This is a genomic window from Undibacterium umbellatum, from assembly GCF_014284125.1.
Lineage (GTDB): Bacteria > Pseudomonadota > Gammaproteobacteria > Burkholderiales > Burkholderiaceae_D > Undibacterium > Undibacterium umbellatum.
Genome location: NZ_JACOFX010000001.1, coordinates 288,358 through 341,819, shown reverse-complemented (window position 1 = coordinate 341,819; position 53,462 = coordinate 288,358). Strand labels below are relative to the sequence as shown.

Annotated in this window: 69 protein-coding genes (2 of these 69 only partly in view); 42 read left to right on the top strand and 27 right to left on the bottom strand. The window is 50.2% G+C overall.

Annotated elements, in window-relative coordinates:
- From H8L47_RS01645 to thrC, 3 genes are all read left to right on the top strand, one after another.
- A protein-coding gene (locus H8L47_RS01645; RefSeq protein ID WP_186951497.1) for an FdhF/YdeP family oxidoreductase crosses the window boundary here: on the top strand, positions 1-1,841 show its 3' portion. It extends 466 nt beyond the left edge of the window; the window shows 1,841 of its 2,307 coding nt (coding positions 467-2,307); the start codon falls outside the window, past its left edge; its stop codon occupies positions 1,839-1,841.
- An 11-nt stretch (positions 1,842-1,852) separates the two neighbouring features.
- The gene (fdhD, locus tag H8L47_RS01640; RefSeq protein WP_222616366.1) at positions 1,853-2,968 is read left to right on the top strand and encodes a formate dehydrogenase accessory sulfurtransferase FdhD; all 1,116 of its coding nucleotides are present in this window, start codon (positions 1,853-1,855) and stop codon (positions 2,966-2,968) included.
- Positions 2,969-3,088: 120 nt separating this feature from the next.
- Positions 3,089-4,549 carry a threonine synthase gene (gene thrC, locus H8L47_RS01635; protein WP_186951496.1) on the top strand — a complete coding sequence of 487 codons (1,461 nt, stop codon included), beginning with the start codon at positions 3,089-3,091 and terminating at the stop codon, positions 4,547-4,549.
- 78 nt (positions 4,550-4,627) lie between these two features.
- On the opposite strand, the gene H8L47_RS01630 is transcribed toward thrC, so the two are convergent.
- From H8L47_RS01630 to H8L47_RS01610, 5 genes are read right to left on the bottom strand one after another with little or no spacing between them, the layout of a single operon-like run.
- Positions 4,628-5,089, bottom strand: a complete 462-nt coding sequence (locus H8L47_RS01630) for a DUF6265 family protein (protein ID WP_186951495.1) — start codon at positions 5,087-5,089, stop codon at positions 4,628-4,630.
- Positions 5,090-5,111: 22 nt separating this feature from the next.
- A complete protein-coding gene (locus H8L47_RS01625) occupies positions 5,112-5,687 on the bottom strand; it encodes a glutaredoxin family protein (protein ID WP_186951494.1) in 576 nt (191 codons plus the stop codon).
- 35 nt (positions 5,688-5,722) lie between these two features.
- Entirely contained in the window at positions 5,723-6,682 is a 960-nt protein-coding gene (locus tag H8L47_RS01620) for a GlxA family transcriptional regulator (RefSeq protein ID WP_186951493.1), read from the bottom strand.
- A 14-nt stretch (positions 6,683-6,696) separates the two neighbouring features.
- Positions 6,697-7,608, bottom strand: a complete 912-nt coding sequence (locus tag H8L47_RS01615) for an EamA family transporter (protein ID WP_186951492.1) — start codon at positions 7,606-7,608, stop codon at positions 6,697-6,699.
- 20 nt (positions 7,609-7,628) lie between these two features.
- Positions 7,629-7,862, bottom strand: a complete 234-nt coding sequence (locus H8L47_RS01610) for a DUF1272 domain-containing protein (protein WP_186951491.1) — start codon at positions 7,860-7,862, stop codon at positions 7,629-7,631.
- Positions 7,863-7,998: 136 nt separating this feature from the next.
- Here H8L47_RS01610 and H8L47_RS01605 point away from each other — a divergent pair, with 136 nt between their 5' ends.
- A complete protein-coding gene (locus H8L47_RS01605) occupies positions 7,999-8,685 on the top strand; it encodes a ribonuclease HI family protein (RefSeq protein ID WP_186951490.1) in 687 nt (228 codons plus the stop codon).
- Here the strand turns inward: H8L47_RS01605 and H8L47_RS01600 are convergent.
- The gene (locus tag H8L47_RS01600) at positions 8,675-9,538 is read right to left on the bottom strand and encodes a LysR family transcriptional regulator (RefSeq protein WP_186951489.1); all 864 of its coding nucleotides are present in this window, start codon (positions 9,536-9,538) and stop codon (positions 8,675-8,677) included. The genes H8L47_RS01605 and H8L47_RS01600 overlap by 11 nt on opposite strands.
- Before the next feature lie 104 nt (positions 9,539-9,642).
- On the opposite strand from H8L47_RS01600, the gene H8L47_RS01595 reads away from it, so the two are divergent.
- Positions 9,643-10,056 (top strand): VOC family protein, encoded by a 414-nt coding sequence (locus tag H8L47_RS01595; protein ID WP_186951488.1) that lies wholly within the window; start codon positions 9,643-9,645, stop codon positions 10,054-10,056.
- On the top strand, positions 10,053-11,012 hold the full coding sequence (locus H8L47_RS01590; protein WP_186951487.1) for a 2-hydroxyacid dehydrogenase: 960 nt from the start codon (positions 10,053-10,055) through the stop codon (positions 11,010-11,012). Before H8L47_RS01595 ends, H8L47_RS01590 begins: the two co-directional genes overlap by 4 nt.
- Positions 11,013-11,408: 396 nt before the next feature.
- On the opposite strand, the gene H8L47_RS01585 is transcribed toward H8L47_RS01590, so the two are convergent.
- Genes H8L47_RS01585 through H8L47_RS01575 form a run of 3 tightly spaced genes read right to left on the bottom strand, consistent with a single transcriptional unit; the run spans position 11,409 to position 13,071 of the window.
- Complete coding sequence (locus tag H8L47_RS01585) at positions 11,409-12,503, bottom strand: tyrosine-type recombinase/integrase (RefSeq protein WP_186951486.1); 1,095 nt, start codon at positions 12,501-12,503, stop codon at positions 11,409-11,411.
- Entirely contained in the window at positions 12,503-12,718 is a 216-nt protein-coding gene (locus tag H8L47_RS01580; protein ID WP_186951485.1) for a DUF4224 domain-containing protein, read from the bottom strand. The genes H8L47_RS01585 and H8L47_RS01580 overlap by 1 nt, the downstream gene beginning before the upstream one ends.
- Before the next feature lie 2 nt (positions 12,719-12,720).
- Entirely contained in the window at positions 12,721-13,071 is a 351-nt protein-coding gene (locus H8L47_RS01575; protein ID WP_186951484.1) for a hypothetical protein, read from the bottom strand.
- Positions 13,072-13,254: 183 nt separating this feature from the next.
- Between H8L47_RS01575 and H8L47_RS01570 the strand changes: the two genes are divergently transcribed.
- Positions 13,255-13,500 (top strand): hypothetical protein, encoded by a 246-nt coding sequence (locus H8L47_RS01570; RefSeq protein ID WP_186951483.1) that lies wholly within the window; start codon positions 13,255-13,257, stop codon positions 13,498-13,500.
- Between the two features lie 2 nt (positions 13,501-13,502).
- Here H8L47_RS01570 and H8L47_RS01565 read toward each other — a convergent pair whose 3' ends face one another.
- The 11 genes from H8L47_RS01565 to H8L47_RS01515 form a co-directional block, all read right to left on the bottom strand.
- The gene (locus tag H8L47_RS01565) at positions 13,503-13,952 is read right to left on the bottom strand and encodes a zinc-finger-containing protein (RefSeq protein ID WP_186951482.1); all 450 of its coding nucleotides are present in this window, start codon (positions 13,950-13,952) and stop codon (positions 13,503-13,505) included.
- The gene (locus H8L47_RS01560) at positions 13,952-15,754 is read right to left on the bottom strand and encodes a DNA cytosine methyltransferase (protein ID WP_222616365.1); all 1,803 of its coding nucleotides are present in this window, start codon (positions 15,752-15,754) and stop codon (positions 13,952-13,954) included. The genes H8L47_RS01565 and H8L47_RS01560 overlap by 1 nt, the downstream gene beginning before the upstream one ends.
- Complete coding sequence (locus H8L47_RS01555) at positions 15,751-16,059, bottom strand: hypothetical protein (RefSeq protein ID WP_230413540.1); 309 nt, start codon at positions 16,057-16,059, stop codon at positions 15,751-15,753. The genes H8L47_RS01560 and H8L47_RS01555 overlap by 4 nt, the downstream gene beginning before the upstream one ends.
- Positions 16,056-16,208, bottom strand: a complete 153-nt coding sequence (locus H8L47_RS01550) for a hypothetical protein (protein WP_186951481.1) — start codon at positions 16,206-16,208, stop codon at positions 16,056-16,058. Before H8L47_RS01550 ends, H8L47_RS01555 begins: the two co-directional genes overlap by 4 nt.
- On the bottom strand, positions 16,205-17,146 hold the full coding sequence (locus H8L47_RS01545) for a DNA translocase FtsK (RefSeq protein ID WP_186951480.1): 942 nt from the start codon (positions 17,144-17,146) through the stop codon (positions 16,205-16,207). Before H8L47_RS01545 ends, H8L47_RS01550 begins: the two co-directional genes overlap by 4 nt.
- Before the next feature lie 60 nt (positions 17,147-17,206).
- Positions 17,207-17,482 carry a KTSC domain-containing protein gene (locus H8L47_RS01540; protein WP_186951479.1) on the bottom strand — a complete coding sequence of 92 codons (276 nt, stop codon included), beginning with the start codon at positions 17,480-17,482 and terminating at the stop codon, positions 17,207-17,209.
- A 28-nt stretch (positions 17,483-17,510) separates the two neighbouring features.
- Positions 17,511-18,389: a hypothetical protein gene (locus tag H8L47_RS01535; RefSeq protein WP_186951478.1), complete on the bottom strand. Its 879-nt coding sequence runs from the start codon at positions 18,387-18,389 to the stop codon at positions 17,511-17,513.
- Positions 18,376-18,957: a hypothetical protein gene (locus H8L47_RS01530; protein WP_186951477.1), complete on the bottom strand. Its 582-nt coding sequence runs from the start codon at positions 18,955-18,957 to the stop codon at positions 18,376-18,378. Before H8L47_RS01530 ends, H8L47_RS01535 begins: the two co-directional genes overlap by 14 nt.
- 2 nt (positions 18,958-18,959) lie before the next feature.
- The gene (locus tag H8L47_RS01525) at positions 18,960-20,063 is read right to left on the bottom strand and encodes a hypothetical protein (RefSeq protein WP_186951476.1); all 1,104 of its coding nucleotides are present in this window, start codon (positions 20,061-20,063) and stop codon (positions 18,960-18,962) included.
- A gap of 220 nt (positions 20,064-20,283) precedes the next feature.
- Positions 20,284-20,661 (bottom strand): hypothetical protein, encoded by a 378-nt coding sequence (locus H8L47_RS01520; protein WP_186951475.1) that lies wholly within the window; start codon positions 20,659-20,661, stop codon positions 20,284-20,286.
- A gap of 471 nt (positions 20,662-21,132) precedes the next feature.
- Positions 21,133-21,354 carry a hypothetical protein gene (locus tag H8L47_RS01515; protein WP_186951474.1) on the bottom strand — a complete coding sequence of 74 codons (222 nt, stop codon included), beginning with the start codon at positions 21,352-21,354 and terminating at the stop codon, positions 21,133-21,135.
- 200 nt (positions 21,355-21,554) lie between these two features.
- Between H8L47_RS01515 and H8L47_RS01510 the strand changes: the two genes are divergently transcribed.
- Positions 21,555-21,845 (top strand): hypothetical protein, encoded by a 291-nt coding sequence (locus H8L47_RS01510; RefSeq protein WP_186951473.1) that lies wholly within the window; start codon positions 21,555-21,557, stop codon positions 21,843-21,845.
- Between the two features lie 61 nt (positions 21,846-21,906).
- Here the strand turns inward: H8L47_RS01510 and H8L47_RS01505 are convergent, their stop codons facing one another.
- From H8L47_RS01505 to H8L47_RS01480, 5 genes are all read right to left on the bottom strand, one after another.
- Positions 21,907-22,734, bottom strand: coding sequence for a hypothetical protein (locus tag H8L47_RS01505; protein WP_186951472.1), 828 nt, complete (start codon positions 22,732-22,734; stop codon positions 21,907-21,909).
- 326 nt (positions 22,735-23,060) lie between these two features.
- Positions 23,061-23,504, bottom strand: a complete 444-nt coding sequence (locus tag H8L47_RS01495) for a hypothetical protein (RefSeq protein ID WP_186951470.1) — start codon at positions 23,502-23,504, stop codon at positions 23,061-23,063.
- Positions 23,505-23,533: 29 nt separating this feature from the next.
- Positions 23,534-24,238 carry an XRE family transcriptional regulator gene (locus H8L47_RS01490; RefSeq protein WP_186951469.1) on the bottom strand — a complete coding sequence of 235 codons (705 nt, stop codon included), beginning with the start codon at positions 24,236-24,238 and terminating at the stop codon, positions 23,534-23,536.
- Between the two features lie 579 nt (positions 24,239-24,817).
- Positions 24,818-25,081 carry a hypothetical protein gene (locus H8L47_RS01485; RefSeq protein WP_186951468.1) on the bottom strand — a complete coding sequence of 88 codons (264 nt, stop codon included), beginning with the start codon at positions 25,079-25,081 and terminating at the stop codon, positions 24,818-24,820.
- An 87-nt stretch (positions 25,082-25,168) separates the two neighbouring features.
- Positions 25,169-25,348, bottom strand: coding sequence for a hypothetical protein (locus H8L47_RS01480; protein WP_186951467.1), 180 nt, complete (start codon positions 25,346-25,348; stop codon positions 25,169-25,171).
- Between the two features lie 88 nt (positions 25,349-25,436).
- Here H8L47_RS01480 and H8L47_RS01475 point away from each other — a divergent pair, with 88 nt between their 5' ends.
- The 9 genes from H8L47_RS01475 to H8L47_RS01435 all read left to right on the top strand — a co-directional run bounded on the left by H8L47_RS01475 (position 25,437) and on the right by H8L47_RS01435 (position 30,605).
- Positions 25,437-25,790: a CII family transcriptional regulator gene (locus H8L47_RS01475; RefSeq protein ID WP_186951466.1), complete on the top strand. Its 354-nt coding sequence runs from the start codon at positions 25,437-25,439 to the stop codon at positions 25,788-25,790.
- A 202-nt stretch (positions 25,791-25,992) separates the two neighbouring features.
- Positions 25,993-26,238 carry a hypothetical protein gene (locus H8L47_RS01470; RefSeq protein WP_186951465.1) on the top strand — a complete coding sequence of 82 codons (246 nt, stop codon included), beginning with the start codon at positions 25,993-25,995 and terminating at the stop codon, positions 26,236-26,238.
- Between the two features lie 131 nt (positions 26,239-26,369).
- Entirely contained in the window at positions 26,370-27,389 is a 1,020-nt protein-coding gene (locus H8L47_RS01465) for a DNA-methyltransferase (RefSeq protein WP_329605351.1), read from the top strand.
- Complete coding sequence (locus tag H8L47_RS01460) at positions 27,386-27,907, top strand: hypothetical protein (protein WP_186951463.1); 522 nt, start codon at positions 27,386-27,388, stop codon at positions 27,905-27,907. Before H8L47_RS01465 ends, H8L47_RS01460 begins: the two co-directional genes overlap by 4 nt.
- A 53-nt stretch (positions 27,908-27,960) precedes the next feature.
- Positions 27,961-28,287, top strand: coding sequence for a nuclease domain-containing protein (locus H8L47_RS01455; RefSeq protein ID WP_186951462.1), 327 nt, complete (start codon positions 27,961-27,963; stop codon positions 28,285-28,287).
- Positions 28,284-29,486 carry a DUF1376 domain-containing protein gene (locus H8L47_RS01450; protein WP_329605350.1) on the top strand — a complete coding sequence of 401 codons (1,203 nt, stop codon included), beginning with the start codon at positions 28,284-28,286 and terminating at the stop codon, positions 29,484-29,486. Before H8L47_RS01455 ends, H8L47_RS01450 begins: the two co-directional genes overlap by 4 nt.
- 41 nt (positions 29,487-29,527) lie before the next feature.
- A complete protein-coding gene (locus H8L47_RS01445) occupies positions 29,528-29,884 on the top strand; it encodes a DUF1064 domain-containing protein (RefSeq protein WP_186951461.1) in 357 nt (118 codons plus the stop codon).
- Positions 29,881-30,354, top strand: a complete 474-nt coding sequence (locus H8L47_RS01440; RefSeq protein ID WP_222616363.1) for a hypothetical protein — start codon at positions 29,881-29,883, stop codon at positions 30,352-30,354. Before H8L47_RS01445 ends, H8L47_RS01440 begins: the two co-directional genes overlap by 4 nt.
- On the top strand, positions 30,351-30,605 hold the full coding sequence (locus tag H8L47_RS01435) for a hypothetical protein (protein ID WP_186951459.1): 255 nt from the start codon (positions 30,351-30,353) through the stop codon (positions 30,603-30,605). The genes H8L47_RS01440 and H8L47_RS01435 overlap by 4 nt, the downstream gene beginning before the upstream one ends.
- A 7-nt stretch (positions 30,606-30,612) precedes the next feature.
- Here the strand turns inward: H8L47_RS01435 and H8L47_RS01430 are convergent, their stop codons facing one another.
- Positions 30,613-31,317 carry a hypothetical protein gene (locus tag H8L47_RS01430; RefSeq protein WP_186951458.1) on the bottom strand — a complete coding sequence of 235 codons (705 nt, stop codon included), beginning with the start codon at positions 31,315-31,317 and terminating at the stop codon, positions 30,613-30,615.
- 109 nt (positions 31,318-31,426) lie between these two features.
- On the opposite strand from H8L47_RS01430, the gene H8L47_RS01425 reads away from it, so the two are divergent.
- The 24 genes from H8L47_RS01425 (at position 31,427) to H8L47_RS01310 (ending at position 51,360) form a co-directional block, all read left to right on the top strand.
- Positions 31,427-32,089: a terminase small subunit gene (locus H8L47_RS01425; protein WP_186951457.1), complete on the top strand. Its 663-nt coding sequence runs from the start codon at positions 31,427-31,429 to the stop codon at positions 32,087-32,089.
- The gene (locus H8L47_RS01420) at positions 32,082-33,644 is read left to right on the top strand and encodes a terminase (RefSeq protein WP_186951456.1); all 1,563 of its coding nucleotides are present in this window, start codon (positions 32,082-32,084) and stop codon (positions 33,642-33,644) included. The genes H8L47_RS01425 and H8L47_RS01420 overlap by 8 nt, the downstream gene beginning before the upstream one ends.
- Positions 33,641-34,105, top strand: coding sequence for a hypothetical protein (locus tag H8L47_RS01415; RefSeq protein WP_186951455.1), 465 nt, complete (start codon positions 33,641-33,643; stop codon positions 34,103-34,105). Before H8L47_RS01420 ends, H8L47_RS01415 begins: the two co-directional genes overlap by 4 nt.
- Entirely contained in the window at positions 34,105-36,267 is a 2,163-nt protein-coding gene (locus tag H8L47_RS01410) for a portal protein (protein WP_186951454.1), read from the top strand. The genes H8L47_RS01415 and H8L47_RS01410 overlap by 1 nt, the downstream gene beginning before the upstream one ends.
- On the top strand, positions 36,267-36,545 hold the full coding sequence (locus tag H8L47_RS01405; RefSeq protein WP_186951453.1) for a hypothetical protein: 279 nt from the start codon (positions 36,267-36,269) through the stop codon (positions 36,543-36,545). Before H8L47_RS01410 ends, H8L47_RS01405 begins: the two co-directional genes overlap by 1 nt.
- A gap of 24 nt (positions 36,546-36,569) precedes the next feature.
- The gene (locus H8L47_RS01400; protein ID WP_186951452.1) at positions 36,570-37,505 is read left to right on the top strand and encodes a hypothetical protein; all 936 of its coding nucleotides are present in this window, start codon (positions 36,570-36,572) and stop codon (positions 37,503-37,505) included.
- A 2-nt stretch (positions 37,506-37,507) separates the two neighbouring features.
- Complete coding sequence (locus H8L47_RS01395) at positions 37,508-37,690, top strand: hypothetical protein (protein ID WP_186951451.1); 183 nt, start codon at positions 37,508-37,510, stop codon at positions 37,688-37,690.
- Positions 37,691-37,760: 70 nt separating this feature from the next.
- The gene (locus H8L47_RS01390) at positions 37,761-38,891 is read left to right on the top strand and encodes a N4-gp56 family major capsid protein (protein ID WP_186951450.1); all 1,131 of its coding nucleotides are present in this window, start codon (positions 37,761-37,763) and stop codon (positions 38,889-38,891) included.
- A 71-nt stretch (positions 38,892-38,962) separates the two neighbouring features.
- Positions 38,963-39,430: a hypothetical protein gene (locus H8L47_RS01385; protein ID WP_186951449.1), complete on the top strand. Its 468-nt coding sequence runs from the start codon at positions 38,963-38,965 to the stop codon at positions 39,428-39,430.
- Between the two features lie 2 nt (positions 39,431-39,432).
- Positions 39,433-39,807 carry a hypothetical protein gene (locus tag H8L47_RS01380; protein ID WP_222616362.1) on the top strand — a complete coding sequence of 125 codons (375 nt, stop codon included), beginning with the start codon at positions 39,433-39,435 and terminating at the stop codon, positions 39,805-39,807.
- On the top strand, positions 39,804-40,454 hold the full coding sequence (locus H8L47_RS01375) for a phage adaptor protein (protein WP_186951447.1): 651 nt from the start codon (positions 39,804-39,806) through the stop codon (positions 40,452-40,454). The genes H8L47_RS01380 and H8L47_RS01375 overlap by 4 nt, the downstream gene beginning before the upstream one ends.
- Before the next feature lie 2 nt (positions 40,455-40,456).
- On the top strand, positions 40,457-41,083 hold the full coding sequence (locus H8L47_RS01370; protein ID WP_186951446.1) for a hypothetical protein: 627 nt from the start codon (positions 40,457-40,459) through the stop codon (positions 41,081-41,083).
- 13 nt (positions 41,084-41,096) lie between these two features.
- On the top strand, positions 41,097-41,486 hold the full coding sequence (locus H8L47_RS01365; protein ID WP_186951445.1) for a phage tail fiber protein: 390 nt from the start codon (positions 41,097-41,099) through the stop codon (positions 41,484-41,486).
- Positions 41,487-41,494: 8 nt separating this feature from the next.
- Positions 41,495-42,181, top strand: coding sequence for a hypothetical protein (locus tag H8L47_RS01360; protein WP_186951444.1), 687 nt, complete (start codon positions 41,495-41,497; stop codon positions 42,179-42,181).
- Positions 42,181-42,702 carry a phage fiber-tail adaptor protein gene (locus H8L47_RS01355; RefSeq protein WP_186951443.1) on the top strand — a complete coding sequence of 174 codons (522 nt, stop codon included), beginning with the start codon at positions 42,181-42,183 and terminating at the stop codon, positions 42,700-42,702. The genes H8L47_RS01360 and H8L47_RS01355 overlap by 1 nt, the downstream gene beginning before the upstream one ends.
- The gene (locus tag H8L47_RS01350; RefSeq protein WP_186951442.1) at positions 42,702-43,538 is read left to right on the top strand and encodes a hypothetical protein; all 837 of its coding nucleotides are present in this window, start codon (positions 42,702-42,704) and stop codon (positions 43,536-43,538) included. The genes H8L47_RS01355 and H8L47_RS01350 overlap by 1 nt, the downstream gene beginning before the upstream one ends.
- Complete coding sequence (locus H8L47_RS30020) at positions 43,538-44,284, top strand: hypothetical protein (protein WP_186951441.1); 747 nt, start codon at positions 43,538-43,540, stop codon at positions 44,282-44,284. Before H8L47_RS01350 ends, H8L47_RS30020 begins: the two co-directional genes overlap by 1 nt.
- 9 nt (positions 44,285-44,293) lie before the next feature.
- Positions 44,294-44,923 carry a DUF4376 domain-containing protein gene (locus H8L47_RS01340; protein ID WP_186951440.1) on the top strand — a complete coding sequence of 210 codons (630 nt, stop codon included), beginning with the start codon at positions 44,294-44,296 and terminating at the stop codon, positions 44,921-44,923.
- Between the two features lie 2 nt (positions 44,924-44,925).
- The gene (locus H8L47_RS01335) at positions 44,926-45,369 is read left to right on the top strand and encodes a hypothetical protein (RefSeq protein WP_186951439.1); all 444 of its coding nucleotides are present in this window, start codon (positions 44,926-44,928) and stop codon (positions 45,367-45,369) included.
- Between the two features lie 25 nt (positions 45,370-45,394).
- Positions 45,395-45,643, top strand: a complete 249-nt coding sequence (locus H8L47_RS01330; protein ID WP_186951438.1) for a hypothetical protein — start codon at positions 45,395-45,397, stop codon at positions 45,641-45,643.
- Positions 45,643-46,059, top strand: a complete 417-nt coding sequence (locus tag H8L47_RS01325) for a M15 family metallopeptidase (RefSeq protein WP_186951437.1) — start codon at positions 45,643-45,645, stop codon at positions 46,057-46,059. Before H8L47_RS01330 ends, H8L47_RS01325 begins: the two co-directional genes overlap by 1 nt.
- A gap of 14 nt (positions 46,060-46,073) precedes the next feature.
- Positions 46,074-46,484, top strand: a complete 411-nt coding sequence (locus H8L47_RS01320) for a holin family protein (RefSeq protein ID WP_186951436.1) — start codon at positions 46,074-46,076, stop codon at positions 46,482-46,484.
- A 2-nt stretch (positions 46,485-46,486) separates the two neighbouring features.
- Positions 46,487-49,135: a hypothetical protein gene (locus H8L47_RS01315; RefSeq protein ID WP_186951435.1), complete on the top strand. Its 2,649-nt coding sequence runs from the start codon at positions 46,487-46,489 to the stop codon at positions 49,133-49,135.
- Positions 49,135-51,360 (top strand): phage tail tip fiber protein, encoded by a 2,226-nt coding sequence (locus H8L47_RS01310; protein WP_186951434.1) that lies wholly within the window; start codon positions 49,135-49,137, stop codon positions 51,358-51,360. Before H8L47_RS01315 ends, H8L47_RS01310 begins: the two co-directional genes overlap by 1 nt.
- On the opposite strand, the gene H8L47_RS01305 is transcribed toward H8L47_RS01310, so the two are convergent.
- Positions 51,357-53,150 (bottom strand): SIR2 family protein, encoded by a 1,794-nt coding sequence (locus H8L47_RS01305; protein WP_186951433.1) that lies wholly within the window; start codon positions 53,148-53,150, stop codon positions 51,357-51,359. The two genes, H8L47_RS01310 and H8L47_RS01305, sit on opposite strands and share 4 nt — an antisense overlap.
- A 165-nt stretch (positions 53,151-53,315) precedes the next feature.
- Between H8L47_RS01305 and H8L47_RS01300 the strand changes: the two genes are divergently transcribed.
- Positions 53,316-53,462 carry the 5' end (the start) of a GNAT family N-acetyltransferase gene (locus H8L47_RS01300; protein ID WP_186951432.1) on the top strand. The gene runs 450 nt beyond the window's last position, so 147 of the gene's 597 nt are visible here — the first part of the coding sequence; it begins with the start codon at positions 53,316-53,318; its stop codon lies beyond the right edge, outside the window.

The following is a 53,462-nucleotide window of genomic DNA, read 5'->3' as shown; positions in this document are numbered from 1 at the left end:
GCACCAGTAATGAAGCGGCTTTCCTGTATCAATTGTTTGTACGTGAATTTGGCACTAATAATTTCCCTGATTGTTCGAATATGTGTCACGAGCCTTCAGGCTTTGCTATGCGCGAAGCTATCGGGGTAGGCAAGGGTACGGTATTGCTGTCAGATTTCCAGCAGGCCGATGCGATATTGATTTTTGGACAGAACCCCGGCACCAATCATCCGCGCATGCTCGGTGAGTTGCGTGCAGCATCCAAGCGTGGTTCCGCCATCGTCTCTTTCAATCCCTTGCGTGAGCGTGGCTTGGAAAAATTCCAGAACCCGCAAAATGCAATCGATATGTTGACCGATCAGGCTTCCACCATTTCGTCTGACTATTTCCAATTGAAAATCGGTGGTGATCTGGCGACAGTCAAAGGCATGATCAAATGTGTGCTGGAAGCCGATCAATTGGCGCAAGCTGAAGGGCGGCATAGAATTATCGATGTGGATTTCATCGCCGAACATACCGCCAATTTTGAGCAATTTGCTGCAGAAGCAATGGCAGAACCTTGGGAGGTCATCGTCAGGGAATCCGGACTGGACAGGGCGCAGATACAACGCGCAGCAGATACCTACATAGGCGCTGGCAAGGTCATCGCCTGCTGGGGCATGGGCATCACGCAGCACAAGCATTCTGTGGCTACCATACAGATGATCGTCAATCTCCTGCTCTTGCGCGGCAATATAGGCCGCCCTGGTGCCGGGCCTTGCCCTGTGCGTGGACATAGTAATGTCCAGGGTGACCGTACTATGGGTATTGTAGAAAAACCAAAGGCAGCTTTCCTTGAGCGCTTGGGCCAGGTATTTGATTTTCAGCCACCGCAAAAACACGGTTACGATACTGTCGGAGCAATTGAGGCCATGCTCAACGAAGGTGGCAAGGTATTTTTTGGCATGGGCGGCAATTTCGCCACGGCCACCCCGGATACTGAAGTGACGCATAAAGCCTTGAAAAACTGCGCATTGACCGTGCATGTAACAACCAAGCTCAATCGCAGCCATTTGATCTGCGGGCAGAGTGCAATCATCCTGCCGTGCCTGGGACGTACTGAAATCGATATCCAGGAAACCGGTCCGCAAACCGTGACTGTTGAAGACTCCATGAGCATGGTGCATCTGTCATCCGGCATTAATCCTCCCGCATCGGCAGACTTGTTGTCTGAAGTGGCAGTAGTTGCCCGTCTGGCACAGGCTACACTCAAAGGTCGCAGCAAGACCCAGTGGGCCTGGTTGCAGGCTGACTATAGCCGCATACGCAATAAAATAGCTGCCGTGTTTGATGACTTTGCCAATTTCAACGAGCGTGTCAACGTGCCTGGTGGCTTCCATTTGCGCAATACCGCATCTGAGCGTGTATGGATGACAGCAACAGGTAAGGCCAATTTCAATACCCATGCCGTACCTATTGATTTACCGATACATCAGGCGCGCAGGAAAAGACAATCACCGGTCTTCAATCTGGCGACCATGCGTTCGCACGATCAATTCAATACCACCATCTATGGCATGAATGACAGGTATCGCGGTGTATTTGGTGAGCGCCGCGTTTTGTTCATCAATAAAGATGATATCAAGGCACTCAACATGCAAGCAGGCGACTGGATAGATATGGAAAGCCTGTGCGATGACGGCGTCAAACGTCAGGCAAAACGCTTCATGCTGGTTGAATATAATATTCCTCAAGGCTGCCTGGCTGCTTATTTCCCGGAAACAAATGGCCTGGTGCCCTTGTCCAGCTTTGCTGATCACGCACGCACGCCTACCTCGAAATCAATACCCGTGATCATCCATACCCATCACGCCCAGGTTTAATGCGGGGTTGAATGAATTCATTAGATAATTTGCAAGACAAACTCAGCCTTGAGCTCATGGTTGAGTTAAGCAATCATACCGGGGCGGTTTCCCTGCCTCGATTGGGCAAACGCCTGGGCGTGAGGCAGAGTTCCCTGCTGCGCTGTATTGCCTACCTTGGCGAACAAAGTGTGGGGCAGCACCAGGGCGCTGGCTGGGTAAGACTGGAACAAGATGGTGAGCGCAGCATGCTGAGCCTGACAGAAGCTGGCCGACAGGTATGCCAGAAGATGACAGCGCCTCCAGATCAGGATGCAGCCGTGTCGACCGGCGTCATACTACATCAAGTGCAAAGAGTCAGTTTTCATGGTCAGGCAAGTATAGCGGTGCTGGATCAGGTGGCAGAAGAAGTGCCGCTTGCCCTGGTCTACAACGGTATTTCCCATGCGGTCATGCTGGCTACTCCCTTGAATCTGGAAGACTTTGCTTTGGGTTTCAGCTTATCTGAAGCTATTGTTGACGACCCCAGTGAGATTTATGAGATTGAATGTATTTCGAGTGCCGATGTGCATGGCATAGAAGTACAAATGCGCATCTCGGCGGCTCGCTTTGCTGCCTTGAAAGAGCGGCGACGCAGTCTGGCAGGTAATACTGGTTGCGGCCTGTGCGGTAAAGACAGCTTGCGGGCTTTGCCCATGCAACTGCCCGTAATCAAGTCTGCACTTGTCGAACAGTTATCGCCAGCCAGTTTGTACAAGGCGATGCAAGCCCTGAATGCACAACAAGTTATTAACTCACAAACAGGCGCAGTTCATGCTGCTGCCTGGGTAGATATGCAAGGGCTTATACTGGCTTTGCGTGAAGATGTGGGGCGACATAATGCCCTGGATAAATTGCTTGGCACTTTGGCTAGTGCCAAGGTAATCCATAAGGCATTTGAGCCAGGCTTTCTCTTGATGAGTAGTCGTATCAGCTACGAACTGGTGCAAAAAGCAGCGCGGGCCAATATTGCCATCCTGGCTGCATTGTCTGCGCCAACTTCATTGGCGATTGATCTTGCAGTGCAGGCGGGTATTTGCCTGATAGGCTTTGTCCGTGAGCATGGTTTTGTAGCCTATTCTCACCCGGAAAGACTGCAGGCCGAATGAAGCAGGCATGAAAATGGATTTTTGCCAAATTTACAGAGGTTTTAAGACTCCAGGAAAGTTATAATGGGAAGAATATTCGCTTTATTCTTCCCTTTAATCTTTCCCTCATCCTGTCGACTTATGCAATACGCTTCAACACGCGGGCATACCGCAGCACAAAATTTCTCGGAAATACTCTTAGGTGGCCTGGCCCCTGATGGTGGCCTTTATCTGCCAACAACTTACCCTCAGGTAACTGATGTGGAACTCGATTCGTGGCGCAAGCTGTCTTATGCGGGGTTGGCTTTTGAAGTCTTGAGAAAATTTGCCACAGATATTCCTGAGGCCGATTTAAGGGTGCTGGCAGACAAGACATATACATCGGATGTGTATAAAAATGCACGTGGCGATGAATCTGCTGCGCAAATCACGCCCTTGCGTGTACTGCAGGAAAAAAATGGACGCAAGCTGGTGTTGCAAGCCCTGTCCAATGGCCCAACCCTGGCATTCAAAGACATGGCCATGCAATTGCTGGGTAATTTGTTTGAGTACACATTGGCAAAGAATGGCGCAGAACTGAATATTTTTGGTGCGACCTCTGGCGATACTGGCAGCGCTGCTGAATATGCGATGCGTGGCAAAAAGGGGATACGGGTTTTCATGTTGTCCCCGCATAAAAAAATGAGTGCTTTCCAGACTGCCCAGATGTTCAGTTTGCAAGACCCGAATATTTTCAATATCGCTGTCGAAGGCGTTTTTGATGATTGCCAGGACATGGTCAAGGCAGTCTCGAATGATCTGGAATTCAAAAACCGTCAAAAAATAGGTACGGTCAATTCCATCAACTGGGCACGTGTTGTAGCTCAGGTTGTGTATTATTTCCGTGGCTATCTGAGTGCGACTACCAGCAATGAGCAAAAGGTTTCATTCACTGTACCCTCGGGTAATTTCGGTAATATTTGCGCTGGCCACATTGCTCGGATGATGGGTTTGCCTATCGATAAGCTGGTTGTAGCGACCAATGAAAATGATGTGCTGGACGAGTTTTTCCGCACAGGTATTTATCGCGTACGCAAATCAGCTGAAACCTGGCATACCACCAGCCCATCCATGGATATCTCCAAGGCCTCGAATTTTGAGCGCTTTATCTATGATTTGCTGGACAGGGATGCCACCCGTGTTGCTGCTCTGTTCAAGAAAGTTGAAACTGAAGGCGGTTTTGATTTGTCTGGCAAACCGGGTAGTGATGGTCATGAGTTCAATAAGATTGCTAAGTTTGGTTTTGTATCAGGTAAATCTGTCCATGCAGACCGCTTGCACACCATACGTCAGGTAGATAAGGAATTTGGCATCACCATTGACACCCATACCGCAGATGGAATCAAGGTCGCTCTTGAAAATTTGCAAGAAGGTGTACCCATGATAGTGCTGGAGACGGCCCTGCCAGCAAAATTCAATGAAACCATCAAGGAAGCCTTGGGCCGTGATGCAGAGCGTCCGGTGGGCTTTGAAAACATTGAAGCCTTGCCACAGCGCTTTGAAGTCATGACTGCCGATGTGACCGAGATGAAAACCTTTATCGCAAAACATACTGGGCTGTAATCGTCAACCCTCATTTGCAGGGCAATAAAAAGCCGCAGAAAATGCGGTTTTTTATTGCCCGATGCTTTTTATGGGATGCTATCTGCTACAAGATATTTTTTGCATGGGAAAGTCTATGCCTTTTTCCAGGTCTTTGAATTTTCCCTCTATGCGTCCCAGCAAGCTGCCATCGGCATTCAATTGATAGATGACGCGTTGGGGGAATTCGGGTCTGGGGTTTTCAAATACAACTCTTTGCTTGTCAAGCAACAGCAATTGGAAGGTGGCTTCCGGCTTGCTGGAAGGCATGGCAGTGAATGTCAGTCTATCCGCATTTTCTTGTATGCGCATGAATTCCCAGGCCACTGTCTTGCCTTTGCGCACTGTGCGCCCCATGCTGCCGCCGGCGGGAGCCAGCCAATGTTCTTCAGAACCCACTTCAGCGCCAGCGGCTTGCCAGCAACCGTGCAGCCATTGCATATCCTGTATGCTATTTTCAGCCCAACTGCTACTACAAAGTAAGATGCATGCACCAGCAAATAACATGGATTTCAGTTGCATACAGCCTCCAATAGGGGCAAGGTCAAACCTTGTTTAACCACGGGTCCAGTTTTCTACGGAATTCGCCCTCATCAAAACCTTCAACTACCTCGTTGTCTATAGTGATGACGGGAATGCCATTTTTACCAAACTTTCTGTAAGAATTGTAGTCTTCCTTATTTTTTTCCACATCCAAATCTGTATATGCAATGCCGTTTTCTTTAAAAAAACTTCTAGCTGCAACGCAATAACCACACCAGCCAGTGCCATACAAGGTGATGACTGGTTGCTGCTTGGTTTGGCCTGAGGCTTTGGCTGCTCTTGCTTCCGTTAGATTTTGCAGGGCAATTGCTTCTTGTTTTTTGCTCTCTTTATGGCTTAGATAGCTTTGCGCACTGACACCAGCAACGATAACCAGAGCAATCAGCCACTTACCAACATGGGAAGAATTATTTTCGCTTAACTGAGCATTTCTGTTATTGCTCGTGGCGTTTTTGCTATGAGATCCTGGAAGGTCACCTGCTTTAATATAAGCAACCTGACATGACGGACATTGCCATTCGGGGCATTCGTCGGTTTCCTTGCGTATGTAACTACATTTTGGGCAGATGCGTGTCATGCTGTTAAATTGAAAAATTTAAAATGTGCAGCACCTTATCTGAATTGCGAGGCTGAAGGTGGAGCAGGGAAGTGCATATTCCAAATGCGCCGGAACTGCCTTGCAGAACCAAAACCAGATGACTCAGCGATGCGTTCTATTGACCAATCCGTATTGGCCAGGAATTTACTTGCCAATGATAAACGAAGTGAAGTCAGATAGGCTTGTATTGATACTTCAGTATGTAGTTTGAAGACGCGGGTGGCATGGCGACTACTGCTGCAGGCGATGCTTGCCAGTTCAGCTAAGTTCCACGGATGTGCCGGGTCTTTCACCATGGCATCCTGCATTTTATGAACGGCAGGGTGCAGGTGATTGCGGTATTTCAGCCAGGGCGACAATTGGGAATCATTTCCGCATCGGCGCATATACACCACCAGATTGCGGGCAACCGCGCTGGCTGTGAGTGGCCCGGCAAGTTCATTGATCAGATGTAGGGCCAGGTCTATACCAGCTGTAACCCCGGCACTGGTGCAGATGCGGCCATCTTCCACAAAGATACGGTTTTCTTCCACCTTGATAGAACTGTCTATACTGGTCAGTTCAAGGCAGTGATTGTGATGAGTCGTTGCCCGGTGTCCGCTTAATAAACCGGCATGGGCTGCCAACAGAGCGCCAGAACATATGCAAACCAGCCTGTGGGCAGCCTGAAAGTGCTGTGCAAGCCAAGTGATGGCGACTTGTGCATCCGGTAGTGTATAAACTTCATTCCCACCAATCAGCCCAGGCAAAACTAGAATAGCATCAGCATCAAGCTTGGCTGGCAAAGGCTGCATGGGGCCGAGCCGCAATCCCACAGATGAATTGATGCTCTGTTGCGGGCTGATGAAACGCATTTCAAAACGCACTTCATCTTGATAACGGTTAGCGAATAAAAGCGCGTCGGCTGGCCCTGCAACGTCCAGTAGCAGGGTATCTGGCAGTAAGAGAAAGTAAACTTCTTGTATGCGGTGCATGATGTTTACGAAACTCAGGCGAATATGCGGCGCACGCCAGTTGCGAGTTTGCTGCCAAAGACATTAATCAGCAGGCCTGCCATCACAGTCGCGGCCCCCAGTAACTGGGTTTGGTTCAATGCCTCATCCAGTAATACCCATGCTGCGGTCAGGCCAACGACTGGCACCATCAGGGTCAGCGGCGCTACCAGGTGCGTGGGCAGGCTGGCCAGGAGTTTCCCCCATAAGGTATAGCCTATCAAGGTTGCCGCTACAGCTAGATAAACAATGGTGAGTCCGGAAGACAGACTCATATTTTGCAAACTCTGCACAATAACATCGCCCCCTTCAAAAATATAGGAGAGTAGGAAGAAGGGCAAGATGGGTACCAGAGCACTCCAGGACACCAGGCTTAATACATTCGTCACACCTATCTTCTTATTGATGACATTGCCACTGGCCCAGGAAAATGCTGCGCATAAAGTGAGAGCGAAACCGGCTAATGTCACCTGGCTGGCAGAGCTGCTAATGCTGGCGGTGCCCAGTAATATCAAACCTGTGCTTGCCACCAGCATGCCCAGTAAATTGCTCGGGCGCAGCTTGTCACCAAATACCATGGCAGACAAACCTACCGTAAAGAAAGCTTGGGCCTGCAGCACCAATGATGCCAGACCTGCTGGCATGCCGACTGCCATAGCTGAAAACAAAAAGGCAAACTGCCCCAGGCTGATGAACATGGCGTACGCCAGCAATAGTTTGAGTGGTACTTTCGGACGAGGTAAAAATAAAATCGCCGGGAAGGCAACCAAAATAAAGCGCAACGCTCCCATCAAAAAAGGCGGTATACCTTTCAAGCCAATTTTGATGACCACAAAATTCATCCCCCACAAGAGAATGACTATGGCAGCAATCAATATGTGACGCGGGCTAAGGACAGATTTGGACATGGGGACTTTGCTTAAGTGTATTAATTTGTTTTAGCGTACACCCTTTTGGTGGACGCTGGATTATTGAGCAGTTTGTTTTCTGGCCTGATAGGACGTGGGACAAAATTTCCGCCACAATTTGGACATACACCACGCAGTGGGCCATCCACACAATCGGAACAGAAAGTACATTCAAACGTACAGATGCGTGCCTTGGTAGAGGCTGGTGGCAAGTCGCAGTCACAGCGTTCACAATTCGGTCTTAATTCCAGCATGATACATTTCCTTTTTGTTGTGAGTCGATATCATGCAGAATACCAGTTTGAATATCTCCTGCCAGCCATGATCGCGACCAGTGGCGGTCAGATTGGGACATTGCTATAGTCCAGTTAGTTCTTTCTCAGAGTCTTTATGTCTATCACCTTCACCCGCCAGCAATTAATAGCTATCGCTACCCGTAAGGAGTACGCACAAAGCCAGCAGTTGGCCAAACAGAAAAAACTGCCCATTGAGCAAAGCTTGTCATTATTGCTGGAGCAAAGCGCAAGGCATGCAGGCCTTCGATATATATCACAACTGGCTGAACAGCGCAGTGAGGCAAAAAATGCTGACAATGCCAGAAAACAAGCGCAAAGAGCGGAGAAGCAAGAGCAAAGAAAGAACCAGTTGCACCGGCAATCACCCTTGCAAAAAAACGCAAACACATGGCTGGCCTGGTTCGATGGTTCCGCTTTACCAAATCCTGGAAAGTGCCAGATTGCCTGCGTACTCACATCGCCTGAAGGCCATAGCTTTGAGCATGTACAGAATTTCGAATATGGCGACAGTTGTGATGCAGAGTACAGTGGCTTGTTATTAGCATTGCAGCAAGCGCAACATCATCATGTGCAGTACCTTATCGTGCATGGGGACAGCCAGGTTGTCATCGACGATTTTAATCAGCGGAAAGTAAGCAAGTTGGTCCGTATGTTGGAGTACAGGCAACAGGCGAAACTTTTGGCGACACAATTTAAGCAACTGCAGGTACGCTGGGTGCCGCGCCATAAAAACCAGACTGCAGATGCCCTGACTCAAATGGCTATGCTGTCTAAAGCTTGATTGCCAAAGCCTGTGACAATAGTCCCAGTATGCTGGGTCTTGGATGTTGCAACTTGCTGAGCAAGACCAGTTTGCGTGCGTAGCCAGGGTCAGGGATGCGGGTGATTACACAATCATGCGCCAGTTTTTCCAGGCCCGGCCAATGAGGCACCAGACTGATTCCCACATCATCTGCAACTAGCATGGCTATGGTTTCTAGAGCGTCAAGGTCGCACATGGCTTCCAGCTCCAAGTTGTGGTCCTTCAGATATTTTTCAGCAAATCGCCCGCCCCAGGCACTGGGGTCATATCGCAGATAGGGGTGGGATTGCAAAGTGGCAGGAATGCCGCCTTGGGGAGCATGCCGCGAAAGCAAAACCAAAGATTCACTCCTGATGTTACGTATTTGTAAGCTCTTGGGCAAATCAAAAACGGGTGCGACCAGAATCGCCACATCTATTTCATCGTCTATGACTGCCTGATACAAAGACCTCGAAGTGCCAGGCACTATACCTGGTTTTAAATTGGGTGCGTTCTGCCTCAATTGTCGCAATGCCAGCGGCAACATGCCTGTCATGGCGGTCGATATAGCGCCTATCCGGATAGTGCCGGTCAAGCCTGCAGGATCGATATCGCCAGCCAGTAAAGCCACTTCACTGACTATATGCTTGGCTCGCGGCAATAAATGCAGGCAAGCTTCTGTTGGCCTGGCTGTATGGGCAAGCCTGGAAAGCAGGGGGAAGCCCAATTCTCTTTCGAGAGCTTGTATGCGCTGGCTGATAGCTGCGGCAGTCAGGTTTTCAGCGCGAGCCGCTTCGGCGATGGAGCCATGTTCTATGGTAGCGATCAGGCTTTGCAAATAACGGCTATCCATAAATATTTCTTTTGAATGCTGAAAGAATTATATGCTATCTCTTTTGAATGAGAGGCGCTAGCATTTCACTGTTGTGACACTCTTATTCAATCGGGAGATTTTTAATGAAAGCCTTATTTCACCTCGCCTACCATGTGCGTGACCTGGATGAAGCCAGACAGTTTTATACTGGTGTATTGGGCTGTGCTGAGGGGCGCAGCACGGCTACCTGGGTAGATTTTGATTTCTTTGGACATCAGATATCCTTGCACCTGGGCCAGCCATTTACCACTACCAACACTGGCCAGGTAGACGATCACATGGTTCCTATGCCACATTTGGGCGTGATATTGTCAATACCAGAGTGGCAGGCATTGGCAGACCGTTTGCTGGCTCAGCAAATTAAATTTGTGCTGGAGCCGGCGATACGTTTCGCCGGCCAGCCTGGCGAACAAGCCACCATGTTTTTTCTTGACCCTTCTGGCAATCCCATAGAAATCAAGGGTTTTAATCATCTGGACAGCGTATACGACAAATGAAATCGAATCTTATCCCGAATGTAATTCCATTCCTGGCCGCTCCTGGCTATGCCCATACCCAAGCCTGGGTGCAAGCTTTGCAGACAGCCATGCCTGAAGAACAGATCGTCGCCTTTGACGACATGACTGATGAGGCGAAAGCCGCATGCAAAGTCGCCATCGTCGCCAATCCCAATCCGGCAGAGTTGCAGCAATTGCCGCAGCTGCAATGGGTGCATAGTGTCTGGGCCGGGGTAGAACGCCTGGTCGAAGATTTGGGTAAAACTGATCTTAAAATTGTTCGCCTTGTCGATCCGCAACTGGCAAGCACCATGGCTGAAGCCGTATTGGCCTGGGCACTTTACTTGCACCGCGAAATACCTGCTTATGCCAAGCAGCAGGTACAAAAAAAATGGCAGCCACGCGAATATGTCCCGGCCCGGCAGAGAACGATTAGTCTGTTAGGTTTGGGGGCTTTGGGTGAGGCGGCAGCGCAAAGTTTGCTACAGGCAGGATTTACTGTTTGTGGCTGGAGCCGCAGCCACAAATCGGTCGCCGGGGTTGAATGCTTTAATGGAGAAAATGAATTGCCTGCCATGCTGGCAAAGACTGATATTCTGGTTTGTCTGCTGCCTTTGACGCCAGACACCAAAGGCCTCATCAATACCCACATGCTGGCACAATTACCGCAGGGCGGATCCCTGATCAATTTTGCCCGGGGTGCCATTGTCAATGACAAAGACTTGCACGCTGCACTTGAATCCAGCCATATTACTCATGCAGTCCTGGATGTGTTTGCTATCGAACCTTTGCCAGTGTCAGAGTGGCATTGGCAACATCCTCATGTATCCGTGTTGCCACATTGCGCCGCACCCACTGATAGAAAAACCGCCTCTGCGATCGTCGCAGAAAACATACTGCGTTACCGCATCAGTGGCGAGTTACCACAGACTGTGGATATTGCCAGAGGTTATTAATGCCGTAACTTTCAATAAAGGTTTCGGATCTCTATGTATGTCGACAGTTAACCGTACAATATATTAAGTTTTGAGCAAGTAATGTGCGGTCTTATGAAAGAGTATGGAGTTTCTCGTTCTGCGGCGGCAATTCGATTGGAAAATTTTGGGTTACTGAAGGACGTTAGGAGCAGAAATTATTAAAAAAGCTTACAAACCGAAATTTGTAAGCTTTTTGTAATTTTGGTCGGGGCGAGAGGATTCGAACCTCCGACCCCGTGCACCCCATTCTCGACGGCACTCGCCGGAAACCCACGTGGATTAACGATCTACGTAAATTGAATCCTAATATACAGTAGTTTGTAAAATTCATTTTTGCCCCACAAACTTTCGGCGCGACGACTTGAATTATAGAAATTACCAGGGCAATTTTGCGTCAATGGTTGATGCTGTTGGCACTGCTTCTTTGATATAAATCTCACTTGTCTTTGTCGATGAATGCACCAGGCGATCACTGATTTCCTGAATGCTATTTCCAGCTTTTGCTGCATCTGTTGCGCCTAATGCACGTATGTCTTTAAACGTAACATCGTCCGTAATGCTCGCTCGTTCCCGTGCACGGTCCCACATTGAGAAGAGGCCAGACCTGGTATATGGGTCGCCATCGTCTTTAGCAAACAGGTAAGGGCTGATGATTGACTGCTTGCGCTTAATTTCCTGTGCCCGCTTGATCACGTCTCTAATTGCCCCGGTAATGGCAATATCAACACTCTTTCCGCTGCTTTTCATGGTCTTGCTTGGTGTAAAGCGGATGATCTCATCACGAATGATCTGCGCTTCTTTCATTGTTCTGATGTCAATCGCGCGTTGCCAGCACAGATATGACATATCAATCAGGCAAGCGAACATTTCGCCGCTGTGGGTCTTTTTCCCATCTTTTCCAATAAATCCCGCATTCCGGATTGCTTGAATCTGCTCATGCGTCGGCAATACCTCGCGCCGCACGGTCTCATAGTCGCCAAGATCGAGATTGTCGATAGGGTTGTCTTCACGTAGCCCCAGCTCAGAGATAGAGTACTTGAAAATCTTGCGCATCAAAGCCGCGTATTTCTTGGCCGTATTAGGCTTATCTTTGAAATTGTCGCGCAAGAAGTCAGCACAATCCTTGGTCTTGACCTGGTTGACCTTGAAATCTTCAAAGCAATTCGATATCACATCACAAAATCGGCTGTAAGAGTCTTGGACTTCCTTTGAAAACTTGCCCAGCTTGTTTTTCTTGAACTCTTTACATACGTAGGGCATGGTGTCTTTGGCGAACTCTTGATTCAGCAACTTTTCAAGTGCTTCATTGATTTGCTCCAGGCTTGAACCAAGATCGCACAGGCGAATCCATGACTTCAGCTTACCGTCTGCTGGGTCAATCATCGGTTCAGTTGGCTTTAACCGATACGCGCCATCCTTGTCATAGACGCGTTTCGGGAGCCAGCGGTTTGATCTGCGAGTTCTGCTCATTATCTTCTAATCGATTTCAGTTTTGGTGTCGGTTCTTGCTCTGGCGGTTTCGGATTAGCTGCGGCCATATAAGCAAAGCGGTTCACAAATACAGTATTGTCTCGCCGTTTTTTAGCTTCAATGCCAATTTCTTTCAGGAACCGGATTTGCTTGGAAGGTATTTTGAAGCCCGTAACTTCAACGATTTCTTCCTGTGACAAGGTAAGTTCGCTCATATTCAACCTCCTGATATTTCGTTGTTTTGCTTACGATTACTTGTTCCGTTCCCGTACAGCGCAATCATTAGGGGATCTGTGCGCCTTATATCGACTTGCGCCGGCGTGAACTGGCGGGTGTACACCGTGGGTGCCGGCTTGCCAGCATTCCAGCTGAACTGCATGCGATTCCTGCCCCGTCCATTGGGAATAGGGCGCTGGAGTACATGACCAGAAAACACCAGGTCTGCAATCAGCTTGCGTGAATAGTTTTCTGAAGTGCGTAGCTCGTACATGATGTCTTCGATATATAGCCACTTGTCCGTTAATACCTGGGCTACTTGTTTATATCGTTCGGCGATTTCTCGTCTCATGGCTTGGCCCTCCGAAACGCGATTACCCGAACCCAAGGTGTTAAAGCCACTGGTAGGCCAAGATCTACTAAACTAGGCGTTGGCTTTAAGATGCGACGAGTTTGCGTCTTGCTGCCATCAAGGAGAGCGCGTACCATTGGCCCCGAAAATAGTATTGGCTTTTCTTTTATTGGTAAATTAGACATGATTCACTCTTATGATGGTTATTGCCGCCCAGACTCGGCTCCCGCTGTTATGTATTACTTCAAAGGCACAATAGAAGAGGGTGGCAATCGCGTACCCTGGCAGGCCGAAGTAAAGCTTGGTGAAGAGGTCAAAGGCACGGTCAAAGGCTCCGTTGATTCCTCTTCTGAAATCGGCGAGATCAGGCGCGCTGTTGAAATTGCCACTAAAGAGGCAATCAATAGGCTTCATGATCGCGGCCAGTAAAATCACGCTGAAAGCCCTTTCAATACTTCAACAGACCAGGCGCGCGCCATTTCGCACTGTTCAATGTTGAACCAGCCGAAATGGCATTCCTCTTTGGGGATGCCGAAATGCTCAGCTAGGCCCATGTACGCTTCGTCGCGTGTCATCTTTTTAGACAAGTAAATCTGCTCAAACGGATCTTTGCAGTTCTTCCTGGCCTTTCTGAGTGCGCCATCGGCGAGTGTGCCGAGCGGAATGTTTGTGAACGGATGCATCCCTACGTATGCCCAACATGCTTTGCACATATAGACCCATGGCCATTCCCCATACACACGGCCATACACCTCGTTGTGATGAACGATTTTTACGATGCATTGATCACAGAACGGGCACTTGGTTGGCGCTGGCAGCGGATTCTTAACCCTGGCTGTAGCCGTCTTTGATGGGTTCCATGGTGTCTTGTTGTGTGACATTACGCTGCTTCCCCTTGTGCAACCGACAGAGCTACCGCCACTGGTTGCACCCAGATAGGCATTGCCGACAGTACGAATGTTTCGCCTGACCAGGCCAGTAGCAGGGTTGTGCCCATGACTTCGGCAATGGCTTCCGCTGCAGCCGGTGGAACGGCATTTCCGATACGTTCGCGCCAAGCGCTATCAGACAAACCATCCAGAACTAGCATTTCTTCCGGATCAACCAGGCTTTGCAATGCGGCCAGTTCCAGCGTTGTAAATGGGCGGTGCCAAGTGCCATCCAAAGACTGAATGATGGCAATCGTCTTTTCATCCATGGCGGGCAGGGTAGCGATACGAGGATCGGCGACCGACCAGCGGCCATTGTCCAGGCCAGCCGATGCGCTAACAGCCCCGCAAGCAGCATCCCACGGCACTACGCCATAGTGCCCACCTGTCAGATATGCATCGCCTGACTTGCGATTCATGCTTGTGCGTGGGTCCGCCACGGCAAACGCTCCCTGACCAGTCGTGCTGCCAGCAATCACGGTACCGGCAGGCTCATCAAACTTGGTTACAGCATATTTTCCGAATGACGGACCAGCCCGGCGCGGATCTGCCACACATCCACCGCCACTGCTTGGGCCGTGGCCAGATGTGACGGTACCAGCATGTCCATTCCAGGCAACAACCCTGAAACAGTTGTTGTGATGGCTGCTTTCCAGCATGCGCGGGTCTGCTACCGAGTACTTGCCGCCACCTGGAGCTGATTGGGCGCTGATGACACCTGTTGAGTCTGTCCATGGCAACACGCCGTACTGGCTGTATTCGGCTGTGGTAACCATGCGAGGATCTGCAATTGAAAACGCGCCATTTGTTGCATTTGATTTCCCGCAGACCGTGCCCGAGGTATCAGACCAGTTTTGTACGCCAAGGTATCCAGAGCGATACTCAGGCACAATCAGGTAATCGCTCAGGTGCCCATTGTTCACGGCCAGCTTGTTCAAGCTGCGCCAGTCGCTACCGGCCTCTACAAATGCTAGGCGTACCCACGTTTTCCATTGCAGGCGAGGGATGCGGTGCATTGGTCCGCCAGTCAGATCACCTGGCATGGGCATGCGGCCAAGCACGTCGCCAACAGCGGCCAAGCGCTTTTTCTCTGGCTCGTACAAGAACGGTGGCACCTTTTCCATGTGGCGCGCAACGAGTAAGAAGCGTTTGCGTGACTGAGCCAGGCCACCGAGTTCGCCACAGTCGTGCGTTGTCTCGGCCACAGCATAGCCATACCGGTGCAGCAGTTGGTTAATCTGGTCAAGTAGGTGACGCCCACGGGTAGCCAAGCGCGGCACGTTTTCAAACACGATCAGTTCGACCGGGTCATCTGCCCAGGCTTCAGCCATCAGCCAGATGCAGCGCAGCGTCAGTTCGTTCAATGCCTGGTACTTTGCCGTTTGGCTGAGTTTTTCGCTCAACAGACCGGACGCACCTTTGCATGGGCTAGAAATGAAAACAATGTTCGGGCTCTCAGTGCCAGCCGCGCGGCGTATATCTGCAGGCGTGATTTCTTGCCATTCGCCAGGAGGTTGCTTGCTATGGAAAGCCGTATACTGGCCACGTGTGAATAGGTCCATAATCGTGCCTGGTCTGCCATCGCCCATTTTGTCAAAATCGCGAATAGCTGCCGGGTCAACGTCCACGCCACCGATGCAACGAAGTTTGCCTACCATGTTGCCAACGCGAGGCCTGGCTTTGTTGAAGCCCTTCTTGCCGCCCCCGAGGCCACAGCAGAAGTGGAAATGCCTGATATCTTTCTCGATGATCATGCAGTCACCCGGCCAGCCAGAATTGCCGCGATATCTGCGATGGACAGATCAGTTTCTTCTGTTATTGCAACTGCCAGCGTTGCTCCCACTGGCAAATGCTTATGCCTGATTTTGCTGATGACTGGCGGTGCCACTTCCAGCATACGAGCCAGGCCAGCATCATTTTTCAGCCCTGCAGACTTGATGGCATGGTCAAGCAGATTGTTCTGCGTCTGACGCGTTGCCTTTTCAGATGCCTTGCCAAAAGAGATTTTTTCTTCTACTGCCGCGCCGGCTGTGCCGTTGATATCTGTTATGTTTTTCATGCTGGTTGCTCCTGTTCTTTGATTGTTTCGGTTACCCAGTTCACTGGAATGCCAAGTTTCTCGGCTGTGTGTTGAACCGCCACATCGGGCGGCTCTTGCTGGGCTACTTCTTGATATTTGCGTGTGATACGGTCTTTGCTGATGATCATGCCGCCTCTAGTTCAACAACAAGGCGTTTACCGCCGGCATCCATAGGCGTGACAATACCGGCCAGTTCCATGGCCTCTAAGAGTCTGGCGGCGCGGTTGTAGCCGATTTCAAGCTGACGCTGCAGGAATGAAATACTCGGTTTGTCATGCTTGCGGACGATTGAAATTGCCTTGTCAAAGTAGGGGTCACTGCCATCATCATCGGGCGCCTCTTGTTCGAAGAGCGGCTTTTGATCTTTCTCGACAGTGAGAGCGTCGCCTTCTTGCAGCAAGACCGAACGTTCTTCGATAACGATAGTGACGAATGAACCTTCTGCGTCCGCGAGGCTGTGTGCAAATGGTCCTTTGGCGAGAGAGAGCACAGCTTTGACACCGTCTTTGAACACAACTTGGTCAACAGCAGCAGTGAAAGTCATGCGGCCATTGGATGCGATGATGTCGATTGCATCTCGTACTGCCTCGCGGCAATCCCGGTGAACATACTCTAGGACACGTTTCTGTTCGCCTTCTGTCATCTCGAACCAGGACTTTGAAAGCGTTTTGAGGTGCTTTGTCGCTGCCTTGATCAGTGCTCCAAGTAGGAATTCTTGCGCATATGCTCGGGCGTTAGGCTGTACATCGCCAGTCGGGCGTGCAAATACTGCGAACGGTCCTTCGTCGGTTTCGCAGATGGCAGAGAGGGCCCAATCATCGCCTTCCGGTGCCGATGGGGTCCAACTCGAAACATTCGGATCACCTTCTACCCAGGTAACTGCAAGGGCTTCGTTGGCTTTGTCGTCGACCAGGCGCAGGATGTAAATTTCGTTGCCATCGATGACGGCACCTGGTGCCAGATCTTCTTCAGGGAGCATGAAATGCTCGAAGGCTGGCAGGCTGCCATAGCCGTTTTCATCGACGTTAAAGGCCGGTTTGCCAGATTTTGGTTGTTTTTTGCTCATGATGTATCCGTAAAATTAGTATTTGGGAATAGGGTATTGATTCAGCCTGCCGGCTGAGGCTTATGAAATTTTTGTGTACGGGAAGCGATCAGGGCAGGTTTTGATCATTTTCTTGAAGTACGAGCCCAGCGATTCGGCTGTGCTGAAAGCCTCAAATGCAGCGGCATCAAAATCCTGATAGTGATACACACTGCCTGGCTTGTCGCCATAGCTTTTGAATTGAATCGCCAGGCGGTTCGTGGCTGGGCAGTGACCAATGGCAGCCAGTTGCGAAGATTTGACTTCGGTCAGTTTGATTTCTGGCAGTTCGATTGTTTCGTCTGTTGCGGTGGACATGATTTTCTCCAGGGATGTGAGGGTTTTACTATTTGCGGCGGGAAGTGAGGCGTTCTTCTTGAAACACCCTAACCCCGTCTATCCTGCAATTGATTTGCAGAGCCTTTGCTTGCTGCTTAATGGGCACCAGGTTCGCTTGCAGAAAGCTAATGTATGCAGGATTGGCGGCGACGAATCGCACCAGTGCGAACAGGTCTGTGACTTCTGCAGTCCATGGCGCTGAAGTGGAGACGCCAGCAATCTTGGGCGTAATGCTTGCCACGACTGGTGCCGACATGACTGCTGCGACGGTCTGGGACAGGGCTACCCGTGCCATAGCGTGCTGTTGCTCAGCTTCGGCTGTTGCCTTGGTTTGATTTATGAGCAGCAATTCTTCGTTAGCACGCTCTTCTGCAACACGGTCGCCAGCGGCAGCGGCATTGGCAGCTTGCTGAACGATAGCGCGGGCTTTTTGTTCTGCATCTGCAATCTCACGCGCTTTGCGGTCAGCTTCGGCTTGTTCTTCACGGGCTTTTTGTTCCAGTTTCAAGCGTTCTTGCCTGGCCAGTTCATCTGCCTCTTTTTGAGCTGCGGCTGCTTTTTCCCGCTCTGCCTTGGAAAATGTCAGCATTGCATTCTTCAGATGGGTAATCGCAACTTCGCAGCGCTCTGTTGGTGCGCGGAATAGCTCCATCACATTCTTCTTGGCTGCATCCATAGGCCTGGTGACGGCGAAGCGCTTATTGTTCAATTCTTCCAGTTTCGTTTGTAAAGACTGCAGCTCACTTGCGGCGACTTCGTACATCATCGGCGAATTGATCACGATGGCGTGGGCAGCTTTAAATACACCTTCTGCTACCTGTGCCAGTTCAGAGGCTTGGGGCAAAGAAGGGATTACGGTGGTTTCTTCTCGTTCAAGCAATTCCATGTTTCAATCTCCAGTTACGTAAGGTCAACAGCGACATAAATGCGGCGTAGTCGGATTCATCTTTGTAAGGGACCATCCGATAAGTCCCGTCTGAGCGAAGGCCCAGCGCATAGCGGTCTAGAACTTTTTGCCCGGCATGGGTATGGAGCTCTTTGTAAGCTGCGAGCTGCATGCCGATTACGGGGCCAAGCGAAAGCATTTTTTTGATGTCTATGACAGCCATACGCCCGCGTATCAGTCCTGTTCGGTCAGATGTACCGGAATAGCCGAGCTGCTTGTGGTACAGCTTCTGCTCGACCGTGGCCGGTTCGAACTCACATTCCCTTTTGAACTTGATCCAGGCATTCAGGTACGGCGCAATTTCATCTGGCAAGGTGTCAAAGTCCAGATCGTTCAAGTCGTACAGCTCAGTTGTTTTATGAACGTAAGTCCCTAGCAACTGAGCCCGTCGCAGGTTTTCTGCGGGAACGTTCGAGTAATCAAGCATCGGTGCCAGAATTTGCGTCACGCTTGGCACAACCTGGTTGTGCCAGCGGTACGTATGGCTGTCTTCATCAAAGGTCAGCATGATCAGTCAGGGCTTTTTATCCAGGCCAAAACATCCTTGAATTCCGTTTGTGTGACTTGCTCCGGACGAATACCAAACTTCTTGAAAACATCGTTGGAACTCAGGGCAGCTTCTTCGAGTTTGAATTTGATGTATGTGCTTTCAGAGTCAGATAGTGGCAATCCTTTGCCAGGGACAGACTCGGCTGTCTCTGCTGCTGCCGTCGTTACTTCTTCTGCCTTTGCTTCGTTCGCTGGTGCAGGCGATTCAGAAGCTTCTTTGAATTCAACATCAGTTGCTTTGACTTCCGGAGCTGGCTTGCTTTCTGCCTGCTTCGTCTTTTCAGACTTGGATTGAGGCGGTTTTGGGTCTGCTTTTGGCTGCTCTGTGGCTGCATACGTGCCGTCTTTCTGTAGCTCGACATCAATAACATCGTGCACCTCTTCTGCCGCTGGCAGGCCCATCAAGAGCTCTGGGGCATAGATGCGGCCAAAGAATGCAGCGGCACGGTAACGCAGCATGACTTCTGGCATGGTTCGCCATTTGGAGCCATTCTTACCAAACCAGCCTTCAGCCACTGCCATGGATATGCTGATCTTAGGAGACTCCAGGCGCTGATTGGTGCTGAGTTCGACGGCCCAGGCGACGCAAGACATTTCATGAGTTCGTACAGTCGATGTTTTTGGAATCTTCTTTTTGTTTTCCCATTCGTAGGTCGTGAAAGAAGCATCCATTTCCTCGCCCTTGACCAAGTCAAAGCGAAGAGGGGAGTAGCGACCGCAGGAATTGATGGCGGCGATAATGAACTGTGATGACCATGATGGACGACCTTCAATCACATGCAGGTTTTGCATGATCATCAAGGGATCTGCATTCATGCGCTGGCTCATGTTGAGCGCAATGATGCAATTTGGAACTGCTGCCGGATTGTCGACGTATTGCAGGTTGTCGCCATAACCTTTTTCGATTACTGCACGGTAAGCGCTTGGCACCATAGAGGAAACAGCGAACATCTTTGCAGTACGCTGCATGAACTCGAAGGATTGCAACGATCCAAAACCCATGGTGACGATGGAGTTATCGGGTTGGGTGGCTACCTGTGTTTTGACTGCATCCGCGTGTGACATTTGAGACTCCAGAATTAAATTTGAGTTAATTTCGCTTTAAATCGTGTTGCGTGCCTTGTGCCAGGCTGTCCGCCAGCTATGTCCAAGGCGACGGTAGAACAGAATATTTTTGATCAGTACCATGCTGGACAGCCCCATTTATAGGTGAGGTAGAGAGCATTCTTGATGCTGAAACCAGCGCTGCGCCAATGGCGATATGCGCGAAGAGGGTGGGCGCGGGTCATGTCGGCTCTCCCGATGCTTTGCGCAGAACTGCGTCGCGTTCGTGCGCCCTGGCTAATCCTTGGCCATGAATGCCCAACTCTTGAATCTTGGCTGCACAGACGCACTTTTGCTCTGTGGTGAGCTGATTCAGCATCACATTGATGATCAAATCTGCTTTGCCTAATTCGGCCAGCAGATCAGGAGCTGCAGCGATCAACTTGGCGTTTGCAAAGGTCATAGATTCGCAAATTAAATGTCCGCCGTAATACTTGACTTCATCTGAGCCAGGAATTCCGTCCTTAATGGGGGTGTCACAAACAACACCTCCTGAAGAACCAACTCGCCACGGCCCCGGCGTATGCATCGCTACTTCAAACTGATCTGCTGCATTCATTGCTGATCTCCTGGTTAAATTAGGTGTTGGCAAATGGGCTATCTTCACTATTTTTCGACTATGTCAGCTCGGCTACACTGCAAGTTTCGGGTACGGGTACTAGCCGTCCAGCTCCGATCATGCATTTACCAACACAGAACCGGCCTCGTAAATCTGGAGTTCACCGCTGGCTAGGGCGGGGAAGCCGGTTTTGTTTTGATGCCTGTCTCTCCAGGCTGTCACGGCATCTGCCTTCCGTCCTCGGCGTCCTCTAGTCTTCAGATTGATACGCCAACGCAGCATTTGATAACTTGCTTTGTTTCGCGCAACCCGTCGAAGGTTGGACTCTTCTCTACTGCAATTCTTTGTCGGTCTTTCCCGACTGTCCGTCCCTGCTCAAGACTAGAGGTATCACCCGATACAGAGGTCAGAAGATTCAGGCATCTGAGTTTCCCTGCCGCCTTGATACTTGGTGGCGGCAACCAATTTTTATTAAGTAGCTTCAGACCATTCGCGCATGACCTTGAACATCATTCGACCAAAGTTTTCGTACCGTCCTTGATCGAGCATCGCGGCCATTTTTTCGCACTGTTCCATGCCGCATTGAGCGAATGCATCGATCAGGTTTTGGCCGTTGATGAGCATCGGTTTTGAGTCAACCGCTGGCTGGGCAAAGTGGCCTGGGGCAAGGTTGAAAGGTGTTTGTGTGTTCATCTTTGGCTCCTGATTAATTGTTTGCTGCGATGTGATTAATTATCACGTATGTGTTTATGGATGTCAAACACATTTGTGATAACAGTGTTGAAATTTATCTTTGATAATCAAGATATTTTGAAAAACTCATTAAATAGCCCAAAAAACGGTGTTTATCCGTCTGATTTTTTCAACAAGTTAAGCTATTGTTTCTTTGCGGCATGAGCCGTTTAAATTGGGAGGGTGGAATGGAATATTTCAGTTTTGGACTGTATTCATTGGCTGGCACGGTCTTGTTTCCCGCGCTGTATGTGGCGTTTCGTAGTTTTAAATATGTTGGGGCAGTAATTGAACGAGAAGAGCTGCCAAAGGATATGGTTCTGCCGAAAGTGATCCTTTGGGCAGTGTTTGGCCTTGCATTGGGCAGCTTTGCTCAGCCGCAAGTGAATAAAATTGCTGAATGCGGTAAGAACGGGTTGAATGTCCTGGACTGTTATCTCCAAAAGCATTAGAAAATAAAAAACCCGCCGAGGCGGGTTAGTAAATGCTTAATTGAGCAATCTAGGTACTAATCTAAGCTGCTGATTTGAGTTGCGACTCATCCACCAATTTAACAACTGTATCAGGAGGAAAATCAAATATAGATTGAAATGCGGCTGGTCCTAGCAAATCTGCGGCCTGGCTCAAAAACTCATTGTATTTAGCATTGAGTTCTTCGGCACTTGGGTAACTGATTTTCTCAGAATCAATTTTGTCAGAAAGTGAATGAAGATAGCTTTGTTGAGCTCGACGCAACTCAAGAAGCTTATTCAATTTGTGATGATTTGATTTGCCAGATAATATGGATCGAGCTCGAGTCTCGAATGTATCAACATGTCGGTTCATTTGAACCTCCTTAAAGCTCATTAAATCTGAGCGGTAACTGTCAGGCTGAGAGCTGCATCCTGTATACTTTGAGTTCCAAAACTTGTCTTCACTTTTACCGTAATCACCAAAAAACATCGTTGTAAGGATATAACCACGTACTTTTGTTACTAATAATTTACTATCAGTAGCTGCAAGTATCTGATTTGTTAGTTGATGACATACTCCCTCAATACCATAGTTAAATATCGTTCCTCTAGCTAGATGATTTTGCTTTGAAGGAACGTTTGGTAAACAAAGGCACTTTGCCAACGGAAGTGAACCGTCTCCACCACAAACAAATCCATCAGTCAACAGTGGTGTTGACCCCAGTATATGATAGTCCCCCCAGGCGTACCAATAGTTTTTACCATTTGCAACAACCTCGTTGATATCTAGATATTTTTGCGTTCTATTGTCGTAATCAGTGACCCAAGTGTGATCCATCAGGGATCCATTAAAGAAAGCCGGCTTCGCCCAAGCATAGAGGGTAGGCATATACTTTTCCTTTATAACCTTTTATTTCAAGTTTTGGGGAAACTTCTATAGTTTGGTTTTACAAAGCTTAGCTTCTTTTCTTGTTTTCAATTTGTGATCCTCCACTGATAGCCACTGCATATTTGCAGACGTATCGGGCCCGCTACACTTTAGCGGAATAATGTGATCAACCTGGTAACCAGGGCATTTCCCCTTGCGCAGGCCAGTAATCGGGCAAGGGTTCTGTCTCTTAAATTCTGAGACTGCCGCTTTTGACCTGGGGATCTTGGCTTCTGCGACGTGCGGCGTTAAAACCACTGCAGCCACCAACACATAATGAAGAAAGTTCATTTTGCGTAATTTGGAAAAAATGGCTCGACGGCTTCAAACAAATCCGTATCATAGATTTCTCCTTCAAAATACAGCTGCAAAGCACTTTTCAGTACTTTCAATTCCTGATGCTGACCGTAAATTTTTAGTTTTCCGTGAGTTATTTCCAGGAGTGCTTGACGTAAGCTGCGTAAAGCGTCCTCTTTTCCTTTTTTCTCTTTCTCTAACTCATCGAAAATTTTCAAAATCTGACTATCTTTTCTAGCAGCTGTCGAGATATTTTCGTCTTTCAATTCAGATACTGTTTTGAAATGGTAAATCAGAAGTCCGATGAACAAAACGGGAAGCAGCCAAGCTGGAAGAGATTGTGCGTCGCCAATACTTTCATCCACACCATACTTATCCGCCAACGAAAAACCACTGAAAAAAAACAAGATGGCACCACAAAGTAAGTTTTTCATTTCAGATTTTGGTGAATGTAGTTGGACCGCTAAATTCGATCACTTTGCTTATGTACAACTTTGCCAATAATGATGCATGTTTTATCTTGGCAAGCTTTGCGAGCATATTTCCGGTCCGCATTGTCAGATGCCAGATACCACTGGCCCAAGTCGCGAACCATTCGCTTTACTACGGCCTCGCCTTCATAATTGACCGCAAAGACCTCGCCATCTTTTGGTTTTATGTCCGCTGTATTAATCACAACAGTATCGCCATCATAAAGTGACGGTTCCATTGACTCGCCCTTCACTTTAATTGCCACCAATTTTGATGGTGCAAATCCGTTCTTTTCCACCCAGCCCCGCCTGAAAGGTAACGATTGTCCGTCATCGGCGTCATGATCGATGGAAAAACCACTTATGCCTGCGGCAAGCTTCAATTGCACTTTCCTGACTTCCACCCACTCGGGGTCATTTGGATCTGCAATTGTCACAGGTCTGTACGGAACATCCAAAGCGACCACAGAACCGGCATCATTATTAGTTGCACTCATCGTGCCCTTGCCATCCGCCAGCCAGCGAGGGTCAACATCCAATGCTTCTGCGATCGCAGTGATGTTTCTGGACGTCAAGCGGATACCAGCCTCAAGGTTCCCAATTGTAGATTGAGAAACTCCGACTAGCCTGGCTAGCTGTTCCTGAGACAGCCCTTTTTTCGTGCGCGCTTGCAATAAGCGACTTGCTAAAGTTTTCATATCACGAATGTAATATAAAACATAAACACAAAGGTGTTGACATTGATAAACACAAACGTGATAATTGTTTTCATGGATACCAAAAAAACCGTTTCTGACTTGCTTGACACAGGGATCACTCAGCAAAAATTGGCTGAAATGGTTCCGTGCAGCCAATCCCTCATTAGCGCATTACTTAATGGTGATCGCGGAACTCGTCTTTCTTTCAAGATAGGACAGCGGCTGAGTGAGCTTCACAAAGAGAAGTGCACCGTTGTATCAGCCACATAGATGGAAGCGAATGTGATGGATTTTTTCAGCAGTTCTAAAAGGTTCACCTTTCGCCCATCCGTGAGCCAGAAGCTTGCAGCCCAGCTGATCTGGTATCGCCTCGTTATAAAGCGATATCTGCGGGCCATAAGGCAAAGGCTCGGCAATTAGCCGAAACGACGATGCACACAGTTACAGCAGATATACCAGTTTTAGTCACAACAACCAATTCAATAAAGGACATGACGATCATGATTTACACCTTGTTTTCTCTTAGGAAGCCGGTTGGCAGCTCTCAATATTCAGTTGGTATCAATGAAGATGGACGATTCAACGGATTTCTTGTGCCGCCTTTGACAGAACAAAAATCCCTTCACGTACGACGCGAATGTTTTCTTGTATTGCGATATCGGCGATTGGTAAAGCAAGCAGGTCAGCTTCTGCGCGCTCTACGGACAAAGTTAATTCGTTGACGCAGGCAGCGGCAACGTCATGAGGAAGTGCCCTGGCGATGGTAAGCAGCAACATGTGGATACCGTTGACTCGTCCAATTGTGAATTGCAGGTCGTTTCTTATTTGATCAATATTTTGCATGAGGGTTTTTACTGGAAAATCAAACTGATCGGGATCGGCTTTGATTACTACAGATTGGCAAAGCCGATCCAGATTATGGATATAGAACTACTTTCTCGCTACGAGGCTGGCCGCATACGTTTCTATAAAGGTGAAGCAAAACTCAGCAAGGTTCTTTCCATTGTTTGCTGCCGAGGGATGCGGACCCGGCTGAATTAGGTTGGGCTGATTTTTTATGAGTGCTTCGAGCAGATTTTCGGCATCAACACGAGCTTCTTTGAGTTCCATTTTGTACCCCTTTCGTGGGCAATTAAAAAAGTAATACATTTCAATTTTAACATGCAATTATGGCATCTAAAGTTAAAAATATACAAACATGAATACACAAGGAAATGAACCACTCTTTTCTCGCAAGCCAACGATCCAATTATCGGATGTGCAGCTCGCAAAAGCACGCAGGATAGAAAGCGCTCTCCTGCAACAAGTGCAAAAAACAAAGGTATGCACGATCGCTGATGCGTTCGGTGTGCATGAAACGACAGCGGGGCGCTGGATCAATGAAGGTGAGCTGACTTTCCTGGCGCAGTTCCTGGCTGTGATTGGTGTTGAAGCGGTGCCGACTGAGCACGCCTATTCGCCCAAGGTCGTTGAAGCCTTGATGACCATCGCGGGAACCAAGATTACCCAGGCGAGTAGTGCAGAAGAATTTTTCACGCAATTTGTGGGGTAGCAACGATGCCGTACGAATCTCCAGCTACTACTCAATACATTCACCAGGTCGTCAATAAGTCGCTGTCAACTGTGCATACGGTCACGGCAACCAGGTGCTGTGAAGGCTTTCGTTGCAATGGTCGTCGCCGTTCTGTTCAGCAATTCCGAAATAAAAAAGGCGAAGCAATTTTCAAATACTGCCGGTTGTGCCGAGGTGTGAAATGACGCGCCGCCGCAAGTTGACAGATGACCAGGTGCGCCAGATTCGCTCGACGCACGCGACGTACAAGCATGGCCGTGGTTATGGTGCATTGGCTCAAGTCTACGGTGTGGCCGCCAGCACGATACGTGACGTGGTCCAGTACGCCACATACATCAATGTCAAGTCAGTAACCACAAAAAGCAAAGCCCAAGCGGTTGCACCCGCCCGGGCTTCTGATCAATTAACAAAAATAGGGTTTCGATAAATGACTCAAATTATTTTAGACCAATATTCAAAGTGCTTGCAAGAAAAGGTTGAGGTATGAGCGTAATGATTTTAATCGGTGATACACGCGAGCAGCTTAAAACTATCGCGTCTGAATCAATTCACTGTGTAGTGACAAGCCCGCCATATTGGGGCCTGCGAGATTACGGAGTCGAAGGACAGATTGGTCTGGAGCCCACGCCAGGTGAATTCATTGCGATCATGGTTGATGTGTTTGAAGAGGTGAGGCGTGTCTTGCGGGCTGACGGTACATGTTGGGTCAACATGGGGGATAGCTATGCAACCGGTGCCGGCGCAGTTGGCCGTTCGCCTGGTGGTGGGGCCCAGGGCGAGCGCTTTATTCGTCGCGGGCACGTTAACACGCAGCCCAATCGCAAGAAATTAGACGGATTCAAACCTAAAGACTTGTGCATGATGCCTCACCGACTGGCAATAGCACTGCAAGAGTCTGGCTGGTGGGTGCGACAGGATATTGTATGGAGCAAGCCGAATCCCATGCCAGAGTCGGTGCGCGATCGTTGTACAAAGTCACATGAATACATTTTCTTGCTCACCAAGAGCGAGCAGTATTTCTACAACGCAGACGCTATTAGGGAGCCGGCAACTGGTGATCCGGAGGCCTCACGCAATAGGTTTGATACGAAAGACTATGAAGTGCCTGGTCAGAAGCCACAAAAACGACTTTCTCGATGTGTTGGGTTTGGGCACGGCACTGATTCAGAAATGCGCAAGCGAGTAAGAGTCAAATCTATTAGTGGCGGTATTTCTTCGCCCAACTACAAGGGCCGCAGTGATGGCGTGTCACGTCCACCGATGACGATGTCCGATCGTGAATATAACCCACTTGGTCGAAACAAGCGCTCTGTATGGATCATGGCAACGCATTCTTTCAAGGATGCTCACTTTGCCACATTCCCACCAGAGTTACCGGAAACCTGCATTAAAGCTGGCTGCCCTGTTGGCGGAACTGTACTGGATCCTTTCTTTGGCGCTGGCACCACAGGCCTGGTTGCCGATCGCCTGCAGCGAAATTGCATAGGCATTGAGCTAAACCCTGCTTATGCGGAAATTGCCCGTAAACGTATCCAGGCAGATTCAACATTATTTGCTCAGGTCGAGGTGGCAGCATGAGCCAAATCGTACTCGCAAAGAAATCAGATCAAGAGCTGACCGAGACTCAACGTCAAGTCTTGCGTGACTGTCTGTATGGAATGGTTGACGGTCAAGCCGAAGAAGACCAAAAGGCCTGGCGAAATTTCTGGCGCATGGTCTGGAACCTTGGTAGTGGCGAATTCTTTTCAATTGAAACCCTGATTCCTCGTCTTGGCCCAGTTCATCGAAAGCAGATGAAACTGGAGGGGGAAATCTTCAAGAACCAGGAGCGCTTTAAAGACCGAGAAATGTTCAGGCTCTGGCTGAAGGTGGGATCTGGCTGGGTTATATGGTGCAGTGGCCCGAAAGGCGGTGTGTTCCCGGTGCCAAGGTCTATCTCATATAAGAAATGTGATGAGGGTGAGTTCCAGATTTACTGCGCCGGCACGCATGAGTTTTTCCGGACGCCGCACGCGCAGAAGTATCTTTGGCCGCATGTGTCAGCTGCGGTGTCTGAACTGAGCATGGAAGCGATTCTTGCAAATTACAACGTATGAAGCGATCCAGCATAAAACCGTCAAAAAAGCGCATGAAGCCGGGGACGAAGCGCATGAAAAGCAGTCGTCCACGCATAACGCCGATTCGCAACGCTGCTCGGGCCCAGGAATGCACATTGCGCTTCCCGACCTGCAATTACAACCCTGACACCACAGTACTGTGCCATTCCAACCTTCTGGAAGATGGAAAGGGCATGGGCTTGAAGGCTCCTGATACTGCTGCAGCTTTTGGCTGCTCGACCTGCCATGACGTACTAGACGGGCGCATGGCCAGGCCAAAAGGGTTTAGCTATGAATTGATGATTGCTCAATTCAAGGAAGGAGTGGCACACACGCACCGAATTTTAAAACGTATGGGATTAATGGAGAAAAACGAGTGATTGAATTACCAGCGCCATTGACGCCCCCCGATTGCGATTTAAGTGATTTCCAATATATGGAGTTGGATGTGCGCCGCCTGCGCGACTCCAGATTCGCGGCATCTGCTGATGGTGAAGCCTTTCGCGCCGCAATCTTGTTATGGTGCGCTGCCTGGCACCAGACACCGGCATCCTCATTACCTGATGATGATATTGAACTTGCCAACCTGGCGGGCTATGGCAGGGTTGTAAAGGAGTGGCGCAAGGTGCGCGCCGAAGCCCTGCATGGGTTTATCAAATGTTCAGATGGCAGGCTTTACCACCCGGTGATAGCCGACAAAGCTGTGTCGGCATACGCAGCGAAAGAGCGCCACGCCTACGGTAAATTCTGTGACCGCATGCGGAAAGAGAACGTAAAACGCACGCATGAGAAGAAACCCCCAGTTGGAATTCCATCGCTTGAGCAGTGGAAATCCGGAGCATACCCTAATGGAATTCTGCCGGATAGCGAAAATATTCCACCGGAAAGCAAGCCACTTTCCACCGGAATTCCAGCGGAAAACCCTCTTAGAGGGAACAGAGAGGGAACGGAGAGGGAACAGAACGGAGAGGGAACTATTAATTATTCCTTACCTAACGGTAAGGGCGCTGAAGCGCCAAGCCCAGGGTTGGCCAAATCTCCAGACCAGATGACCAAGACCGAGCTTTGGGCTGTAGGCAAGTCAATCCTCTTCGAGGCAGGCACGCCAGTCGCTCAGTGCGGGACAGTTGTTGGCAAGCTTTGCAAGGACTACGGCGATGAAATTGTTATCGAAGCCTTGCGCACTGCCGCCGTGCAGAGGCCAGTAGACCCGATTGCATTCCTGAAGGCTACCTGCCAGACACTTGTTGGCGAGCGCAAGCGCAAGACGCCATGGTGGACATCTGACGAACTGATCCTGGCTGAAGGGAGCAAGCACAAGCTGGCGCCGTACCCAGGGGAAAACATGGCGACGTTCAAAGCCAGGGTGCAAGCCGCCATCGATGGGCCTGATGTCACACCGGCGCAACCGCCGCCAAAGGTCGTCACGCCAACAATCATTGCAGAACCAGAGGTCAAGCGCGACATGACGCCAGCAGCAAAGGAGAGCAGAAGCCAGGCGCTCAAGGCCGCATTGAAAATGAAACGTGCATCGATACCAGGTGACCTTGGTGTCGAATATTCTTTAGAAAGCGAATAATGGTATCAAGATTGACACAGCAGAAATTGAATCAGTTGCGCATGAGTTCACGGCTGATTCAGCAGGGCCAGCCAAGCAAGTACAGAAACCGCAAGACCATCCTGGATGGCGAGAAATTCGATTCGATGGCCGAGGCAAAGCGTTATCACCAGCTCCAGATGCTGCAACGCATGGGCGAAATCAGCAACTTGACGCGGCAGGTGTCGTTTGAATTGGCACCGGCGTGCATGGTGCAGGGTGTGCGCAAGCGTGCATTGGTGTATCGCGCAGACTTTACCTACAACGAGAACGGCAAACAGATCGTTGAGGACGTGAAGGGCAAGCTGACCGAAGGCTACATCATCAAGCGTCACCTCATGAAGTCGGTCTTTGACATCGAAATCAGGGAGACAAAGTGATGGCGAGTTCGAAACGGACAAAAAAGGTGCGTAAGCCGTGGAATCCAGACAATGCGCTGTTGAAGACACAACCATGGCGTATCAAGGCGTTGTTTGACCCGCTGTTGGCGATTGTCGACCAATTGGAGTGCGACGGCACGGCAGATATTCAAAACGACGGCACTGCGGTGTTTAAGGATGTCGTTGACGGGTACTGGTACGAAAGCTATACCGCGATCATGGGTGTTGTCGATGTATTCGAAATCCACGAAAAACGTGCTGGCGTCGTGATTGATATGGAGCCACTCCGCAGACTGGCTTCGAAACTTAAGAATGACGTGGATATCCTACTCTGCGATACCGAAGATTGCCGGGCTTGTTTCAATCGCATGCATTCCGCCACATTGCGGATGACAGTCGGATACGCCAGCGGGCTGATACGTGATACCCAGATACAAGAACAAGTTGAAAGATTAAAGGAGGCTGCATGAGTACAAAACAAGATAAGTCAGCAAATCTGATTGATGACCAAGTCGGTGTCGGGGCCTGGATAGAATTGCCTTCAGGCTCAATTGTCAACGTCCGTAAGATAACCACAGTGGTTGTGCAGTCGCAGACGGTGACAGTGCGCGCTGTGGATGGCGAGGGGCGTATGGCCAGCGGGAGTTATGAGCTGTCGCTTGACCATTTGCTGGAGCATGGAAAGATTGTAAAGAAGGCTGGTGTTGAAAATTTGAAATGATGCTTACCTAAACTGGCACTCTTTCGAATCTTGGAAAAACGTGAATTGCGCTTCCTCGTTCGGGTAGCCCCACAGCAGTTTGTTTTTCTTGAACTCCTTCTCCATTCACGTAAACGCATGTTATTGTCAAGTTCTGTTCAATAAGTGCGTCAATTTCAAAGCTAAACTTAATAGTTTGATCTCTCTGAAAGATTTCATATTTGTGCGGCTCTATGAGAAGGTTTTCAGATGAAATTTCAAATTTACTAATTGTAGAACCAGTGTTCTTGATCGTGTAAGTTACTCGTATTACTTTTTGCTTCCCAGAGCCGGTACCTTGGCCTTGAATAAAAAAAACTGGGCGGAATTTCTCTTTTTCTTGATCAGATTGCTTTTCCATTGCCAGCTGCATCGCAGCAAGCTCGCTTTGACCAATTTCAACAAGTGCCTTTTGTTGTTGTACAGAGTTTTGTAATTCTTGCGCTTGAAGTCTGAGGGCATCGGAACTTAATTTTAATTCTCTCCCTTGCTGCAAATATCCATATACCAACCACAAAAACGCAACAGGGGAAAAGAATCCAGCTAGTGCATCGCCAATTTCATTTATTTTTAGTTCCGGAGTAAAGGGCCATTTCGAATAAACGATCAACCCACCCAGCAGAAACCAAATTATCGTCAGAATTGTTGGGACATATACATGTGACTTTATTTCTGGTATAGGATTGGCGCTCATAAAAGTAGTACTATGTCATGATAAAAGTATATCTTAAATCAAATTCTTGATTTAGTCGCACGTTTCGACCCTAGTTGAACAACACAATCATGCTTGATGTAATACAGGCATGAACAAAGATCAGTCAATTTCTCAACAGGATTCAACAGAAACCGCGCAACAAGCTGTTAAACCGTCTGGCAACAAGAAGGGCGCTGACGGTTTAACGGATACCCAGCGCCTGTTCTTGACTGAGTATCTGAAGGACGGAAATGCGACAAAAGCAGCCATTCGCGCCGGCTACTCTGCCGATACTGCTGGTTCACAAGGTTCCCGGCTGTTGAAAAATGAAAGAATTCAACAGGCAATTCAACAAGCTCAACAGGAAGTGTTGGAGGCTGTTAAGCATGAGACGGGCATTACCCTGGAGCGCACCTTGCGCGAGATTGCCAGGCTGGCCTTCTTCGATCCGCGCCAGTTGTTCGCCGCCGATGGCAATCCATTATCCATACAAGAACTGAGTGACGACACGGCTGCAGCAGTTGCTGGCCTGGACGTGACTGAAGAGTTTGCCGGCACCGGCAAGGATCGCACCTTTATCGGCTACACCAAGAAATACAAACTGGCCGATAAGAAAGCTGCCCTGGATATGCTCATGAAGCATCTGGGCGGCTATGGCGAAGACAATGGCCAGCAAGGCAAAGCTGCTGCTGGCACGCTGGCTGGCTTGCTTCAATCCATGCGCGGCAGTGGCTTGAAGGTCGTCAAGAAAGTGAATAGCGCCGATGAGTGAAGCTGTCCCGCTGGATTTTGAGCCAGAGACAGAGGAAGAGCTGGCAAAGTGCCTGGCTGATCCGATGTGGCGCGTTTGCAGCGGCTATCTGTACAAGATCATGGTCAAGAGCGACGACGGCGATGGCTCGGTCGTACCGTTCAAGCCGAACCGGTCACAGCGCCGGTTTATAGGGAGTCTCTGGTACCGCAACATCATCCTGAAGGCCAGGCAGTTGGGTTTTACGACGCTGGTGGCAATTCTTTGGCTTGACCACGCCTTATTCAATCCTGATCAGCGTTGCGGCATCATTGCACAGGACAGGGAAGCTGCCGAAGTCATCTTCAGGGACAAGGTGAAACTGGCTTATGAGCGCTTGCCAGAAGCTCTCAAAGAGGCAATGCCGCTCGCCAGGGATAGCGCCAGCGAGCTGCTGTTTGCACACAATAACAGTTCCATCCGTGTTGCCACCTCCATGCGCTCGGGCACGATTCATCGCCTGCATGTCTCTGAATACGGGAAGATCTGCGCCAAGTTCAAGGACAAAGCCAAAGAGATCATGACGGGCTCGCTGCCTGCGGTACCGCTGGACGGCATCACGATCATCGAATCCACTGCGGAGGGTCAGGAAGGCGACTTCTTTGATAAAACGCAGAAGGCCATGGCCAAGCATGAGCAGGGCAGTGATCTGAATGCCAGGGACTTCCGGTTTCACTTCTATCCATGGTGGCAGGAATCAGCGTACAGGATGCCTACGGCATCGGTCATCATCACTGACAAGGACAAAGAGTACTTCGCAGAGATAGAAGGGCTGATGAAGTGCACGCTGGATGCCGCGCAGCGCAATTGGTACGTCGCTACCAGGGAGGCTGACTTTTCTGGCGATCCTGAGAAGATGTGGCAAGAGTATCCCAGCACGCCACAGGAAGCATTCAAAGTCAGTACCGAGGGCACCTACTACGCAGTACAACTGGCAGCAGCGCGTAAATCAGGGCGTATTGGCCAGGTGCCATTCGTTGAAGGCGTGCCTGTCAATACCTTCTGGGATATCGGCAATACAGACGGTACCGCGATCTGGCTGCATCAAAAGGTGGGTCTGCAGCATCGTTTCATAGGCTTCATTGAAGGCTGGGGCGAAGGATATTCCTACTACATCAAGCAGCTTCAAGAGCTTGGTTACGTCTGGGGGACGCATTTCTTGCCTCACGATGCAGACCACGAACGACAGCAGGGCGAAGACGTGGAAGCCCCAATTGATATTTTGGAAAAATTCTCAATAGGCGGCAAATGGGAGATCGTGCCTCGAGTCTCAGATATCCAGCACGGCATTCAAGTTACGAGAGCTGCATTTAGTCAGTGCTGGTTTGACGAGACCGCCTGCAAAGAGGGTATTGAGCACCTGGCTGGCTATAGAAAGACCTGGAACACACGACAAGGGCGCTGGAATGCGACACCTGAGCACAACATTCATTCCGAAGGTGCGGACTCTTATCGTCAATTCGCCCAGGCATTTGAAACCCTCAATGTCACCCGCACAAAACTTACTAAACGAGAACGTAACTGGAGAACAGCTTGAACCTCAATAAATCAATGATCGTATCCGCCACTGGCCAGGCGATGTTTGGCATTGGCGGGCCCAAGACTCACAAGACAGCCGAATTCAAAGGCTACTGCGTATCACTTGAGTGGGATATGGCAGACGGCGAGCCAGTAATGCTCATCTGGTCACCGCTTGGTGGGCTGGGTGCCGGTGTATTTGGCGTTTGTCTGTCCAGCGCTGGCAAGTACGCCAATCCAGACGGCAAACCAACTGAGGAATGCTTCATGGAAGCTGCTGCAGCACTGCCTACGCTTGGCCGTGCGTTGATCCGTCTCGAAGTTTCGACCCTGGTTGACGTGATTATCCAGTTTCTCCCAGACTTGCTAACCATGCCACCAGCGTCCCGCGCCTCAAGATTAGAGGCCAAGGGCAAGGGAATTCTGGAGGTAACCCAGACCGATGTGAACGGTAAAGTGATAAGCGAGAGCCTACTGTAATGAGTGTCGTAACCGAAGAAAAGCCAGGTGTAAATGCGTCCAAGGAAGAAAAGGCGCGCATTAAGCATGGCCGCCTCTACAATTGGTTTGAAACCGAGATGCGCCGGCAGCAGGCCAACAGGTTCCAGATGGCGCTGGATGAAGACTACTACGACTCGATTCAGTGGCGTCCGGACGAAATTGCCGAACTCAAGGACCGTGGCCAGCAGCCGACTGTCTATAACGAAATCAAGCCCACGATTGACTGGCTAATAGGTGTTGAACGGCGCACCAGGGTAGATTTTGAAGTCATGGCCCGTGATGACGACGAGGGTGCAGACGAGGATGCCAAGTGCAAAACCAAGCTCTTGAAGTACATCGCAGACGTGAATCGTGTTGAGTTTGAACGCAGCGCCGCAGCCGATGATTGCTTTAAAGCTGGCCTCGGTTGGCTGGAAATCGGCATATCACCTGATCCAGAGGATGAGCCCATATATTCACGTTTTGAATCATGGCGCAATATCCTCTATGACAGCCTGGGTACACGTGACGACTTGGAAGACAGTCGTTACCTATTCAGATTCAGGACATTAGATCTGGATATTGCAATCGCATATTTCCCTGACAAAGAGCGGGAGTTGCGTGCGTCAGCGGTCCACCAAGACAAGGAACAGTTTCTCGAATATTTCAATGGCAAACGCCTTGACAGCAGTAGTGACTATGAAGGGACCACGGACAAGTACAACATGTACGACTATTCCGCATGGGAACATAACGACCGTGAGCGCGTCACGCTGATTGAAGCCTGGTACAAAGAGCCGACCAAGGAAACGACAGGCAAGGGCGTTTCTGCTATTGATCGTACGCGCATGCTGATGCAATGCACGATCATGACGGCTAAGTACATCATCAACGACAGCCCCAGCCCGTACAAGCACAATCGCTTTCCGTTCGTGCCGTACTGGTGCTATCGCCGGAAGAAGGACAATGCGCCTTACTCAGTCATCAGGCCGGTGCGTAGCCCACAGGACGCCCTGAATAAGCGTATGTCCAAGGCAATACACGTCATTTCCACCAACCAGGTGATCGCAGAAGCGGATGCCTTCGATGACAACGTGATGACTGCAGAAGAAGCGCGGGATGAATTGCAGGCACCTGACGCGTTTGTATTACTTGCAAAAGGTGGTCTGGAAAAACTGAAAACGCACCGTGAGAACGATGTTGCGCAGGGCCATTTGCAGATGGCACAGGCCGACCGCGAGATTATCCGCAATGCTTCTGGAGTGACCAGCGAGAACCTTGGCCGTGACACCAATGCGACATCCGGCATTGCCATCCAACGCAAGTCAGAGCAGGGCAGTCAACAAACTGCCGAGATTTTTGACAACATGCTGTTCTCGCGTCAGATGGAAGGTGAAATCAAGCTCAGCCTGATTGAACAGTATTACAACGAAGCCAAGACATTCAGCATAACCGGTGAGCGCAAGAAGCGGGAATATGTCCGCATCAATCAGAAAGACCCGGTAACAGGCCAGTTGCTGAATGACATGACAGCGCGCAAAGCGATGTTCGTTATTGGTGAGAACGCCTGGAAGCAGACGCTGCAGCAGGCAGCTTTTGAGTCTCTGATGCAGTTGCTGACACAGTTGGCACCTACAGCACCGCAAGTCGTCACTGCCTTGCTGGACACTGTATTTGAACTCGCTGACCTGCCCAACAAGAAACTGGTCATCCAGCGCATACGCCAAATCACTGGCATGACGGACCCGGACGAGCCGCCAACGCCTGAGCAACAGCAGGCACAGCAGCAGCAACAGGCCTTACAGCAGGCTCAAATCGAAGCGCAAATGGCGCAGGCCAAGGCCGACATCGTCAAGGCAAATGCCCAGGGTGAACAGATAGATGCTGATCGCCTGAAGAAGACAATCGAGGCAGTGTATGTGGCGATGCAAGCCAGTCAAACCATTGCGCAAGTGCCAGGAGTGACCCCGGTTGCCGACGAGCTACTGAAGTCTGTAGGATTTAGGGATCAGAACCCAGGCATGCCGCAAGCGCCTGAAATGGTGCCTCTTCCAGTTGATCAACCGACGCAAGCACTGCCGCCAGCACCATTACAAGCTGATGGTGCAGCAACTGGAATTGAAACGATGACCCCGACAGACAATATTCAAGGAGCAGGATGATGGCAAAGAAGGCACAACCAATCGCGAGCGCGATTCAACCGCAGGCCAACCCTGTGGAACCGACAGAAGAAGCCGCAGATGAACTGAAAGCACAGGCGGATTTTGAGCCTATTGATCGTCTGGACCGCGTCCGAGCTCTGAAGGAAGCGCCTGCTGATGCCGTGACAGCGCAAATGCTGGGTGGTATCGAGTATTTCAAGGATGCCAATGGCCGGACTATGCGGGTGTGCGTAGCTGATGGCGAGCTGTGCAAGCAGGAAATCAACCAAACCAACTAAACAACTCGCAGGAGCGAAACTACTATGTCACACGGATATACAGAAGATGAATTGAAATTCCTCACAGCAGAGGAAATTGCAGCACTCGACGACGATGCTGGCGATGAGGGCGAAGTCATAAAAGACCCTGCTGATGGTGATGACGACAAAGGCAACACCAATGATGATGCAGACAAGGGCGAAGCCACCGCTGAAAAGAAGCCTGAAGATGAACCCAAGCCAAATGCCAAGGTAGAAGTTACCGAAAAGCCTGAAGCGGATGACAAGCAAGAGTCAATTCCTGCTGATCGCACAAAGCCGCTCTACAAGTCTGACGCTGAAATAGCAGATTCAAAGGCCAAGCGCGAAGAACTCACAGGCGAAAAAGCCACCGCTCTGGCAAAATTGATTGAAGGTGAAATCACTGCCGCTGAATATTCGGCCATTGATACCAGGGTACAAGGCGAAATTAGCAAGCTGGATCGAGCTGAAACCAAGGCGGAAACAAAAGCCGAGGTGTCTGCTGAAATGACGCAACAGCAGTTGCACCGTGAATGGGATCGTGAAGTTGCGGCTTTAACCAAGCAGGCCAAGATCGAAGGCATTGACTATACAGACGAAAAGCTGACCAAGGAATTTGACACTTTGGTGCGCGTTTTCGGGCAAGAAGCGATAGCCAATGGCATGCCGGACGATAACCTGGCCGCATCTAAGTGGGCTTTGGCTCAAGCGCATAGCACCATGAAAATGCGGCATGGTATTGCCGCTCAGGCACAGCCTGCAGCAGCGCCGGCAGAGCCGCAAAGCAAGAACGAGCCACGTCACAACGTCAAAACACTGGGCGCGCTGCCAGTAGCTGACTCTCATAAGGTCGATAACGATCCGATCGCACGTTTTGCCACGCTGGAAGGCGAAGATCTGGAGCGCGCAATCGCCAAGATGTCGCCTGACGAAATCGAACGCATGCTTGCGGGAACATAAATATGACCCAGCAGCACGGCATGTCCGTGGACGTTAAAGTCGGCCAAGCCATCGATATCGACAACGGCAGAATACGTATCGTTGTCGAGCGTAAAGAAGGAAAGCGAGCCCGGTTACGTATTGTTGCTGACAAGAGCATAATCGTGACCAGGCCGCAAGAAATTGCGACTAACAAAATCGCATAAGTAACCAGGCAGAGGCCTGGGTAAATTGATTGACACGCAGGAGTGTGTCGTAATATCCGAAAGGGATACTATGTCACGCACTTCTATTCTGCCTTCCGATCCGGCGGCAGTGAAAGTATGGTCTGCGAAGATCGCAGTTGAAGCTCAGAAGAAATCCTTCTGGACAAAAATGACAGGTGGCGAAGATGCTGCCATGCCTGTTGTCATCAAGTCAGACCTTGAATCTGGTCCTGGTGATGAAGTCACTACCACTCTGATCGCCAAGCTGCGAGGCAAGCCAATTGAAGGCGACGAAAAAGGCGAAGGCCGTGAGCAAAGACTGTCCCACTATACGCATAAAATGCGTATCGATAAGAGCCGTCAGTTGGTCAACGTCGGCGATGTTATGTCACAAAAACGTGTTCGCCAGGATATCGCCAAGCAAGCGCGTGCCCGTCTGTCGGACTACATGGCTGAAGTTCAAGATGAACTGATTCATATGTATGCCTGCGGTGCGCGCGGCGTGGGTGACGAAATTCAGCATTATCCAAATAACTGGACAGGCTTCCCCAATCCTTTGACTGTGCCAGATGCAGCCCATCTGCAAGTTGGTGATGGTCTGACCAAAGCCACTTTGGTAGATGGTGGCGCAACTTCCAAAATGAGCACAGCGGTTATTGATCGTGCCCTTGTTCGTGCCTCGAAAATGTTTTCCCTCGAAGGCAAGAAAGGCGCTCGCATGGAGCCGGTCAGCGTGGAAACGCCAAACAGCGGTTCCGATAAGTGCTTTGTGCTCTTGACCTCTCCAGAATCGATGTATGACTTGCGTCGTGAAGTTGGTGACGCAGGCTGGTTGACGTTGGAAAAACAGAAGGCCGCTGCAGTTGGTGCGAAGTCCCCCATCTTCCAGGGTGGTGATGCCTACTATAACGGCGCATTGGTGACGAAGCATGAAACCTGCGTGAAATTCAACGATTACGGTGCCGGTGGCAATGTCAACGCCGTTCGAAATTTGTTCCTGGGTGCCCATGCAGTGGCCGTTGCACATGGCATGAAGGGGCAAAAAGGCAATGTTCGCTATGAGCTGTCGGAATCCTCCGTGGATCATGGCGAAGAAAGCGTGATCGTTGTTCGCATGATCGCTGGCTTTGACAAGACCCGCTACAACAACATGGATTTCGGTGTGCAGTCTATCGACACCGCTTATACAACCATCGACTAATCACATTTTCTGCACCTCGTTCGGGTACTCAATCCCGAACAGGTTTGGAAACTCACGTTCTGAGGAAAATCATGTCTCTGAAACAATCCATTCAAGTCGCTAACAATTATCCGGCGATTAACGCCAGTGGTTATGAACCCATCGTTATCTTTGGGGACTACATCACCGTTGCCGGTCTGGCTGCCAATGACGTTATCGAAATGGCGATTTTGCCATGCGGATACGTGGTAACTGGCCTGAAACTCACTTGCGACGACCTCGACACTGGCGCTGCCATCACATTGGACTGCGGTCTGGTAAGTGGTAAAGCCGGCCTGGTCGACAATGCGCGCACATGCGGCAATGAAGCATTTGCTGCCAGTACCATCGGCCAGACCGGTGGCATACAGGCGGAAAACAAAGTTTCGCTCCTGAATGCCGCGCCAAGTGCTGTTGAGCAAAGTATCGGCCTGAAGATAGGTGTTGCTGCTGCTGGCCTGGTGGTCGGCGCGAAAATCCGTCTGACGGTCTTCGCACGTCCTGCATTGCACGGTGCATAACCATGGGTAGGAAAAGCGAACGCAAGAGTGTTCTGTCTGGGGCCTTAACTCTCACTGCAGAAAAAACAGTGGATTCAAAAGCCCCAGGCACTAATGCACTGAAATCTATTGCTGAACAGGCAGGTTTGACCAATGTTGTGCAAGCCCTGAAAGCCATTGCCGAAGCAAAAGCGACCACTGAAGCACAAGCAACTACTGAAATAGAAGAAAGCCCGGTAGTGCCGCGCCCGAGGTCTGTTGATGCCATGAGCCATGTGCAGCTTAAGGAATATGCCGCTGAAATTGGCATCCAACAGCGTGATATTGATGGCCTGACTGAAGACAGATTGCGGCAGAACTGTAAAGCACGCATTTTCACGTCCATGGAAGACGAATGATATTGGCATCCGCACTGATCAGGCAGGCCCAGGGCATCGCTCAGGATCTGTCTACATACCGCTGGACCGCTGCTGAGTGGCTGGACTATCTGAATGATGCGCAAATTCAGATCGTTCAATTACGCCCAGATATGAGTGTTGCAAACAGGAGCGTAGCGCTGGTAACAGGCTGGAAGCAGGCAATACCTGCGGATGGCCTGAGATTGCTTGCAGTCGAGGCTAATACGTCAGGCAGAGCGATCAAATTGATCAGCACTGAAAAGCTCAACGCCTTCGCACCGAACTGGCGCGCTGAAAAACAGGCTGATGTCATCAAGCACTACATGGTCGACCAGCGAGACCCGACCCGGTTCAGCGTCTATCCGCCAGCAAGCAGCAAAGCCAGTGTCGAATGCTTGTTCTCTGTCATGCCGACTCGTTGCGACACTGAAAATTCACCAATTTTCGCTGACATTGTGACAAATCAGATCCTGGACTGGATGCTGTTCCGTGCCTATTCCAAAGACGACGAATTTGCTGATGTGGCTGAGAAACGCAGCTTTTATCAAAACAGTTTCCTGACAGCGCTGGGTGCCAAGACTCAAACTGATCTGGCATTCGACGCTACAAAGTCGCAACCCGCACTTGTTAAGCCTGGAGTTAGATAGCCATGCAGAATTGGGAAAGCCTTTACCGCGACGTTTCACCCTACGTATCCGGTTGCTCTGAACTGGAGCTGGATCATGCACTTTTACGAGCTGCACAGCATTTTTTCAGCCGTACCCGCGTGTGGACACTTTGGCTTGATGAAATCAACACGTCTGCCGGCGTTATGGAATATGACTTGAATCTTGAATCAAAGTCTGAGCTGGTGCGGATAGAGCGGGCAACGTTGAACGCACAGCGTTTAACGATTCAAGCTGAGGGGCGCTTACCTGCCAACTGGCGTGAGTACCCTAACCAGGCGGGTGTTTGCCAGAGTATTCATACAACTGATCGCAAAACGGTCGTTTTGCTGCCACCGCCAGGTGACGGCTTGTTGCTGCAGATTCAGGCATGTCTCAAACCGAGTAACAACGCAGTGGGTATTGAAAACCGGTTCTATGACCAGTATGCATTGGCGATCGCAACAGGTGCGAAATCCATGCTGATGCTTCAGCCAGGCATGCCATTTTCAAACCCGAGCGAAGGCCTACGCCTGGAAAGCGAGTTCAACGGAAAGATGGCGGCGATTTCGATACAGAACGCACGGGGATTTTCTTCACATAGGCCGCGCCTGCGTGGCCGCTACTTTTAACAAAGGGGGCACAATGCCAGCATCAAATTATTTAAAAGGTAAGGTCATCGACGGAACCGTCCGAGGCATAAACTTTGCCGCTCCAGCCACTGTGTATGTGTCACTGCATACGGCTGATCCAACTGCCAATGCGACGCCAGCAACTGAAATCTCAGCAGGGTGGTATGCGCGCCAGGCAACGGCTTTTGCAGCGCAATCCACCGCAGGCCAGACAAGTAACTCGGGCACGGTCACTTACAACGGTGTCTCTGGCAGCCCGGTAACAGCAACGCATTTCGCAGTGTGGGACGCTGCGACACTGGGCAACATGCTGTATTACGCGCCATTGTCCGCACCCAAGACCTTTGCTGTAACTGACGTTCCGACCTGGTTGCCAGGGACTTTGACAGTGACCGCGACCTAAGCAGATTCATGAACGGCCAGACGCTCAATGCCGCTGCCTTAAACAGCGTTGTTCCCATAGCTCAGACGGTATTTATACCGGCTTCAAGCACGGGCATCGCATTTACGGTCTTTGAGCGGGCTTCTGTTTCCATGGCTGGTGCGACAGGCGTAAGCATGGATGCAGTTGGTGATGTCGCGAAAGTCGCATTGCTGGCAGCTTCTGTAACGGGAATCGACTTTATGCCAGCCGGTGAGCTGGCAGTAATGCGGCGGGTGGCAATTGACAATGTCTTAGCTGGGATTGCCTTTAGTTTGACTGGGCTATTGAACGCCGATGCATACATGCCAAATGCGTCGGTATCTATGGCAATGGGAGCGACTGGCACGCTGACCAACTATGCGCAAATGCAAGGCAATACAGGTATCGCACTCGAAGGCGCGGCCCCTGCACCGGGCGCAATTAAGTATTTACAAGGTGAAAGCACCATTTTACTTAGCAGCAGTGGTGAATTGAGTTCGCTCAAACCCATTGCACCATCTTCCACGGGTGTGGCATTCAGTTTGTCTGGGCAAGTAGGCAATCCGATACGGCTTTCAGGCGTCGTAAGTATTGCTTTTTATCTCGATGGGACCCTATCGATAAACCCCAATGCCCGCGATGCTGATGACAAGGTGGCAGTGCGCCCATTTCAAAACAGAACTGTATCGAGATAATGGCAATTTTAGAAAAATTCACTAAACAGCCGATTGAGGTGGAAATTTATGCCATCCAGTTTGCGGAAGACATGGCTGCCACGGACAGTATTACAGCGGGGCACCAGGTCGTCACGCATAACGGGAAGTCGAAAGGACTGATGGTCCTTTTTGCGCCCTACACGGCGACGGCGGCGGATGACCGCAAGACTTTGCGGACCAATTCTTCAGTCACGCTGCCAGCGGATGCAGCGGACGGATACACGCTGTATGTCGGGAATACCAATCAATCTGCTGCGATATCGGCAGGCCCGACAAACATACCGGCGCGTGGCTCTTCAATTCTGGTTCGCTCTGCCGGGAACTGGACAGTTGAGGCGAGTGCCACCGGCATTATCGTGGCTGCTCCAGGTGACCAACGGATTCGTATTGTCTTTGTTGGTGGACTGGATGGGAGCAGCTACAAGGCTGAACTCACCGCGATTACCAGCGAAGGCCGGACTATGCAAGACGAGCTGATCATCAAAGTAAGGGAATCTTGATGCAATTATTTACCAACAATGCGACTTCCGTCCTGGCGGCTGGTATTACCAGTGTTGCCACCTCGTTGACTGTTGCCACTGGCGATGGCGCGAAGTTTCCGAATCCAACTGTGGGCGATACTTTTCTGGTAACGCTCTATAAGCTCAGTGGTGTGACTGAAACCAGCTATGAAATCGTCAAGTGCACAGCCAGGGTTGGAGACACGCTGACAGTCGTTCGCGCTCAAGAAGGCACGACTGGTACCGCGTACGCAACCGGCGACAATGTCGCATTGCGATTGACAGCTGGTTCGATGTCTACTGATGCCATCGCAGAAGGCAACAATAAGTATTTCACTGTTGCCCGTGTTTTATCCAGCGCACTGACTGGCCTGAGTCTCGTCTCGAATCAAGCGGTAGCTGCTACAGATACAGTCTTGCAGGCTATCGGCTACTTGCAAAAACAGATCACGGACGCTGTTTCCAGTCTTGCGGCAAAAGCACCAATCGCTAACCCGTCCTTTACAGGGAAGGCAACTTTCGTTTCGACGAAAACGACCAAAGTCCCGATGAACTCGGGTACCAGTATCGATCTTGAAGCGGGTGAACTGTTTACTAAGACTATCTCAAGTGCAACGACGCTGTCACTTGCAAACGTTCCTGGTAGCGGTGTTGCGGCCTTTATGCTGGACCTTACAAACGGTGGTTCCGCAACCATTACTTGGTGGTCTGGCATCAAATGGCCTGGCGGCACGGCTCCCACTCTCACAGTATCTGGCCGGGACACTCTGGGTTTCTTTACCCATGATGGTGGCACAACCTGGACTGGTCTAGTACTTGGGAAGGATATCAAGTAATGCTGCGTAACCTTATTTTTGCAGCTGCCGGAACTTCAGTCGGGGCACTTCCTGGCCAAGTTGCCTTCACGACTCCAGGAACATTTAGTTGGACTGCGCCGGCAGGCGTTTTTTCAGTCAGTGTTGTTGCGGTAGGTGGTGGCGGCACCGGAAGTGCTAACGGTCAAGGCGGCGGTGGCGAGTTGCGTTGGAAGAACTACATTCCGGTCGTTCCAGGAACTTCATACACCATCACCGTTGGCGGTGTGAGTGGCACTTCTTCATTTGCTAGTGCATGTATTGCTAACGGCGGCGCGTCCGGCAGCGGTGGTGCCGGTGGCTCAGGGGGAACCGGGGATGGTGGTGGTAACGGCGGTCACGGTGCCTCTGCTGGTGCCTCTAACAGGGGCGGTGGCGGAGGTGGTGCCGGCGGATACACAGGCAATGGCGGTGATGCATTCCAATGGGCTACTGCCTCAACCGCTGGATCCGGTGGTGCCGGTGGCGCTGGCAACTGGAACGGCAATGCTAATGGACTCGGTGGCAGTGGCGGTGGTGTAGGGATATTGGGAACTGGTGCCAACGGCGCGGCAGGAACAAGCTTTGGTAGCGGCGGACTTGGTGGCAGTGGTGGTAGTGATGGCGGCACGACTGGCAATCCTGCCGGTTCTTTTGGTGGCGGTGGAAATGGTACGGCCGGTACCGGTGCAGTGCGAGTCATTTGGGGCGATGGTCGGTCATTTCCCAATGCAGCAGCAGACGTTTAAGGATAGAAAATGCTCTTAATCGATAAGCAAACACGTGCTTACCCGCTGACATACAGCCAGGTAATCACGCTTTATCCGGGTGTAAGCCTGCCACCAATCCCCAGCGACGAAGATCTGGACGCAGTAGGGGTAGCGAAGGTCAGTTATACAAGCCCTCCGCCATTTGATGCGACAAGGCAGTACTTAACCGAAGACGCTCCCACATTGGTCAACGGTGCATTTCAGCAAGTATGGCGAGTGAAAACATTGCCAAATGTAGAGGCAGCACAGAAATTGAGAGCAGCAAAAGACACAAAAATCAAAGAAATCAAGGCTGAGCGTGACCGTCGCAAATTCAACGGCGTCAAGGTCGACGGGAAATGGATACACACAGATACCTACTCGCGTACGCAGTGGATGGCATTGATTATGGACCGGATGCTGCTTGGCGTCGCGATGCAGCCGATTCCTTGGACGACTATGGACGGAAGCATCGTGCCCACCACCATAGAACTTGCCACCGCTGTTTTCACAGCCACGAAAACACTGGATGTTCTCGCATTTTCGCGCGCTGCCTTCCATATCGCACAGGTTGAGGCGTCGGCAGACCCGGCCAGCTATGACTACTCGGCAGGCTGGCCCGAAACTTTTGGAGGGTAAGCATGGCATTCAAGGCGGCATTTTATAAAGGTGTGCGGCCAGGTGTTCCGGGCATCTATAACCGTGGTGTGCGCTGGTGGACACGCGGGCCATACAGTCATTGTGAGCTTGTTTTCAGTTCCGGAGTGTCTGCATCAGCCTCTTATATGGATGGTGGCGTACGCTTTAAATGGATTGAATACGATCCTAAACACTGGGATTTCATTTATCTACCCGCACATTTTGAACCTCATGCGTTGGCCGTTTTCGAGAAAAAGCAGGGCGATAGATATGACCTTCTCGGTAATGTACATTTCGTCATATCTGCTGTGGGGGATGACGACGGTAAGTCTTTCTGTTCTGAGATTCTTGGCGAGGCGCTTGGACTATTGGAACCATATAGATTTTCGCCAAATGCGCTTAGCGTAATTCTCAAGTCCATGTTCCCGCAGCTTCAGCCGACTTAACGCTAACCAACTACGGGCAAGGACTATGAGCGATACAAGAAAATTAATTCTCGACAATATTGGGCATCTGCTGACGCTGATCAGTTTGATCGTGTCTGGCGCGGCAATGTGGCAGGCCATGGATAAGCGGGTGCTGGTCCTTGAAGAAGCCAGGACGTCACAGCGAGTAATCGATACCCGCCAGGACAACGAGATTGTCGAGAACAAAAAGAACGTTCGGGAAGACTTGAAGGAAATCAACAACAAGCTGGATCGTTTGATTGAGAGGAAATAATGAAAAATAGTCGCGATTTAGCGGACTTGCTGCCTGTCGTGGCAGCCAAGGCATCTGCATTTGTCGGTGCGTGTAAGAAGGCAGGAATCGACGTGCTGATCACTTCCACCCTGCGTGACAATGAAGCACAAGCAGCTTTGTACTCTCAGGGGCGCACAACGCCAGGCAAGGTCGTGACAAAAGCAAAGGCTGGTCAGTCCTGGCACAACTATGGCTGCGCTTTTGATTTTGTCCCAATAGTGAACGGCAAGGCGCAATGGGATGACACCCGCACGTTTGAACGTTGCGGTGTGATTGCCGAAAGTGTCGGGCTGGAGTGGGCAGGGCGCTGGAAGAGTTTCAAGGAGCTGGCGCACTGCCAGTACACAGGCGGTTTAACCCTGGCTGATTTGCAGGCAGGTAAAAAGATTCAATAGCGAAAGGAAGCATCATGGCACTCGATCCTCTCAGCGCGGTACTGGATATCGGCGGCAAGGTCATTGACCGTTTGTGGCCGGACCCGGCTCAGGCAGCCAGCGCGAAACTTGAACTGATCAAGCTGCAGCAGTCTGGCGAACTTGCGCAGATTGCTGGGCAGATGGAAATAAACAAAGTGGAAGCGGCCAGCTCCAGCACATTTGTGGCTGGCTGGCGTCCATTTATCGGCTGGGTGTGCGGTGCTGCCTTTGCGTACAAGTTTGTCCTGGCTCCCATAGGTGCATTTGTGCTGGCAGCAGTTGGCCATCCTATCGTCATGCCTGTACTGGACTTTACAGAAATGTCTTCTGTCCTGCTGGGCATGTTGGGCCTTGGTGGCATGCGCACCCTGGAAAAGATCAAGGGCGCAGAAAGTAACCGGTAAATATGGCTGTTATTCAGATACGTGGCTTCGGAGGCATGGCACCAAGCGCCGAGCCTCACGACCTGATGGACAATATTGCGGTGCATGCGAAAAATGTGGATACACGTTTCAGCAGCTTGCGGCAGTTCTATCAACCTGCAACTGTTGGCAGTGCGAGCCCAGGGCAGACGCTGTACAAGTTCGCCAACTCGTCCACGTTCCTGACGCGTAGTGGTGATGTCAATTTTGTGCGCGGGCAGATCCCGAACGACAGCACTGAGCGCACTTATTACACTGGTGATGGTGCGCCCAAAGCCACTGACTCAAGTATGACGGTGCGCCAGCTCGGCGTTCCTAAACCAGCGGCCGCACCAATCGTGACTATCGTCAAGGAAGTGTCATTCACTACCGATGATGCTCTGGCGGCCAAGAAAAAAGCACCAACGACCATCACCAATGCCGTGCGCGATGCCATTAGCTGGCAATACAAAGGCCTGGCTGATGCTGATTTGGCTGATTTACATGCCGTTCCAGAACGGCCTTGGGAATTTGACGTTATCCGGGGCGGGCGTGTAGAAAACGGTGGATTTATTCCAAATACCCCAAGCGATGTGAATTTGATGTCGGCTGATCTCAAGTACCGCTCTGATGCGGTCGGTCTGTATGTTGGTTTGTTTGTGCGCGCCGGTGTGTGGATTCTGGATAGAGCGAAACTGACGACCTCTCTTACTGCAATTCCATCCCCTGACACGACGGCAAAAGAGGGGACAAAGCTTTTTACTCAAGAGCAGGTTACAGACTTTGTTGAAGCTGTAGAGACTTATTTTACATCGCGAGACAAAGAAATTGCCCCAATTGTTGCCAAAATCAAAGCGGCAAAACGTTCATTTGTTGATTTGGTTGTGAACCCGACGACCGTGACCAGCGCCACCAAGGGGACGGTAGATAGTTATTACACGAAGTCAGAAACGGTCGCCGCCCTCGATGCTGCTATTGCCTCTGCCGCGCTGGATGTGGTGCGCCGTGCGGATAGCTGGCAAGTCAATCGTGGGCTATCAGTTGGCCAGGCCACGACAACGATCACCGGGTTTATCGTCAAGCAGTCAGATGGAAGCAAGACCGTCAACGTGCCGGCCATGAAAAACTGGCTCGCCGCGGAGTTGCTGGCACCATCCCCGGACGCCCGCAGAGATGCCAGTGAAATTGCCGCCGCATCCAGCGAGATCTGTGAGCAGCTCGTTACGGAAGTCGCCAAATTGCGCATGCCCATATCCGGAGTGGCCGATTTGGGATCTTCAGCATTGAGTAGCATTACTGGCGTGGGCGGAAACAACGTTACTCAAACCATGATAGCCCTGCAGAGTGAACTGGAAAGCCTGGTCAAGTCTATCGAAGCCATGTCGAAAACCCTGCTCGATGGCACTGAAAAGAAAATTGCAACCCTGTTCGAAGGCGATATGGGTGGTGCCATGCCAGAAGGCGAAATTCCTATTGTCACCGCACGGGCTTACGTTTTTACCGAGGTCACTGACTGGGGCGAAGAGTCTGCTCCGTCCCCTGTGTCCAACATCATTGAACTTGATCAGAACGATACCAGCAAGCTTGTTCTGCCAGGTGCGCCAGGCGGGCGCAATATCACCAAGCGCCGTGTGTACAGAAGTGCATCAGGATCGAACACTTCGGCATTTCTGTTGCTGGGGGAATACCCAGCAGAGAAGGTCAACATTGACGACAAAGTGCCAGGAACGCAGCTCAATGAGTCTTGCCCAACATTCGGCTGGGATGAGCCACTTGAAGACTTAAAGGGGCTTGTGGGCATGCCAAACGGCATTATGCTGGGCTTTACCGATGCCACCTTGCATGCCTGCGAGCCGTACGCACCTTACGCCTGGCCAGCTAAATACGATATCCCGCTGGAGTATCCCATTGTTGGCATTGCTGTTGCCGGGCAAACGGCGGTGGTCACCACAACGGGTGTGCCTTACCTGGTAACTGGCGTCGATTCTGGCAGTCTGTCTGCTGAGAAACTGCCGCGCAACCAGTCCTGCGTATCCAAGCGCTCGATGGTGGCAATCGGTGGCTCTGTCATCTATGCATCGCCAGATGGCTTGGTTGCCGTGGAGGGTGGGGACGCTCAGGTATTCACTGGTGACATGATATCCAAGGCGGATTGGAATAAATACAATCCGTCCAGTATGTTCGCGGCTGAATATGATGGACGTTATCATGCGTTTTACACCAACCTTTCTGGTCAGCGTGGCTGTCTGGTGTTTGACCTGGCAAACAAGACGCTGGTGGAGCATGGCGGCACGGCTGACGCTGCTTACTCTGACAAGTCAACAGATACGCTGTTTGTGCTGTCTGGATCAAGTATCAATGATTTTATGCCGACCACTGGCCCGCGGATGACTTCAGTCTGGAAATCCAAGATATTCAGATTCAGCAAGCATGCGCCACTTGCATGGCTACACGTCAATGCACAGCCCGGTACGGTGAAAGTTGACATCTATGCCGAGGATGTCTTGTGGTGCACGAGGGTGATGACGGATAAGAAGCCAGTGCGCTTGCCACCTGGCCGCTACCGCGAATTTCAAATCATCATCACCACGGATATATGGGTAAATAGTGTTGTTTTGACCTCAACCACAGAAGAATTGAAGGCAGTGCAGTAATGGCGACACCTATCGATAGTGAAAAAAGTGCTCCATCAGGCGAAGCCCCGAACCTTCCATCCATACCAACAGTATCAGAAGGATCTTTGGTCAACGCCGTCAACAAAATCAAGGAAATACTGGAGACCAGGGAAGGGCGACGGGGTTCCAAGTACGAAAAAGTGGTGACGTGGCGTGACCTATGGAATGTCGGCCTGATTGCCTTTGATCGTGGTGGTAACTGGATATTTAATCAGGCGGACGGGGCGGTGCAGGGCACAACCATCATCAATGGTGGCCAGGGCATGCGCACGACGCTCGAAACCCAAATCCGAAACTCACGCGCATTCAAAGAACTTTTTCAGCGCATCAATAGCCCGGAAAGTCTGGCCGAGTTCCCAGATGAAGTACGCGCAGCGCTCTCGCGTGATCTGGCCGATGTGGCGAAGGAGTTTGGGGCAGCGATACGGGAGATGGATACGATAATCCAGAATCAGAGCCGTTCGTTTGCAATGCGCCTGCAGGAGATTACGGCAAGTGTCGATAGCGCGCAGTCTGGCGTACGGACTTTGGCATTTGCTTCTGCAACAAAGGACGATGCGCAGGCTGGACAAATCACGCAAGTTAGAGCCAGGTTAGACAATTTTGGCGGTACTGGCGTCACAGTAGAGCAAAAACTGGTTGCTACTGCGGATCGCATCAACGGGCTGTCAGGCACTTACACAGTCAAGATAGACGCCAATGGCAAGTTCGCCGGTTTTGTGCTGGCGGTTGATGCACCTGTGGGCCAGCCTGCCATATCTCAGTTCTTGATCAACGCAGATCAATTGGCCTTCTTTGCCGCGAATGGGAAAGTAAGTCCCTTTGGTGCTGATGCCAATGGTATCTATATGAACGGCAGCGTTCGCATCAATACGGGCGGTGGGCTGACGTTTGAACAGTTGGCCTACAATGCGTCTACTCCAGCCATCACGTTCATAGGCGCGTTCGCATCTGCCCCAAACGGAACAAAGAACAACGTCTATCGCAACACGACCAACGGCATAACTTACATTCACAATGGCACTGGCTGGCAGGTTTATCTCGAGGCAGGCACCAGAGGAACCGTGACACTGTATGGCACTGGCCTGTGGAATGACGGGACTGCTTCTGCAGTCGTGCAGAACGCCACTGGCAAGCCCGACAAGGTCATTGGCGACACAGTGACTCTAAGTACGTCCACATCGGCCACGACTAAATACTGGACAGGTGTTTCATGGGAGCCTGTTGGTGTCGTGATTGATGGCAATCTACTTGTAGATGGCACCTTGTCCGCTGCCAAGCTGACGGCTGGAACTGTGGTTGTCCCTTCCACCAGCTCCCGCGTGTCTATAGGGCCAGACGCCAGTGCACCCGCGCCGTTTAATCAGTCAGGCTGGAATGTCAGTCGGGCCACTGGGGTTGGACCTGCAGCATCGATATTTAACCAGGGTACGGGCTCAGGGCTTTATCTATTCAGTCAGAGCAGTGGTGACGGACTCACTGCATTTTCCCAAAGTGGGTATGCCGGCACATTCACGTCTCAGGGATCCAGTTTCTCGGCTCTGTGGGCGCGAAACGTCTACGGCGGACACGCATTCCGAGCCTATGGTGGGTCAAATGGTGGGGTTACATCGTCCGCCGTCATTGGCCTGAGTGATGGCCGGTGCTTCTATAACGAAGGTGGCACCTTTGGGCCTTTCACTGGTGCGCATGATGCTGTCATTCCCAAGGATGTGGACCTGGATATGGTCGTGGGCGATATCGTCGTTGATTATCAATTGGTTGAGCGAAACGGCGTTTCCGATACCATATTTGATGTGCGTCTCTCAGATCGCCCAATGCAAAAGACAGCGCTTGGTGTGCTCAATACCAGGGCGAACCGGTTTAGCATCGTGCCTGCCGCATTCATTGATCGTGATGCCCTTACTGTTGACGCAGATGGCAATCCGCCGGCACCCCAGGCAAAAGAGAGTTTTACTGGGTACCTACTGAACTACGATCTTTTGACGGTCAATTCTGTTGGAGAAGGGCAGATTAATGTCTGTGGTGAGAACGGTGACATTGAGGCTGGTGATTTGATTGTCACCAGCTCGATGCGGGGGAAGGGGATGCGGCAAAGTGACGATATATTGCGGAGTACTTCAATTGCCAAGGCCCGCGAGGCAGTGAAGTTCTCTGATCCGAATCAAGTCAAGATGATTGCCTGCATTTATCTTTGTGGTTAACGTCTTTGATAAGTATCCGCAATAAGGAATCTTGGATGACCACTCAATTCGACTGAATAGTCATCTAATTTCTGCAACAAATTTGTGCAGTCTTTGACCGTTTCGCCAAATATCTTAGACTGAACGTAGCTTGAGCTTTCTCCTTCTTTGTCTAAGGATGTTCTACTTTCTTCAAAAAGAGCGAGTAGACTGCCTGAACGCAAGAAAAATGTGCTAACTGGAGCCCAAAATTGTTTACCAGTAGTGGATGCAGAATATGCATATGAAAGTGCCCAAAGAAACTCTAATTTATCGAATCCATATAGGAAGTCAGTATGATTTTGAAAAAGTATTTTTGTTCTTAGCGCGAAGTAGTCTTCGATCCAGCAACTCATGGGAAAATGCTCAAACTCTTTTCCTTCTAAAAATTCTGCCTTTTCATTCATTGGATCTAGAGTCCTGCGCAGATTTAAATTGACTGATATAGGTTGAGGATCTTTTTTATCAATTAAAACTTCAGCAGCGAATAGTTCGCCAATTATTGCTAGATTCCCTGAGGCTATTGCCCCAATTCCTAGCGCATAGGTTATAAGAATTGCTGGGTAAATTTGAAATTTAACTGGAAAAGGTGAACCTTGCGCATACTTTTTTTGGGAGAGTTTTAATATTGCGCGAATCCAAGGGCGCAATTGTAAAGAATTCGACCAATAACCAGCTACAATGGCCATCTCAACCATCGTCGTGCACGCACCTTCATAGGCACGAACTCGATCCGTCAGAATAGTGTTATCGACATTATTTAGCCGTGGGCCAAAATCCGGCCCCTCTAAGATTTCAAGAAGGCGATTTGTTTCAGATGATACTAGATCATCCAGATGAATAATATATCTGTCCTCGGCTAGATACTTTTTTAAACTAATAATTGCAGCGGCAGTCGACAATGGGTGCGGGAGATTATATATATCGAGGGAATTTACAAGAACGGATAGTTTCTCGAAAAAATCGTCGGCGCCATTGATCGAAATTTCATGTGCGCCCTTATGTGTAATTAAATCTTTTGCCACTGTTCCTATAATTCCGCGACTTGACCAATAGGTCGAAAATCTACGATATGGTGCACGCAATAAGGCTTTCCTTAGAGCCTCATCCCAGTCAGCTGACCAGCCGCAGATGATCAATCCATACTCGTCAAATACACGGTCCAGTAAGCTGTTGATTTCTTTGGGATATTCTGCAAGTTCAGCTGTTGTATTGCGAATTCTAGTGTCCATATAGTCACCATGTATTTTTACGATGGTGCACGAAGCATGTACAAGAGGAAGAGCACCAGCGATGTGATCACTTGTGCTTAGTACTGTGGGAGTAATACCAACTTCATTTAGAGCAAGTTCCATTAGCCTATCAAAGTTGGTGGTGAGGATTACCCGCACGTAACCATTTTTGACGAGTTCAGCAATTGCTCGATGTGCTTTTGTTGGTTGTTTAAGTCCGTCTTCTCTTTCGCTTTCGTTTGGTTCAATATACGAACGAATTAGTTGCTGCCTTTCGGCCTGCGTCCTACAAAGCGTGTCAAGTAGTTCCGAATAGTCTGGCTGTTTGTCATAAACCGAAACGTACCAAGCTACGGGATCAGGTTCACAGTTTGCATTTTCAAGTTGCGCCACTTTTCGAACTAAATCCAGCGTTATTTCCCAGCCTGTTGGTATAGAAGAAGCTCGCGAAACCCCAGAGCCAAGCAGCAATGCGTAGACCCCCTTGTTGGCAGACATCGAAAATGCAAGAGAGCTAGTAGTGTCTATATTGATCGTCATGATTAAATTGCATCCTTGGTAAAAATCGCAATCATTACGGTAGAGGGATTTTACATAAAATGCAATTCATTTTAACAAACTGAAAACAATTGATTTCGATCCCCAGTTGCTTGGGAAACTTGACCCTGATTGCTCAGCGTGTGACGTGGAGTTAATCTCAAGGTCATGAGAAAACAGATAGCCATCGCACTTGCGCAACACATAGGTAAGCCACTTACCCCAGAGGTCGCGGTCGCAATCGCACGCGAACTTTGCGATAGCCAAGATAAAACTCCAGACACAAAGCAGTTCCCGCCCCAAAATTACGGCGAA

Excerpts from the sequence above, each read along its gene's own strand:
- fdhD (WP_222616366.1), top strand. The coding sequence starts at position 1,853 with ATGAATTCATTAGATAATTTGCAAGACAAACTCAGCCTTGAGCTCATG.
- thrC (WP_186951496.1), top strand. The coding sequence starts at position 3,089 with ATGCAATACGCTTCAACACGCGGGCATACCGCAGCACAAAATTTCTCG.
- H8L47_RS01630 (WP_186951495.1), bottom strand. The coding sequence starts at position 5,089 with ATGCAACTGAAATCCATGTTATTTGCTGGTGCATGCATCTTACTTTGT.
- H8L47_RS01625 (WP_186951494.1), bottom strand. The coding sequence starts at position 5,687 with ATGACACGCATCTGCCCAAAATGTAGTTACATACGCAAGGAAACCGAC.
- H8L47_RS01620 (WP_186951493.1), bottom strand. The coding sequence starts at position 6,682 with ATGCACCGCATACAAGAAGTTTACTTTCTCTTACTGCCAGATACCCTG.
- H8L47_RS01615 (WP_186951492.1), bottom strand. The coding sequence starts at position 7,608 with ATGTCCAAATCTGTCCTTAGCCCGCGTCACATATTGATTGCTGCCATA.
- H8L47_RS01610 (WP_186951491.1), bottom strand. The coding sequence starts at position 7,862 with ATGCTGGAATTAAGACCGAATTGTGAACGCTGTGACTGCGACTTGCCA.
- H8L47_RS01605 (WP_186951490.1), top strand. The coding sequence starts at position 7,999 with ATGTCTATCACCTTCACCCGCCAGCAATTAATAGCTATCGCTACCCGT.
- H8L47_RS01600 (WP_186951489.1), bottom strand. The coding sequence starts at position 9,538 with ATGGATAGCCGTTATTTGCAAAGCCTGATCGCTACCATAGAACATGGC.
- H8L47_RS01595 (WP_186951488.1), top strand. The coding sequence starts at position 9,643 with ATGAAAGCCTTATTTCACCTCGCCTACCATGTGCGTGACCTGGATGAA.
- H8L47_RS01590 (WP_186951487.1), top strand. The coding sequence starts at position 10,053 with ATGAAATCGAATCTTATCCCGAATGTAATTCCATTCCTGGCCGCTCCT.
- H8L47_RS01585 (WP_186951486.1), bottom strand. The coding sequence starts at position 12,503 with ATGAGCAGAACTCGCAGATCAAACCGCTGGCTCCCGAAACGCGTCTAT.
- H8L47_RS01580 (WP_186951485.1), bottom strand. The coding sequence starts at position 12,718 with ATGAGCGAACTTACCTTGTCACAGGAAGAAATCGTTGAAGTTACGGGC.
- H8L47_RS01575 (WP_186951484.1), bottom strand. The coding sequence starts at position 13,071 with ATGAGACGAGAAATCGCCGAACGATATAAACAAGTAGCCCAGGTATTA.
- H8L47_RS01570 (WP_186951483.1), top strand. The coding sequence starts at position 13,255 with ATGATTCACTCTTATGATGGTTATTGCCGCCCAGACTCGGCTCCCGCT.
- H8L47_RS01565 (WP_186951482.1), bottom strand. The coding sequence starts at position 13,952 with ATGTCACACAACAAGACACCATGGAACCCATCAAAGACGGCTACAGCC.
- H8L47_RS01560 (WP_222616365.1), bottom strand. The coding sequence starts at position 15,754 with ATGATCATCGAGAAAGATATCAGGCATTTCCACTTCTGCTGTGGCCTC.
- H8L47_RS01555 (WP_230413540.1), bottom strand. The coding sequence starts at position 16,059 with ATGAAAAACATAACAGATATCAACGGCACAGCCGGCGCGGCAGTAGAA.
- H8L47_RS01550 (WP_186951481.1), bottom strand. The coding sequence starts at position 16,208 with ATGATCATCAGCAAAGACCGTATCACACGCAAATATCAAGAAGTAGCC.
- H8L47_RS01545 (WP_186951480.1), bottom strand. The coding sequence starts at position 17,146 with ATGAGCAAAAAACAACCAAAATCTGGCAAACCGGCCTTTAACGTCGAT.
- H8L47_RS01540 (WP_186951479.1), bottom strand. The coding sequence starts at position 17,482 with ATGTCCACCGCAACAGACGAAACAATCGAACTGCCAGAAATCAAACTG.
- H8L47_RS01535 (WP_186951478.1), bottom strand. The coding sequence starts at position 18,389 with ATGGAATTGCTTGAACGAGAAGAAACCACCGTAATCCCTTCTTTGCCC.
- H8L47_RS01530 (WP_186951477.1), bottom strand. The coding sequence starts at position 18,957 with ATGCTGACCTTTGATGAAGACAGCCATACGTACCGCTGGCACAACCAG.
- H8L47_RS01525 (WP_186951476.1), bottom strand. The coding sequence starts at position 20,063 with ATGTCACACGCGGATGCAGTCAAAACACAGGTAGCCACCCAACCCGAT.
- H8L47_RS01520 (WP_186951475.1), bottom strand. The coding sequence starts at position 20,661 with ATGAATGCAGCAGATCAGTTTGAAGTAGCGATGCATACGCCGGGGCCG.
- H8L47_RS01515 (WP_186951474.1), bottom strand. The coding sequence starts at position 21,354 with ATGAACACACAAACACCTTTCAACCTTGCCCCAGGCCACTTTGCCCAG.
- H8L47_RS01510 (WP_186951473.1), top strand. The coding sequence starts at position 21,555 with ATGAGCCGTTTAAATTGGGAGGGTGGAATGGAATATTTCAGTTTTGGA.
- H8L47_RS01505 (WP_186951472.1), bottom strand. The coding sequence starts at position 22,734 with ATGCCTACCCTCTATGCTTGGGCGAAGCCGGCTTTCTTTAATGGATCC.
- H8L47_RS01495 (WP_186951470.1), bottom strand. The coding sequence starts at position 23,504 with ATGAAAAACTTACTTTGTGGTGCCATCTTGTTTTTTTTCAGTGGTTTT.
- H8L47_RS01490 (WP_186951469.1), bottom strand. The coding sequence starts at position 24,238 with ATGAAAACTTTAGCAAGTCGCTTATTGCAAGCGCGCACGAAAAAAGGG.
- H8L47_RS01485 (WP_186951468.1), bottom strand. The coding sequence starts at position 25,081 with ATGCAAAATATTGATCAAATAAGAAACGACCTGCAATTCACAATTGGA.
- H8L47_RS01480 (WP_186951467.1), bottom strand. The coding sequence starts at position 25,348 with ATGGAACTCAAAGAAGCTCGTGTTGATGCCGAAAATCTGCTCGAAGCA.
- H8L47_RS01475 (WP_186951466.1), top strand. The coding sequence starts at position 25,437 with ATGAATACACAAGGAAATGAACCACTCTTTTCTCGCAAGCCAACGATC.
- H8L47_RS01470 (WP_186951465.1), top strand. The coding sequence starts at position 25,993 with ATGACGCGCCGCCGCAAGTTGACAGATGACCAGGTGCGCCAGATTCGC.
- H8L47_RS01460 (WP_186951463.1), top strand. The coding sequence starts at position 27,386 with ATGAGCCAAATCGTACTCGCAAAGAAATCAGATCAAGAGCTGACCGAG.
- H8L47_RS01455 (WP_186951462.1), top strand. The coding sequence starts at position 27,961 with ATGAAAAGCAGTCGTCCACGCATAACGCCGATTCGCAACGCTGCTCGG.
- H8L47_RS01445 (WP_186951461.1), top strand. The coding sequence starts at position 29,528 with ATGAGTTCACGGCTGATTCAGCAGGGCCAGCCAAGCAAGTACAGAAAC.
- H8L47_RS01435 (WP_186951459.1), top strand. The coding sequence starts at position 30,351 with ATGAGTACAAAACAAGATAAGTCAGCAAATCTGATTGATGACCAAGTC.
- H8L47_RS01430 (WP_186951458.1), bottom strand. The coding sequence starts at position 31,317 with ATGAGCGCCAATCCTATACCAGAAATAAAGTCACATGTATATGTCCCA.
- H8L47_RS01425 (WP_186951457.1), top strand. The coding sequence starts at position 31,427 with ATGAACAAAGATCAGTCAATTTCTCAACAGGATTCAACAGAAACCGCG.
- H8L47_RS01420 (WP_186951456.1), top strand. The coding sequence starts at position 32,082 with ATGAGTGAAGCTGTCCCGCTGGATTTTGAGCCAGAGACAGAGGAAGAG.
- H8L47_RS01410 (WP_186951454.1), top strand. The coding sequence starts at position 34,105 with ATGAGTGTCGTAACCGAAGAAAAGCCAGGTGTAAATGCGTCCAAGGAA.
- H8L47_RS01405 (WP_186951453.1), top strand. The coding sequence starts at position 36,267 with ATGGCAAAGAAGGCACAACCAATCGCGAGCGCGATTCAACCGCAGGCC.
- H8L47_RS01400 (WP_186951452.1), top strand. The coding sequence starts at position 36,570 with ATGTCACACGGATATACAGAAGATGAATTGAAATTCCTCACAGCAGAG.
- H8L47_RS01395 (WP_186951451.1), top strand. The coding sequence starts at position 37,508 with ATGACCCAGCAGCACGGCATGTCCGTGGACGTTAAAGTCGGCCAAGCC.
- H8L47_RS01390 (WP_186951450.1), top strand. The coding sequence starts at position 37,761 with ATGTCACGCACTTCTATTCTGCCTTCCGATCCGGCGGCAGTGAAAGTA.
- H8L47_RS01385 (WP_186951449.1), top strand. The coding sequence starts at position 38,963 with ATGTCTCTGAAACAATCCATTCAAGTCGCTAACAATTATCCGGCGATT.
- H8L47_RS01380 (WP_222616362.1), top strand. The coding sequence starts at position 39,433 with ATGGGTAGGAAAAGCGAACGCAAGAGTGTTCTGTCTGGGGCCTTAACT.
- H8L47_RS01375 (WP_186951447.1), top strand. The coding sequence starts at position 39,804 with ATGATATTGGCATCCGCACTGATCAGGCAGGCCCAGGGCATCGCTCAG.
- H8L47_RS01370 (WP_186951446.1), top strand. The coding sequence starts at position 40,457 with ATGCAGAATTGGGAAAGCCTTTACCGCGACGTTTCACCCTACGTATCC.
- H8L47_RS01365 (WP_186951445.1), top strand. The coding sequence starts at position 41,097 with ATGCCAGCATCAAATTATTTAAAAGGTAAGGTCATCGACGGAACCGTC.
- H8L47_RS01360 (WP_186951444.1), top strand. The coding sequence starts at position 41,495 with ATGAACGGCCAGACGCTCAATGCCGCTGCCTTAAACAGCGTTGTTCCC.
- H8L47_RS01355 (WP_186951443.1), top strand. The coding sequence starts at position 42,181 with ATGGCAATTTTAGAAAAATTCACTAAACAGCCGATTGAGGTGGAAATT.
- H8L47_RS01350 (WP_186951442.1), top strand. The coding sequence starts at position 42,702 with ATGCAATTATTTACCAACAATGCGACTTCCGTCCTGGCGGCTGGTATT.
- H8L47_RS30020 (WP_186951441.1), top strand. The coding sequence starts at position 43,538 with ATGCTGCGTAACCTTATTTTTGCAGCTGCCGGAACTTCAGTCGGGGCA.
- H8L47_RS01340 (WP_186951440.1), top strand. The coding sequence starts at position 44,294 with ATGCTCTTAATCGATAAGCAAACACGTGCTTACCCGCTGACATACAGC.
- H8L47_RS01335 (WP_186951439.1), top strand. The coding sequence starts at position 44,926 with ATGGCATTCAAGGCGGCATTTTATAAAGGTGTGCGGCCAGGTGTTCCG.
- H8L47_RS01330 (WP_186951438.1), top strand. The coding sequence starts at position 45,395 with ATGAGCGATACAAGAAAATTAATTCTCGACAATATTGGGCATCTGCTG.
- H8L47_RS01325 (WP_186951437.1), top strand. The coding sequence starts at position 45,643 with ATGAAAAATAGTCGCGATTTAGCGGACTTGCTGCCTGTCGTGGCAGCC.
- H8L47_RS01320 (WP_186951436.1), top strand. The coding sequence starts at position 46,074 with ATGGCACTCGATCCTCTCAGCGCGGTACTGGATATCGGCGGCAAGGTC.
- H8L47_RS01315 (WP_186951435.1), top strand. The coding sequence starts at position 46,487 with ATGGCTGTTATTCAGATACGTGGCTTCGGAGGCATGGCACCAAGCGCC.
- H8L47_RS01310 (WP_186951434.1), top strand. The coding sequence starts at position 49,135 with ATGGCGACACCTATCGATAGTGAAAAAAGTGCTCCATCAGGCGAAGCC.
- H8L47_RS01305 (WP_186951433.1), bottom strand. The coding sequence starts at position 53,150 with ATGACGATCAATATAGACACTACTAGCTCTCTTGCATTTTCGATGTCT.